Below are 57,086 nucleotides of genomic sequence, written 5' to 3' on the forward strand. Positions count from 1 at the left end.
GGTCTGAGGCCGAGTGTCGGGGGGGGGGGGGTCGGAATGGCCGGACCGCCGGTGGCGGGCGCAGACCACCGGGCTCTCCGTCAGGTGTGCGGCGGGCCGTCCGCGGACGCCCCGCCGGTTTCCGTACGGACGCCCATACGGCCCCACGCCGCCCTGCCGCGCCCCGGTCCACCCGATGGGACCCCGGAGCCGCGGACGGCCCGCACGCCCCCGTACAGACCGCCCGGCAGTGCTCTCACGTCGGCGGCCAAGGCGCCTGCGTCAGTCGTGCCACGCGCCCAGGTTGTCCAGCAGCTCCTGGAGGGGCTCGAAGAGGCCGGGCGGGGCGGTGACGGCGAGCTCTCCGGAGAGGGGGTCGCCCGGGCGGCCGCCGGTGCGGGCGCCGGCCTCGCGGGCGATGAGGGCGCCGGCCGCGAAGTCCCAGGGGTTCAGGCCGCGCTCGTAATAGCCGTCGAGGCGGCCGCAGGCCACGTCGCACAGGTCGATGGCGGCCGAACCGGCGCGCCGTATGTCGCGGACGCGCGGCAGCAGGGCGCGGACCACCTCGGCCTGGGCCGCCCGCCGTTCGGTGAGATAGCCGAAGCCCGTGCCGATCAGGGCCTGCTCGAAGGCGGGGGCGGGGCGGCAGCTCACCCGCTCGCCGTCGGCGTACGCGCCCTCGCCGAGGACCGCGTGGTAGGTCTCGCGGCGCATCGGGGCCGCGACGACGCCGACCACCGCCTCGCCGTTCAGCTCGGCGGCGATGGAGACCGACCAGGAGGGCAGGCCGTACAGGTAGTTCACGGTCCCGTCGATCGGGTCGATGACCCAGCGCACACCGCTGCTGCCGGTGGTGCTGGCGCCCTCCTCGCCCAGCAGGCCGTCGTGCGGGCGCTCTTCGGTGAGGAAGGTGGTGATCAGCTTCTCGGCGGCGATGTCCATCTCGGTGACGACGTCGATGGGGCTGGTCTTGGTGGCGGCCACGCCGAGGTCGGCGGGGCGGCCGTCGCGCAGCAGCTCGCCGGCCCGGCGGGCCGCTTCGAGCGCGACGGCGAGGAGCTCGTCCTTGAGGGGGCGGTCGGTCACGGCACTCCTAGATCGTGTGGTGCGGCGGGGTCCGCCGGCGTCGTACGGGCACGCCGCTCGCGCCGGTCACTCGGCGCCCGCGGCGGCCGGGCGCGGGGTCCGCGCGGGGCAGCAGCCCACCGGGCAGACGTCGTGGCCGGGGCCGAGCGCGCCCAGCGCGCAGCGCTCCGGCGCGGCCCCGCGCTCGGTCGCCGCCCGCTCCAGGACCAGGTCCCGCACGGCCGCGGCGAACCGCGGGTCCGAGCCGACCGTCGCGGCGCGGGTGACGGGCATCCCCAGCTCCTGGGCCTTCGCGGCGGCCTCGGTGTCGAGGTCGTACTTGACCTCCATGTGGTCCGAGACGAAGCCGATGGGGACCATCACGGCGGCCGGTACGCCCTCGGTGTGCAGGGACTCCAGGTGGTCGCAGATGTCGGGTTCCAGCCAGGGGATGTGCGGGGCGCCGCTGCGGGACTGGTAGACGAGCTCCCAGGGGTGCTCGGCGCCGGTCTCCGCGCGGACCGCGTCGGCGATGACACGGGCGACGTCGAGGTGCTCGGCGACATAGGCGCCGCCGTCGCCGTGGCCGGGCACGGGGCCGGAGGTGTCGGCGGCGGCGGTCGGGATGGAGTGCGTGGTGAAGGCCAGGTGCGCCCCGGCCCGCAGGCCCTCGGGGAGCTCGGCGAGGGCGGCCAGGGTCGCGTCCACCATGGGCCGCACGAAGCCGGGGTGGTTGAAGTAGTGCCGCAGCTTGTCCACGCGCGGGGGCTCGATGCCCTCGGCCGCCAGCGCGGCGAGCGCGTCGGCGAGGTTCTCGCGGTACTGGCGGCAGCCGGAGTACGAGGCGTACGCGCTGGTGGCCAGGGTGAGGACGCGGCGGTGGCCGTCGGCCGCCAGCTGCCGCAGCGTGTCGGTCAGATACGGCGCCCAGTTGCGGTTGCCCCAGTAGACGGGGAGGTCCAGACCGTGCTCCGCGAAGTCCTTGCGGAGCGCCTGGAGCAGCTCGCGGTTCTGGGCGTTGATCGGGCTGACCCCGCCGAAGAGGAAGTAGTGCTGCCCGACCTCTTCGAGCCGCTCGCGGGGGATGCCCCGGCCGCGTGTGACGTTCTCCAGGAACGGCACGACGTCGTCCGGGCCTTCCGGTCCGCCGAAGGAGAGCAGGAGGAGGGCGTCATACGGGGCGGGGGCTGGCTGATCCGACATACGTCCGATCCTGCCACCCCCCACTGACAGGCGGAAAATACCGGTGCGGCAGATGGCGGCCGCCCGTAACCTGTATCGGCCACGAACATCCCTTACCGGTGGAGCCCGCCCCTTGCCCAGTCCCTATCGCGCGATCTTCGCCGCCCCTGGCGCGAAAGGTTTCTCGACCGCCGGTTTCTTCGGCCGGATGACGCTGTCGATGATGAGCATCGGCATCGTCACGATGGTCTCCCAGCTCACCGGCCGGTACGGGCTCGCCGGCGCGCTCTCCGCGACCGTCGCGGTCGCCGACGCGGTGGCCGGACCGCAGATTTCCCGGCTCGTGGACCGGCACGGGCAGCGCCGGGTGCTGCGCCCGGCGACGCTGATCACGACGGCGGCCCTCACGGGGCTGCTGGTGAGCGTGCAGCAGCGGTGGCCGGACTGGACGCTGTTCGTCTTCTCGGCGGGCGTCGGCTGCGTGCCGAGCGTCGGCTCGATGGTCCGGGCCCGCTGGGCGGCGATATACGGGGACTCGCCGCGCATGCTGCACACCGCCTACAGCGCCGAGTCCGTGGTGGACGAGGTGTGTTTCATCTTCGGGCCGATCATCTCCATCGGCCTGTCCACCGCCTGGTTCCCGGAGGCGGGGCCGCTTCTGGCGGGCTGCTTCCTGGTCGTCGGCGTCTTCGCGCTGACCGCGCAGCGCTCCACGGAGCCCGTACCGCACCCGCGAGGGGAGCACCCCAGCCGCTCAGCGCTGCGCTCCCCGGGGCTCCAGGTGCTGGTGGCGACGTTCGTCGCGACGGGGACGATCTTCGGGGCGCTCGACGTGGTGACGGTGGCGTTCGCCGAGGAGCAGGGCCACAAGGCCGCCGCCAGCCTGGTGCTGGCCGTGTGCGCGCTGGGTTCCTGCCTGGCCGGCGCGGTCTTCGGGCTGCTGCACCTCAAGAGCGAGCCGTCCCGCCGGTGGCTGCTGGGCGTCTGTGCGATGGCCGTGAGTATGATCCCCCTCCAACTGGTCGGGAACCTGCCGTTCTTGGCCGTGGCGCTCTTTGTCGCGGGCCTGTCCATCGCGCCGACGATGGTGACCACCATGGCCCTCGTCGAGCAGCACGTATCGCGCGCGCAGCTGACCGAGGGCATGACCTGGACGAGCACCGGGCTCGCGGTCGGGTTCGCGCTCGGCTCGTCGGCCGCCGGCTGGGTGGTGGACGCGTCCGGGGCCGAAGCGGGGTACGCGGTGCCCGGCGTGGCGGGGGTACTCGCGGCCGCGGTCGCGTTCCTCGGGTACCGCCGGCTGCGGCCGGCGCCGCATCGGGAGGGGTCTGGCGCACATGACCGAAACGAGCAGCGCGTGGCGTAACTGGGCGGGGAACGTCGTGGTCCGGCCCGCGCGGACCGTGGCGCCCGCCGACGCCGAGGAGTTGGCGGCGGCGGTCCGCGGGGCGGCGGAGGACGGCCTGCGGGTGAAGGCGGTGGGCACGGGCCACTCCTTCACGGCCGCCGCGGCCACCGACGGACTCCTCATACGGCCCGAACGGCTCACCGGGGTCCGGGAGATCGACCGTACGGCCGGGACCGTGACGGTCGCGGCGGGCACCTCCCTCAAGCGCCTGAACGAGACGCTCTGCGCGCACGGGCTGTCGCTGACCAACATGGGCGACGTCATGGAGCAGACGGTCTCCGGCGCGACCAGCACCGGCACGCACGGCACCGGTCGCGACTCGGCCTCGATCGCCGCCCAGATCAAGGGCCTTGAGCTGGTGACGGCGGACGGCTCGGTGCTGGTGTGCTCCGAGAAGGAGAACCCGGAGGTGTTCGCGGCGGCCCGGCTCGGTCTCGGCGCGCTCGGGGTGATCACGGCGATCACCTTCGCCGTGGAACCGGAGTTCTGGCTCACGGCCCGCGAGGAGCCGATGTCCTTCGACCGGGTCACGGCCGAGTTCGAGCAGCACGTGGCCGAGAACGAGCACTTCGAGTTCTACTGGTTTCCGCACACCGGAAGTTGCAACACCAAGCGCAACAACCGCAGTCCGGGACCGGCCGCGCCGCCCTCGCCGCTGAGCGCGTGGATCGAGGACGAGTTCATGTCCAACGGGCTCTTCCAGGCCGTCTGTGCGCTGGGCCGGGCGGTGCCCGCGACCGTACCGGCCATCGCCAAGATCTCCAGCCGCGCGCTCTCGGCCCGTACCTACACCGACATCCCGTACAAGGTCTTCACCAGCCCCCGCCGGGTCCGCTTCCTGGAGATGGAGTACGCCCTGCCGCGCGAGGGGGCCGTGGCGGCGCTGCGTGAGCTGAAGGCGATGGTCGAGCGCTCGGGCCTGCGGATCAGCTTTCCGGTGGAGGTGCGGACCGCCCCCGCCGACGACATCCCGCTGTCCACGGCCGCCGGTCGCGATACGGCCTACATCGCGGTGCACCTGTACCGGGGCACCCCGCACCACGCCTACTTCTCCGCGGCCGAGCAGATCATGACGGCGCACGGCGGGCGGCCGCACTGGGGGAAGCTGCACAGCCGCGACGCCGCGTACCTGGCCGGGGTCTATCCGCGCTTCGCCGAGTTCACGGCGCTGCGGGACCGGCTGGACCCGCGGCGCCTGTTCGGCAATGACTATCTGCGGCGCGTGCTAGGAGCCTGAACCGGCGTCCTGGCCGCCGGCCGCCGCGGCGTCGTTCTTCGGCGCCCCGTCGCCGGGCTGCTGGTTCCCGTCGCCGGGCTTGCCGTCGTTCTGGCCCCCGTCGCCCTTGCCCTTGTCCTTGTCCTGGCCGGTGCCCGTGCCGCCGTCCGCGCCGCCCTGGTCCGTGCCGCCCTGCGACTGGGAGGGGGTGGGGGTCGGCTTCGAGGTGGGCGTCGAGTCACCGCCGGCGGGGTTCGAGGGCGTCGTGTCCGGCGTCGGCTTGTCCGCACCGCCCGGCTGGTCGGTGTCCGGGGAGTGCGACGAGCCGTTGCCGGAGGTGCCGCCCTCGGAGGGCCCGCCGGTGCCCGGGGTGCCGGTGGGCGTCGACGGGGTGTGCTTCCCGGAGCTGCCGGAGCGGAAGAGCTGCTGGACGGTGGTGCCGCTCTTGCCGTCCGGCGTGGAGCCCGTGGCCAGTTCGACGACGGTGACGGTGACCATCGCGAGCACGAAGATCACGACCGCGTGGAGCAGCGGGCTCTTCCAGCGCCGCAGCCGGGTGCCGTGCGTGGTGGCCGCGGTGAACTCCTCCGGCTCGGACGCGGACCCGGGCCGCGGCCCCCGGCCCTCGGCCTGCCGCAGCAGCCGGGTGGGGTCCTCGGCCCGCGGCAGCATCTGCGTCGCCTCGATACGCGGCAGCATCTGGGTGGCCTCGGCCCGCTTGAGCAACTGCGTACGGTCCGGGTCGGCGTCACCGGCGCCGTCCTCGCCCCGGGCCTTGCCCTTGCCCTCGCCCTTGCCCTCGTCCTTGCCGACCGACGGGAGCATGGTCGTCGCCTGCTCGTCGTCCGCCGGGCCGCTGTGCCGGCGGTCACCGTCCGTGTCCATGACCGGGACTTGGCGCGCCTTCGGCTTCGCCAGAACGGTCACATCACGGATCTGTTCACCCGTTCGCCGGAAGAGATGCTGAAAAATCGTGCCGCCCGTGGTGGCCACCACGCTCACCACGCCCGCACCGATGATCGTTCCGTAGACACCGAGCTTGCCCGCGAGGAGCGCCGCGATCACGGCGGCCAGGCCACTGCCGGCCACCTGGGCGACGCTGAGATCCAGTCGCTTGCCTTGCGGTTTTTCCTCGCTTTCGTCCTTTACTCGCATCTCCAGCCTCTACTTGCCCATTCGCTCCACCCTGCACAGAGAAGAGACTTATGGCCGATGCGATCAGTTCCGATTTAGGCGATTGTGTGAACCTCGCCACTCACACCACCCCCAGGGGTGAATGGGCGCGCGATCAACTCCCTTGCCCCGCGAGAGGTTCCATGGCGCGCCGATCCACCCAGGTGGCCCGAATGGAGTACTGTGGCGAGCCCTGGCCCGGTACCCCGTCCGGCTGCCCGGACTCACGGAAGAGGGCCCCGGAGGGCGCTCCTCCAAGAGGACGCCATTCGGTACGGGTAGCGGCTGTACAGGGCAAATGGCACGATCACCGAGAGTGGCAAACCGGTAACCGTGCCATGGTGGCGCATCGGGTCCCCGACCCGACACGCCGGTCAACTCGGCAATGTTGTGGCAGGCTGCACCCGGGCAGGCCACACTCGACTAGCGGAAGCAGCGACGCACGTGACGTCGGCAGGCACCACCCGGGAGGTCCCCATGCCCGAACTGCGTGTCGTGGCCGTCTCAAACGACGGCACACGGCTGGTGCTCAAGGCTGCGGACAGCACGGAGTACACGCTTCCGATCGATGAGCGGCTGCGCGCCGCCGTGCGCAATGACCGCGCCCGCCTCGGCCAGATCGAGATCGAGGTGGAGAGCCACCTCCGCCCGCGTGACATCCAGGCCCGTATAAGGGCCGGAGCCTCCGCCGAGGAAGTCGCGCAGATGGCGGGCATCCCCGTCGACCGCGTCCGCCGCTTCGAGGGCCCCGTGCTCGCGGAGCGCGCCTTCATGGCCGAGCGGGCCCGCAAGACTCCCGTACGGCGCCCCGGCGAGAACACCGGTCCGCAGCTCGGCGAGGCCGTGGCGGAGCGGATGCTGCTGCGCGGCGCCGAGAAGGACACCGCCCAGTGGGACTCCTGGCGACGCGATGACGGCACCTGGGAAGTCCTCCTCGTCTACCGGGTCGCGGGCGAGATGCGCTCGGCGAGCTGGGCGTACGACCCGCCCCGGCGGATCGTTCAGGCCATGGACGACGAGGCCCGGGTCCTGATCGGCGAGAGCGACGACACGCCCGAGCCGAGTTTTCCCTTCGTGCCGCGTATCGCCCGGCTGCCGCGGGACCGGCCGCTCGACCGCGCGCTGGACCGGCAGTCGCCGACGCCCGCCGCGGAGACCGAGCCGGAGCCGCCCGCCGAGGACGCGCCGAGAGAGCGCGACTCCCTGACCAGCCTGCTGGAGGCCGTGCCCAGCTTCCGGGGCGACATGATCGTGCCCGAGCAGCCCACCGGTGACGTACCGGAAGAGCCGGACGAGGAGGAGCCGGAGGCGGTCGAACCGCCCGCCCCGGCGGCCAGCGCCGGATCGGCCTACGCGGACGTGCTGATGCCGCGGTCGGTGGGGGGCCACCGGGACCGGCTCACGGGCACTACGGACCGGCAGGCCGAGGCCGACGGCGTACGGCCGGGGCGGCGCGCCGCCGTCCCGAGCTGGGACGAGATCGTCTTCGGCACCCGCCGAAAAAAGCAGGAGTAACAGGCCACCGCCCCTTGGTTTGCCGAGTGCGGAATCGTTGTTCCTGCGCAGGTGCCGAATCGTTGCGCCTGTGACCGTCCGGCCCACCCGCCCGGTGGCGCCGGGCGGCCTCAGGCCCCGGGTGAGGGGCGGGTGGGGCGTACGTGGCGCGACTCGGAACGGCCGGGTCAGCGGGTGCGGTGGCTTGCGCGCTCGGGGTGGAGCGGGCCGGCTCCGGAGCCCGCGCCCCCGGACCGAGAATTCGTACGGGCCGAGTGCGACGGCGGCGGATCGGCCCCCGGGCCGGCCGAGCGCCATCAGCTCCGCCCGGGACCCGGGCCGGCCGAGCGCCGTCGACTCGGCCCGCAGCCCGTAGCCCCGGATTCGGAGCCCGTACGAGCCGCGCGCGGCGGCAGCCCGGTCCCCGGCCGGTCCAGGCGCGATCAGCCCGGCTCGGGCCCCGTGGCCACCGGGCGGGCGGCGTCCGCGGACCATTCGCTCCAGGAACCGACGTACAGCGCCGCCGGAACCCCGGCCACCGCCAGGGCCAGCACCTCATGAGCGCCCGACACGCCCGAGCCGCAGTAGACGCCGACCTCGGTCTCGCCGTTCGCGCCCAAGGAAGCGAAGCGGGCCGCGAGTCCGGGGGCCGGACGGAAGCGGCCGTCTTCCGCCACGTTCTCCGCTGTCGGCGCGGACACCGCGCCGGGGATGTGGCCGCCGATCCGGTCGATCGGTTCCACCTCGCCCCGGTAGCGCTCCCCCGCCCGCGCGTCGAGCAGGACGCCTCGGCGGGCCAGCGCCGCCGCGTCGTCGGCCGCCAGCAGCCCCGCCGCCCCCGGTTCCGGCTCGAAGTCGCCCGTCTCGGGGTCCGGGGCCTCGGTGGTGAGGGCTCCGCCGGAGGCCTTCCACGCCGCCAGGCCCCCGTCCAGGACGCGTACGTCCGTATGCCCCGTCCAGCGCAGCAGCCACCAGCCGCGGGCCGCCGCCCATCCCTGGCCGCCGTCGTATACGACCACTCCCCGGTCGGCGCCGACCCCGGCGCGGCGCATCGCCGCGCCGAAGGCCGCGACGTCCGGCAGCGGGTGGCGGCCCCGCTCCCCCGCCGAGCTCGCCAGTTCGCTGTCGAGGTCGACGTAGACGGCGCCGGGAATGTGCCCGGCCTCGTACTCCGGGCGGCCGGGCGGGCCGCCGAGCTGCCAGCGGATGTCCAGGAGAACCGGCGGCTGAGCCGCCGCCAACTCGCTCGCGAGTTCGGATGCGGTGATGATGGCATTCATAAGGCCCATCCTCGCTCAGTGACCGGTGCCCGCGTCCGGCGTTCCGGTCCCGCGGCGGCGATGGGCCGATACCGGACGGCAACGGCGCCGAAACGGATGCGACATGCCGATTCGGGCAGGCTCCGGGGGGAACCCGCCAAATCCGGCGCGGCCGGGGCGCACACCATGACAGGCGGTGCGAACATCTGGACTGGCCCCGTCCCCGCGCTGCCCCGTGCGCCGCAGACCGGCCCGGGCGGCACGGCCACCACGATGGTCCGAGGAGAGAGTGACGATGACCGAGGAAGCTACTCGGCGCACCCCTGGAACGCCATGCTGGACCAGCCTCATGGTGCACAGCCTGGCCGCGACCCAGGAGTTCTACAGCGGTCTGTTCGGCTGGACGTACCACTTGGGCCCGGGTCAGCTCGGGCCGTACGTACGCGCCGAGCTGGCCGGCCGGCCCGTGGCCGGGATCGGCGAACTGCCGCCCGACCGGCAGCTGCCGGTCTCATGGACGACGTATCTCGCGAGCGATGACGCCGACATCACGGCCGAGCGGATCCGGTGCTGCGGCGGCACGGTGGGCGTCGGTCCCGTCGAAGCGGAGGAGGAGGGCCGGCTGGTGATCGCCATGGACCCGTCCGGCGCGACGTTCGGCGTCTGGGAAGGGCGCCGCCATCTCGGCGCGCAGGGCGCGGGCGTGCCCGGCACACCGGTCTGGCACGAGCTGCTGACCGGCGAGACCACGATGATCGCCAAGTTCTACGAGTCCGTCTTCGGCTATGAGACCGAGGCCGTGGTGGCGGCGGACTTCGACTATCTGACCCTGAACGTGAACGGTTCGCCGGCCGCCGCGATCCGTGGCGTCGGCAGCGCCCTGCCGCGCGACCAGGGGCCGCGGTGGATGACGTACTTCGAGGTGGCGGACGCGGACGCGGCGGCCGCCCGGGTCACCGAGCTGGGCGGCCAGGTGCTGACCCCGCCCCGGGACGCCCCGCCGGGCCGGCTGGCCACGGTCGCGGATCCGGAGGGAGCGGTCTTCACCGTGCTCCGCAGCAATACGCCGGTGCCGCAGGCCGGCTGAGCGGGGGCCGGGGCGGGAGGCCGTACGGGCAACGGGGGCTCACGCCCGTACGGGGCGGCGCGGGGTGTTGGGTCAGCGGCCGGATCACGCCCGTACAAGGGGCACCGGCTCGTGTCCGTACGAGGGCAGCGCGGGGCACTTCACGCCCGTACAAAGGCGGCGCGGAGCGCTGGGTCAGCGGCGCGCCTCGGCGTCCACCGGCAGGACGTCCGGGGAGAGCGCCCCCGCTCCGGCGGCCGCCGCCGTCATCCGGCGGATGTGGTGGCGGCGGCACAGCACCTCGTACCCCACGGTGTCCTGCGCCCCGTCGACGTCGCCGATGACGACCTGCGCGCCCTCGACGACCATCTGGCCGGCCACGGTACGGGCGTTGTGCGTGGCCCGTGCCCCGCACCAGCACAGCGCCTCCACCTGGAGCACCTCGATCCGGTCGGCGAGCTCGACGAGCCGCTGGGAGCCGGGGAAGAGCTTGGTGCGGAAATCCGTGGTGATGCCGAAGGCGAAGACGTCGAGCGCGAGGTCGTCGACGACGCGGGCCAGCTGGTCGATCTGCTCGGGGGCGAGGAACTGGGCCTCGTCGGCGATGACGTAGTCGGCCCGGCCGCCCGCGGAGAGGTGGGCGACGACGTAGCCGTAGAAGTCGAACCCGTCCGCGGCCTCGACGGCCTCGGTGACCAGGCCGAGCCGGGAGGAGAGCTTGCCCTCCCCCGCCCGGTCGTCGCGGGTGAAGATCATCCCTTGCAGGCCCCGGGCCGAGCGGTTGTGCTCGATCTGCAGAGCGAGTGTGCTTTTGCCGCAGTCCATCGTTCCGCTGAAGAACACCAGCTCGGGCATGAGGGGGCGAGGGCCTTTCGGTCGTACGGGGCGTGGGGGGATCCGGGGACGGGCGGGGAAGAGGGGCTCAGGTGCGTACTTCGAGGAGCGGTACGAGCTGTTCGACGGGGGTCATCGAGCCGTGCAGCCCGACCATCCCCGACTCGTTCGACTCGGTCCGCGAGGCCACGATGGCGATGTCGTCGCGGGCCGCGGCGACGACGTCGCCGATCCGTCCGCGCACCCGCTCGTCCACGCCGTCCCCGGGCCGCCCGAACCAGCCGGCCTCGATCGCCTCGTCGCGGCCCGCCACCCACATCTGTTCGCCGAGCACCTCGCGCCAGCACGCCAGCACGTCCCCCGCCGCGCCCGGTACCGCGTACACATGGCGGGAGCGGCCTTCGCCGCCGAGGAGCGAGACGCCCGCGCTCAGCTCCCAGTCCTCGTCGAAGTCGATGCGCGACTCGGGGTCGAAGGGGATGTCGATCATGCCGTGGTCGGCGGTGACGTACAGGACCGAGCGGGGCGGCAGCTGTTCGGCGAGGCGCTGGGCGAGCCGGTCGACGTACATCAGCTGGCCGCGCCACTCGTCCGAGTCGACACCGAAGCGGTGGCCGTTGCCGTCGACCTCGCTGTAGTAGGTGTAGACGAGCGAGCGGTCGGCGGCCCCCAGCCGGTCGGCGGCGAGGTCCATGCGGTCCTCGCCGAGCTGCCGGCCGTGGAAGGTGCCGCCGCTGAGCGCGATCTTGGTCAGCGGAGTGTGCTGGAAGTCGGGGGCGGACACCTGGCAGGTGTGCACGCCCGCGGCGTCGGCGAGCTGGAAGACGGTGGGGTACGGCTGCCACGCGTACGGGTCGGTCCAGGGGCGCCAGCGCAGCTGGTTCATCAACTGGCCGGCGGCCGGGTCGAGGACCGTATAGCCGGGGAGGCCGTGCGCGCCGGGCGGCAGTCCGGTGCCCACGGAGGCGAGGGAGGTCGCCGTGGTGGACGGGAAGCCCGCGGTCATCGGCTGCCCGGTGCCGTTCATGGAGCTGTCGAGCAGCGAGTGCAGGAACGGGGCCTCGGCGGGGTGGGCCTTCAGCAGCTCCCAGCCGAGGCCGTCGATCAGGAAGACGCAGGCGCGGTCGGCGGGTGCGAGCTGGAGCCCGGAGGCGAGGCCGGGTACCTCCAGGCCCGCCGCGACGGCGGGCAGGAGGTCGGACAGGGCCCCGGCGCCATAGCGCGGCAGGGGGGCGGTACGGGGGTCGAGCGGGTTCGGGTCCTGCCAGGAGGTGGCGGGGCCGGAGGCATAACCAGTCATCAGCGGCCGGTCGCCGCCGTCGCCTCGGACAGGGACTGCGCGAACGCGAGGGTCTGCCGCACGGTGTCGGGCCCGTCCCCCGCCTCGCTGACGCGCAGGCTCAGGTCGTCGGCGGTGGAGGAGCCGGTGTAGCCGTGGTCGGCCTCGCAGTTGGGGTCGCCGCAGGCGGCGGGCTCCAGGTCGAGGCGGGCCACCGCGCCCCAGCCGATGGTCAGCACGACCTCGCGGGGCAGGGTGCCGGGGGTGTACGACTCGGGGTTGGCGACCACGCGGCTGAGCACCACCGAGGAGATCCGGCCGAGCTTCACGGACTCGGTGGAGGTGGTGGCGTACGGCGACGGCGACGTGCCGTCGGCCGCCTGCTCGTCGGTGTGGCTCACGATGAAGCGGGTGTCGGTCAGCACGAGGACCGTGACATGCCGGCGGACCTCGTTGGAGTCGAAGGTCGTCTCCTGGTGAACCAGATAGGACACGACCGGCTCACCGCCCACGGCGGCCTCCACCGCCTCGGCCACCAGGGCCGGGTAGTAGCCGCTGCGCTCGATCGCCGCGCGCAGCCCTTGGGTCGTCGTACCGGTCTTCGCCATACGCCCATCCTACGGGGCGTATGGGTCTCGGTAAGCGGGCAGTCGGCGGGGGCCGAGGTCGGTGCGGACGGGCGGGGGCGCGAGGCGCAGGGTCGCGCCCAGAACCTGGAGGCCGTGCGGGGCGACGACCACGGGTTCGAGGTCGGCGGCGACGACCTCGGGGTGGTCGTCGACCAGGCGGGAGACGCGCAGCAGGAGTTCTTCGAGCGCTCTGGTGTCCACGGGGGCGGTACCGCGCCAGCCGAAGAGGAGCGGGGCGGTCCGGATGGATCGGATCAGCTCGGCGGCGTCCCGGTCGGTGGCGGGCACGAGCCGGTGCGCGGTGTCGCCGAGCAGCAGGGAGGGGGCGCCGGCCAGCCCGAAGGAGAGCACGGCGCCGACCGCGGGGTCGATGGTGGCCCGGACGACCGTGTCGACGCCGCGCGGGGCCATCGACTGCACGACGGGCCGCAGCTCCTCCGGCTTGCCGAGCAGCTCGGTCAGCTCGGCGTAGGCGCGGCGCAGTTCGCTCTCGCCGCCGAGGTCGAGGCGGACCCCGCCGAGGTCCGCGCGGTGGCGCAGATGGGGCGCGGTGGGCTTGAGGGCGACGGGGTAGCCGAGCCGCTCGGCTGCCCGTACGGCCTCGTCGGGGCCGGGTGCGGGGAGGGCGGGCAGCACGGCGATGCCGTACCGGGCCAGCAGGCGCTGGGTGTCCGCGGCGGACAGTTGCACGGAGCGGGGGCCGGCCGCGGCCGGGGCCGCACGGAGCGGGGCCCCGGCCTCCCCTCCCCCGCCGCCCGCGTGCGCGGGGCGCCCGTACGCGGCCTCGCCGTGCGCGGCGAGCAGCACGTCGATGTCGGCGGCGGCTCCGGCCTCGTCGATGTCCTCGTACTCCGGCACCCGCCCGGGGGCGGCCGCCCCCTTCCGCCACTGCGCGTACCGCGCGGCCTGGGCCAGCGCCCGGACGGCCCGCTCGGCGGCGGGGTAGGAGGGGATGCCGCCCGCGGCGCCCGGTGCGGCTTCCGGGCCCTCCCGCGGGGCGGCCAGCGCCTCGGCGAGGCCCGGTATTTCGAGATGGACGACGGCCACCGGCTTCGCCGCCGGCGCGGCGGCCACCGCTTCGCGCAGGGCTGCCGCGAGCTGCGCCGCGGAGGAGTCGCCGACCCGGGGGATGGCGGTGACGACGACGGCGTCGCAGAGGTCGTCGGCGAGGGCGTCGGCGAGCGCCGCGCGGAAGTCGGACGGCCCGGCGGCCGTGGTGAGGTCGCGCGGCGGCAGCGGGCGGAGCCGCTCGGTGAGGCAGGCGTCGTAGGTGAGGAGGGCGAGGGAGTCCGAATTGCCGAGGATGGCGACGCGCGGGCCGGCCGGCAGCGGCTGGGCCGCCAGCAGCAGCCCGGTGTCGGCGAGTTCGGTGACGGTGTCCACGCGGATGACTCCGGCCTGCCGGAACAGGTCGGAGACGGTGGCGTCGGGGATGCGGGTCGTGGGCACGGCGTGGCCGGTGGGGGCGGTGCCGCCGTGCCGGGCGCCCTTGACGACCACGACCGGCTTGACGGCGGCCGTGCGCTTGGCCAGGCGGGTGAATTTGCGCGGGTCCCCGATGGATTCGAGGTACATGACGACGACGGCGGTTGCCGGGTCGTCGTGCCAGTACTGGAGGAAGTCGTTGCCGGAGACGTCGGCGCGGTTGCCCGCGGAGACGAAGGTGGAGACCCCCGCGAGCGAGGCCGCGCGCCGGTGCAGTCCGGACAGCAGCGCGATGCCGATGGCGCCGGACTGGGAGAACAGCCCCACCTGTCCGGCGGCCGGCATCTCGGGCGACAGCGAGGCGTTGAGCCGGACGCCGGGGGCGGTGTTGATGAGGCCGAAGGCGTTGGGGCCGATGACGCGCATGCCGTACGAGCGGGCCTGGCGGACCAGCTCGCGCTGGCGGTCGCGGCCCTCGGGGCCGCTCTCGGCGTATCCGGCGGAGAGGACGACGAGGCCCTGCACGCCGTGTTCACCGCAGTCGGCGACGGCGGCGGGCACCTGTTCGGCGGGGACCGCCACGACCGCCAGGTCGACGGTCTCCTCGATGTCGCCGACCGAGCGGTAGGCGGGCACGCCCTCCGGCCGCAGCCGAGAGGGCCCCGCCGGGAAGGCCCGGTTGACCGCGTACGTACGGCCGGTGAAGCCGCCGTCCAGGACGTTGCGCAGGGCGGCGCGGCCCACGCCGCCGGGCTCCCGGCCGGTGCCGACGACGGCGACCGACCCGGGGGCGAGCAACCGCTGCACGGAGCGGGCCTCGGCGCGCTGCTCGCGGGCGCGCTGGACGGCGAGGGACTGGTCGGTGGGCTCCAGGTCGAATTCGAGGCGGACGACGCCGTCCTCGAAGGAGCGCTTCTGGGTGTACCCGGCGTCCGTGAAGACCTTGATCATTTTGGTGTTGGCGGGCAGCACCTCGGCGGCGAACCGGCGGATCGAGCGCTCGCGGGCGACGGCCGCGATGTGTTCGAGGAGGGCGGAGGCGACGCCGCGGCCCTGGTGCGCGTCCTGGACGAGAAAGGCCACCTCGGCCTCGTCGGCGGGGGCCGTGGCGGCCATGCCGTGCGCGTCGATGCGGTCGTAGCGGACGGTGGCGATGAACTCGTCCCCGACCGTGGCGGCCAGGCCGACCCGGTCGACGTAGTCGTGGTGGGTGAAGCGGTGGACGTCGCGGTCGGACAGGCGCGGATAGGGGGCGAAGAAGCGGTAGTACTTCGACTCGTCCGAGACCTGCTCGTAGAAGCTGACCAGGCGCTGGGCGTCGGCGGCGGTGATGGGCCGGATCTGCGCCGTGCCGCCGTCGCGCAGCACGACATCGGCCTCCCAGTGGGTCGGGTACGCGGCGTGCTCCGACGGCGTGTGCATGGAGCCAGCGTACGACCGGGCACTGACAGGACCTCCGCTCGCGTTCACCGGTGGGTCGGGGCAAGGTGGACGGAGAGCCGGGCGGGCGAGGGAGCACGGCAGGTGAAGGCGGGTGAAGGCGGGCAGGGCGGACCATGCAAGATGGAACAGGGGGCGGCACGGCGCCGGACGTCACCGCAGGAGCGACCGGGGCACCGTGAGAGACTGGTCTAGACAACCAATGACGACTTGAAGGGCAACACCATGGTTGAGCGCCGCGTCACCGTCGGCTGGGCCGAGGGGCTGCACGCCCGCCCCGCGTCGATCTTCGTCCGTGCCGCGACCGCCTCGGGCGTCCCCGTGACGATCGCCAAGGCCGACGGCAACCCGGTCAACGCCGCCTCCATGCTCGCGGTGCTGGGCCTGGGCGCCCAGGGCGGCGAGGAGATCGTTCTCGCCTCCGAGGCCGATGACGCCGAGGCCGCGCTCGACCGTCTGGCGAAGCTGGTCACCGAGGGGCTTGAGGAGCTCCCGGAGACCGTCTGATTCGGGTTCACCGGCGCGGCACGGCCGCGCGACGGGCCGCGGTGACCGATTACGGTCGCCGCGGCTCTTTGGCAGGCGGCGTTCCTGTGCGGGTCCGTTTGGGCAAGGCGGGTCCGTTTGGGCAGGCGGGTCCGTTTGCGCAAGGCGGGCCCCTGCGCACCGGGCCCTTCTGTACGGGCCTGTTCTGCACCGGGCCCTTCTGTACGGATCTGTTCTGCACCGGGCCCTTCTCTACCCAGCATTTCCGTACGGCCCCTTCTGCCGGCATTTCGCCGCGAAACCCGCCGGAACCGGCCCGGGCAGGCGTCGAGAATTCCGCCCGCCCCATACGCGTTCGCCGTCAGGAGCGGACGCTCTTTTCGTTTACGGAATGTTTCGAAGTCCTCACACCGTTCGTGTGCAGCGGGCGGCGCGCCCGGTATTCGGCCAGCACGCGCTCGGCGCGCGCGGCGGCGGCCGCCCGTGCCCGCTCCACGTCGCCCCGGGCAACGGCCTCCACGATCGCGCCGCGCACCTGCCACGCCTCCACGGCCCGCGCGGGCGACTCCGCCGCGTACACCCAGGCGATCTTGCGCCGCAGCTGGGTGAGGAGCGCGGTCAGGCTCGGGCTGCCGCAGGCCCCGGCAAGCGTCTGGTCGAACCATTCTCCCAGCGGCCGCAACTCGGCGGACTGCCCGCGCCGCGCCCTCTCCTGACCGAGCCGCACCAGCCCGCGCAACACCTTCAGATGGGCCTCGGAACGCCGTTGCGCGGCCCGCGCGGCGCCCAGCGGCTCCAGTAGGGCGCGCGCTTCGAGAAGGTCGGCGGCCTCCTCCTCGGTGGGCTGCGCGACACACGCCCCCGCGTGCCGGCGGGTGGTCACGAACCCCTCGGACTCCAGGGTGCGCAGCGCCTCGCGCACGGGCACCCTGGAGACGCCGTAGCGGCTCGCCAGCAGCCCCTCGATGAGGCGGCCGCCGGGCGGGTGGGCGCCGGAGACGATGTCGTCCCGGATCGCCGCGCAGACCGCGTGCGCGGAAATGCCGCGAGGGACGCGGACCGCTTCCGCGTCGCCCTTCACATACGGTCCCGCATTGGTGAACCTCCGCCTTAACCACCGCGAATTACGGCCGATTGACGCCTGTCCGGCGGACTCTATTGCAGGAACGGTCGGTTTCCGACGGCGCCGGTGTCCCGGGGCTATTTTCCGGCCAGCGGCACGCACGCCAAAGTGCCGAACCGCGCATGCCGAAGGCCCCGGCCGGGCGGGCCGGGGCCTTCGGTGCGCGAAGGGGTGCGCGAGGTCAGAGGCCGACGCCGTGCGCGCGCAGGTAGGCGACGGGGTCGATGTCCGAGCCGTACTCGGGGGACGTACGGGCCTCGAAGTGCAGGTGGGGGCCGGTGACGTTGCCGGTGGCGCCCGAGAGGGCTATCTGCTGGCCCGGGGTCACCGTCTGGCCGACGGAGACGCCGATGGAGGAGAGGTGGCCGTACTGCGTGTACGTGCCGTCGTTCATCTTGATGACGATGTTGTTGCCGTACGCGCCGCCCGGGCCGGCCTCGACCACGGTGCCACCGCCCACCGCGTGCACGGAGGTGCCCGTTCCGGCGTGGAAGTCGACGCCGGTGTGGCTGCCGGAGGACCACAGTCCGCTGGACGCCTTGTAGCCGGTGGAGACGTACGAGCCGTCGACCGGCAGGACGAAGGTGTTGAGGCGCTTGCGCTCCTCGTCACGGGCGGCCTTCGCCTTGGCGGCGCGCTCCGCGTCGGCCTTCCGCTTGGCCTCGTCCGCGCGCTTCTTGGCCTCGGCGGCCTTCGCCTTGGCGACGGCCGCGGCCTTGGCCTTGGCGGCCGCCTGTTCGGCGGCGTGCTGCTGGGCCTCGGCCTGGGCGCCGATGTTGTCGGCCATGTCGTTGCTCATGCCGACGACCTGGGTGAGGCCGGTGTCCTCGACCTTGGGGGTGTGGTCGCCGCCGGACGCGAGGGCCGGGGAGGCGAGGCCGGCGACGACGCCGGTCGCGGCCAGGGTCGCGACCCCCGCCGCGTTGGCTCCGACGCGCACGGCGCGGCTCGGACGACGGTGCTTCCCGGTGGCACGGGTGAACGCCATAGGTACGGCTGATCCTTTCCTTCCTTCTCGCCTACCGGGTTAGCTGACGGGTTCGGAGCAGGAAGGTCTCCTACGGATCCCTCCGGGAAGGGGCCCGATTCACCCCAGGGACGTGTGGGTCCCCGGCTCCCCTGGCTCACGCCATTGGGGACTCGGCGATGGTTGCCCGGGGCCGCGGATGCGACTCACATCTGACGGACAACCGCCCTGACGCTAAACGGGGCTTCTTTCAATCGGCAAACAGAACCGGGGTTTTGTGCCCTACGCCACACAGCAGACAGGCAACCTCTCCAATAATCCGGACAAACGGCGGGGCGTGAGGGTCTCGTAGACCCCTCACGCCCCGCTCGCCCCGTTATGGGCCCTCGCCGCCGACCGGCCGCACCGGTCAGCGGTCCTCCGCTCAGCCGGTCAGGCCGTCAGCGGGCCCCCGCTCAGCCGGTCAGCCGGTGACGACCGTCACCTCTCCGATGCCGAGCGCCTTGACCGGCCCCTGGATCTCCGCGGCGTCGCCGACGAGGACCGTGACGAGCCGGTCGGCCGGGAAGGCGCTGACGGCGGCCGCGGTGGCCTCCACCGTGCCGGTCTCCGCCAGGCGCGCGTACAGCTGGGCCTGGAAGTCGTCCGGGAGGTGCTGCTCGACCTGGTCGGCGAGCGTCCCCGCGACGGCCGCGGCCGTCTCGTACCTCAGCGGGGCGACTCCGACGAGGTTCTGCACGGCGACGTCGCGCTCGGCGTCGGTCAGCCCCCCCTCGGCCAGCGTCCGCAGCACGGTCCACAGGTCCGCGAGCGCCGGGCCGGTGGACTCGGTGTCCACCGAGCCGCTGATGGCCAGCAGCGAGGCGCCTGTGGACCCCTGGAGGGACGAGGGCTCCGAGGAGCGCAGCACCTGGGCGTAGGAGCGCACGCCGTAGGTGTAGCCCTTCTCCTCGCGCAGGACGCGGTCCAGGCGCGAGGTGAGGGTGCCGCCGAGGCAGTACGCGCCGAGGACCTGGGCGGGCCAGACGCGGTCGTGCCGGTCGGGGCCGACCCGGCCGAGGAGCAGCTGGGTCTGGACGGCGCCGGGGCGGTCCACGATGACCACCCGGCCGGTGTCGTCGGCGGTGATGGGCGTCACCGGGTACGGCTCGGCGGTGCCGCCGGTCCACGCGCCGAGCGTGTCGGCGAGGGCCTGGGCCAGCTCGACGCCGGTGAAGTCGCCGACGACCACGGCGGTCGCGGTGGCGGGCCGCACGTGGGCCTCGTAGAAGGCCCGTACGGCCGCGGCGTCGATGTTCCGGACGGTCTCCTCGGTGCCCTGGCGGGGCCGCGACATGCGGGCGCCCGCGGGGAAGAGCTGCTTGGAGAGCGCCATGGCGGCCCGGCGGGCCGGGTTGGCGAGCTCGTGCGGGATCTCGTCGAGGCGGTTGCCCACGAGCCGCTCGACCTCGCTGTCCGCGAAGGCCGGTGCGCGCAGGGCGTCGGCGAGCAGGGCGAGCGCCTTGGGCAGCCGGGAGGCCGGGACCTCCAGCGAGACGCGGATGCCCGGGTGGTCGGCGTGCGCGTCGAGGGTGGCGCCGCAGCGCTCCAGCTCGGCGGCGAAGTCCTCGGCGGAGTGCTTGTCGGTGCCCTCGGACAGGGCGCGCGCCATGATCGTGGCGACGCCGTCGAGCCCGGCCGGTTCGGCCTCCAGCGGCGCTTCGAGGTTGACCTCCACGGCGACGACCTGCTGGCCGGGGCGGTGGCAGTGCAGCAGGGTGAGGCCGTTGGGCAGCTGGTCGCGCTCGGGGGCCGGGAAGGCCCACGGAGTGGCGGTGCCGGGCTGCGGCTGCGGGTGGAACTGCATGGTGGTGGTGGCCACGGCGTCGCTCACTGGCCCGCCTCCTGCTCTTCGGCGTTCGCTGCGTTCACGGTGGTCGCGGTGGTCGCGGTGGTCGCGGTGGTCGCGGTGGTCGCGGTGGTCGCGGTGGTCGCGGTGGTTCCGGCGTTCTCGCCGGGTCCGGCGTCCGCCGTGTCCTCGTCGGCCTGCTCGGCCTCCGCGGGCTCGGTCGGCTCGGTCGGCTCGTAGACGAGGACCGCGCGGTTCTCGGGGTGCAGCCGGGCCTTGGCGACGGCCCGCACCTCCTCCGCGGTGATGTCCAGCACCCGCCCGACGGCGGACAGCGCGAGCTGCGGGTCGCCGAACAGCACGGCGAACCGGGCCAGTTCGTCGGCGCGGCCGCTGACCGTGGCGAGCCGGTCCAGCCACTCGCGCTCCAACTGGGCCTGGGCCCGCTCCATCTCCTCCGCGGTCGGTCCCTCGGCCGCGAACCGGGCCAGCTCCTCGTCGACCGCGGACTCGATGTCCGGCACCTCGACCCCGCCGGACGTCTTGACGTCCAGCCAGCCCAGGGAGGGCGCGCCCGCGAGGCGCAGCATGCCGAACCCCGCGGCGACAGCGGTGCGGTCCCGGCGGACCAGGCGGTTGTGAAGCCGGGAGGACTCGCCGCCGCCGAGGACGGTCAGGGCCAGGTCGACGGCGTCCGCCTCGCGGGTGCCGTCGTGCGGGAGGCGGTAGGCGGACATCAGGGCGCGGGAGGGAACCTCTTCCTCGACGACCTCGCGCAGCTCCCTGCCGATGACGTCGGGCAGGGACCCGTCGCGGGGCGGCTGCTTCCCGTCGTGCGAGGGGATGGTGCCGAAGTACTTCTCGACCCAGGCGAGGGTCTGCTCGGTGTCGATGTCGCCGACGATCGAGAGGACCGCGTTGCCGGGGGCGTAGTACGTGCGGAAGAAGGCCCGGGCGTCCTCCAGGGAGGCGGCGTCCAGGTCGGCCATCGAGCCGATGGGGGTGTGGTGGTAAGGGTGGCCGTCGGGGTAGACCATGGCCGTCAGCTTCTCGAACGCCGTGCCGTAGGGCACGTTGTCGTAACGCTGGCGGCGCTCGTTCTTGACGACGTCGCGCTGGTTCTCCATGGACTCTTCGTCGAGCGCGGTGAGCAGCGAGCCCATCCGGTCGGCCTCCAGCCAGAGCGCGAGCTCCAGCTGGTGGGTCGGCATGGTCTCGAAGTAGTTGGTGCGCTCGAAGCTCGTGGTGCCGTTGAGGGAGCCGCCGGCGCCCTGCACCAGCTCGAAGTGGCCGTTCCCCTTGACCTGCGCCGAGCCCTGGAACATCAGGTGCTCGAAGAGGTGAGCCAGGCCCGTACGGCCCTTGACTTCGTGGCGGGAACCGACGTCGTACCAGAGGCAGACAGCGGCGACCGGGGTCAGGTGGTCTTCGGAGAGAACCACCCTCAGGCCATTGGCCAGGCGGTGCTCGGTCGCTGTCAGGCCGCTGGAGCCGGCCTGTTGCGTGGCCGTGTGACCCATGGGCATGTACGTCCCTTCGCTGCGTGATGACCCGCGTGATGTCCCGCGTTCAAATCGGTCCTGTCACTGTATGCAAGCGCGCTGACATCTGGCGAAGTTCCCGTCGAGGAACGCTCTTACGGACGGGTCGCGGTCGGCGTTGTCAGTGGGGCGGTCCACAATGGTCGGCGTCACCACCCCGCACCGGTATATGAAGGAGCCGCAGCCGCGATGGCCCGCCGCAGCACGAAGACCCCGCCGCCGGACGACTTCGAGGAGCGCATCCTCGACATCGACGTCGTCGACGAGATGCAGGGCTCCTACCTTGAGTACGCCTACTCGGTCATCTACTCGCGCGCCCTGCCCGACGCCCGCGACGGGCTGAAGCCGGTGCACCGCCGCATCCTCTTCCAGATGAACGAGATGGGCCTGCGCCCGGAGCGCCCGCACGTGAAGTGCGCGCGCGTCGTCGGCGAGGTGATGGGCAAGCTCCACCCGCACGGCGACGCCTCGATCTACGACGCGCTCGTGCGCATGGCGCAGCCCTTCTCGATGCGCGTGCCGCTGGTCGACGGGCACGGCAACTTCGGCTCGCTCGGCAATGACGACCCGCCGGCCGCCATGCGGTACACCGAGGCGAAGATGGCGGCGGCGTCGTCGCTGATGACGGACTCGATCGACGAGGACACCGTCGACTTCGCGCCGAACTACGACGGCAGCGAGCAGGAGCCGGTCGCCCTCCCGGCCGCCTACCCGAATCTGCTCGTCAACGGCGCCTCCGGCATCGCGGTCGGCATGGCGACGAACATGCCGCCGCACAACCTGGGCGAGGTCATCGCCGCCGCCCGGCACCTGATCAAGCATCCGGGTGCCGATCTCGACACCCTGATGAAGTACGTGCCGGGGCCGGACCTGCCCACCGGCGGCCGGATCGTGGGGCTGACCGGGGTCCGGGACGCCTACGAGACGGGGCGCGGCACCTTCAAGATCCGCGCGACGGTCTCGGTGGACAATGTGACGGCGCGCCGCAAGGGCCTGATCGTCACGGAGCTGCCGTTCGGGGTCGGCCCCGAGAAGGTCATCTCCAAGATCAAGGACCTGGTCGGCTCGAAGAAGCTCCAGGGCGTCGCGGACGTCAAGGACCTCACCGACCGCGAGCACGGCCTGCGGCTGGTCATCGAGATCAAGAACGGCTTCAACCCGGAGGCCGTCCTGGAGCAGCTCTACAAGCTGACGCCGATGGAGGAGTCCTTCGGCATCAACAATGTGGCGCTGGTGGACGGCCAGCCGCTGACGCTGGGCCTCAAGGAGCTGCTGGAGGTCTATGTAGACCACCGCTTCGAGGTGGTCCGGCGGCGCAGCGAGTTCCGGCGCACCAAGCGCCGCAACCGGCTGCACCTGGTCGAGGGGCTGCTGGTCGCGCTCATCGACATCGACGAGGTCATCCGCCTCATCCGGTCGAGCGAGAACGCGGCGCAGGCCAAGGAAGCCCTGATGGCGCGGTTCGGGCTGTCGGAGATCCAGACCCAGTACATCCTGGACACCCCGCTGCGGCGGCTGACGAAGTTCGACCGGGTCGAGCTGGAGTCGGAGCGGGACCGGCTCAGCGGCGAGATCGACGAGCTCACCGGCATCCTCGACTCCGACACGGAGCTGCGCAAGCTCGTCTCCTCGGAACTGGCCGATGTCGCCAAGAAGTTCGGCACCGACCGGCGCACGGTGCTGCTGGCCTCGGCGGGCTCGCTGGTGGCGTCGGTGCCGCTGGAGGTCGCGGACGACCCGTGCCGGGTGCTGCTCTCCTCGACGGGGCTGCTGGCCCGTACGGCCAACGGCGAGCTGTCGCTCGACGACGACGCCAAGCGCGTCAAGCACGACGTGATCGTCTCGGCGGTGCCGGCCACGGCGCGGGCCGACGTGGGCGCGGTGACCTCGGCCGGCCGGCTGCTGCGGCTGGCCGTGATCGACCTGCCGCAGCTCCCGGACACGGTGGCGGCGCCGAACCTGTCGGGCGGCGCGCCGGTCTCGGAGTTCCTGTCCCTGGACGACGGCGAGCGGCTGGTCTGCCTCACCACGCTGGACGAGTCCTCGCCGGGCCTCGCCATCGGCACGGAGCAGGGCGTGGTCAAGCGCGTGGTCCCCGACTATCCGTCGAACAAGGAAGAGTTGGAGATCATCGGCCTCAAGGACGGCGACCGGGTCGTCGGCGCGGTGGAGCTGCGGACCGGCGAGGAGGACCTGGTCTTCATCACGGACGACGCCCATCTCCTGCGCTACCCGGCGGGCCAGGTGCGGCCGCAGGGCCGGCCGGCGGGCGGCATGGCGGGCGTCAAGCTGAGCGCGGGCTCGAAGGTCCTCTCCTTCACGGCGATCGACCCGGCCGCGGACGCGGTGGTCTTCACGGTCGCGGGCTCGCACGGCACGCTGGACGACTCCTTGCAGAGCGCGAAGCTGACACCGTTCGACCAGTATCCGCGCAAGGGGCGGGCGACCGGTGGCGTCCGCTGCCAGCGGTTCCTCAAGGGCGAGGACTGCCTGGTCACCGCCTGGGCGGGAGCGACGCCCGCGCGGGCCGCGGCCTCGAACGGCGCCCCGGTGGAGCTGCCGGAGATCGATCCGCGCCGCGACGGGTCCGGCATCCCGATCCCCAAGGCGGTCGCGGTGGTCGCCGGACCGGTGTAGGCACGGAGGTCGCCGGACCGGGGTGGTGGTCATGCCCGCCGGACCGGTGCAGCCGCCGTGGCCACCGGACCGGTGCAGAGGTGCAGAGACGGCCGTCGCCGGACCGGTGCGAGTGTGGCAGCGGGGGGGGGCACGGGGCCCGCCACCGCCCGCCAAACCCCCCGACACACCTCCAACCCCCTCCCCCCCCCCACGACCCCCGACGGAAACCACCCCCACCCCCCCCCCCCCCCCCCCCCCCCCCCCTCCCCCCCCCCCCCCCCCCCCACCCCCCCCCCCCCCCCCCCCCCCCCCCCCCCCTTTTCCCCCCCCCCCCCCCCCCCCCCCCCCCCCCCCCCCCCCCCCGCTGCCGTACGACCGTACGTACGGCCGTCCGACCTGCGCCCTGCCCCGGCGCCGCTGGATGGCGCCCGCCCGTCTCCCCTGGCGCCCTTCCGTCCCCTCCCGAGGGCCGCGCTACTCCTCCGTCTCCGCCTCCGCCCGCCCCTCGGGATCGCGCTGCTCCTCGGGGTCCTGTACGTACCGCAGTACGCCCCACATGCTCTGCTCACCGGCGTCCCGCGCCTCGCCCGCCGTCTCCTGGCAGGCTTCGAGCTCCTTGCGCAGGGCCTCGGCGTCGATCCCGGAGCCGATCAGCACCAGTTGAGTGAGCCGTTCCTCGCCGCGCGCCCAGGGGGACGGGTAGAAGCGCAGGAAGTCGCCGACCGCGTGCAGGGTGAACTTCTGCCGGCTGCCGGGCACTTCGAAGCGGACGAAGCCCTTGATGCGGTAGAGCCCGGACGGCCTGCTGTCGAGGAAATCCATCAGCCTGCGCGGGTTCATGGGGGCGTCGGTGACGAAGGAGAGGCTGTCGTACGCGGCGTGCAGATGGCCGCTGTGGTCATCGTCGTCGTGGTCGTCGGCGGCCAGGTCCTCGAAGGAGAGCTGCCGTATCGCCTCCAGGTGGTCCGCGCGGGGACGGCGGTCGAAGAGCAGCTCCGGGTCGACGCGCCCGTACGAGGCCGGGATGACGGGCACTCCGGGGCCGAGCCCGGCCAGCGTGGCGAGCAGGGCCGTACGCTCCGCGTCCTCGACGCGGTCCGCCTTGTTGAGGACCACGAGGTCGGCGAGGCCGAGGTGGCGGTCGAGCTCGGGGTGGGCGGCGCGGGTACGGGCGAACTCCGCGGCGTCCACGACCTCGACGAGCCCGCCGTAGACGATGTGCTGGTTCTCGCTGGCCAGGATCATGCGGATGAGTTCCTGCGGCTCCGCGAGGCCGCTCGCCTCGATGACGATGACGTCGATGCGCGCCGCCGGGCGGGCCAGCCGGTCCAGGTAGTCGTCCAGCTCGCTGGTGTCGACGGCGCAGCACAGGCAGCCGTTGCCGAGCGAGACCATCGAGTCGACCTGCCCGGCGACGGTCATCGCGTCGATCTCGACGCTGCCGAAGTCGTTGACCACCGCCCCGATCCGGCTGCCCCCGGCCCTGCTCAGCAGGTGGTTGAGCAGGGTGGTCTTGCCGGACCCCAGGAATCCCGCGAGCACGATGACCGGGATCTGTCGCTTGGCCAAGGGGGCGTCTCCATCGTCGTCAGCGCACGGCGGGCACCGGCTGGGGCGGCGGCGGGCCGACGTAGCGGGCCGCCGGGCGGATGATCTTCGAGTCCTCCGCCTGCTCCAGGATATTGGCGCTCCAGCCGACGACCCGGGCGGCGGCGAACGTCGGGGTGAACATCGCGCGTGGTACGCCGCACAGCTCCATGACGACGCCCGCGTAGAACTCCACGTTGGTGTGCAGCTCACGGCCCGGCTTGAGCTCCGCGAGGATGTCCAGGACGCGCCGCTCGACGTGCACGGCGAACTCGACCAGGGGGCCGCCGAACCGCTCCGCGATGCCGCGCAGCATGCGGGAGCGCGGGTCCTCGGTGCGGTAGACGGGGTGCCCGAAGCCCATGATCCGCTCACCCGCCAGGACGCGTTCGCGGATCCAGGGGTCGACGCGGTCCGGGGTGCCGATGGCGTCGAGGGTGTCCAGGGCCCGGCTGGGCGCGCCGCCGTGCAGCGGGCCGGAGAGCGCCCCGACGGCTCCGACGAGGCAGGCGGCGAGGTCCGCGCCGGTGGAGGCGATGACGCGGGCGGTGAAGGTGGAGGCGTTGAAGCCGTGGTCCACGGTGGAGACCAGATACTGCTCGATGGCCCGTACGCGCGCCGGGTCGGGCTCCGTGCCGGTCATCATGTAGAGGTAGTTGGCCGCGTACGACAGGTCGTCGCGCGGCTCCACGGGGGCGAGCCCCTGGTTGATCCGGTGCAGCGCGGTGAGCAGGGTCGGCACGGCCGCGCACGCGGCGAGGGCGTCCGCGCGGCGGCGTTCGACGTCGATGTCGTACAGCGGGCGGCCTCCCGAGGAGGCGCCGAGCAGGGAGAGCGCCGTGCGCAGCCCCGCGAGCGGGCCGGTGAGCGCGCAGGACCGGGCGATGGCGGGCAGTGCGTCGCGGACGTCGGCGGGCAGGTGGCGCAGGGCGGCGGTCTCGGCGGCGAACGCCGCGCGCTGCCCGGCGTCGGGGAGGGTGCCGTGGCACATCAGGTGCCAGACGTCCTCGAAGCCGCGGTTCTCGGCGAGTTCGATGGCCGAGTACTGGCGGTAGTGGTAGAAGCCCTCGCGCCCCCGGACGTCGCCCAGCGCGGTCTCGGTGACGACGACGCCCGCGAGTCCGCGGGGTACGTCGATCGGCGCGTTCGCCGCGGTGGTCGGCATGTTCGGTCTCCCTCGGTCCGTTTTCTCTATTGATTCGACTGTCTATGCTTGACTCATTCGCTGTCAATGTTGATTGAGTCAATGTCGGATCGCTATCGATACGGTGTGACGCATGGTGGATCAAGAGGCGGGCGGGGCGGGTGGGGCGAGCCGTGAGCGGCTGACCACGCGAGAGGCGGCCGAGCGGCTCGGCGTGAAGCCCGAGACGGTCTACGCGTATGTGAGCCGGGGCCAGCTGGCCAGCCGCCGCAGCCCCGGCGGGCGCGGCTCCACCTTCGACGCGAAGGAGGTCGACGCGCTCGTACGGCGCGGCGGCCGGCGCGAGGCGGCGGGGGCCGGGGGCGAACCGGCGGTCCGTACCGGCATCACGCTCATCGACGCCGACCGCTACTACTTCCGCGGCGTGGACGCGACGGAGCTGGCCGGGCGGTACGGCTACGAGGAGGTCGCCGACTGGCTGTGGACCGGCCGGATGCGCCCCGGCACCCGCTTCACGGCCCCCGCCGAGGCGCTGGCCGCGGCGCGCCGTTCGGTGGCGGCGCTGCCCGCGCACAGCGGCCCGATGGACCGGCTGCGAGTGGCGGCCATCGCCGCCGCGGCCGCCGATCCGCTGCGCTTCGACCTCTCCCCCGAGGCGGTGCTGGGCGCCGCGCGCGGCCTGATCCCCACCCTGGTCGACGCGCTGCCGCCCGCCGGGCGGCCCGGCAGCGGGGAGGACGATCGGCGTGCCGGGCAGGCTGCGTCCGCGGAGGCCGGCCGGCTCTCCGTCCGGCTGTGGCTCCGGCTGACCGCGCAGCCCGCCGACGAGCCGTCGCTACGGGTCCTGGAGGCGGCGCTCGTGCTGCTGATCGACCACGACCTGGCCGCCTCCACGCTCGCCGCACGGGTCGCGGCCTCCGCGCGGGCGCACCCGTACGCCGTCGTCTCCGCGGGCTTCGGCGCGCTCGACAGCCCGTTGCACGGCGCGGCCAGCGGGCTCGCGCACCGCATGCTCGCCGAGGTGCTGGAGCGCGGCAGCGCGGGGGCGGTCGTCGCCGACCACCTGCGCGCGGGCCGCCGGGTGCCGGGGCTCGGCCACCGCCTCTACCCCGCCGAGGACCCGCGCGCGCAGGCGCTGTTCGGCATGCTGGCGGAGGCCCCGAGGGCCGCCGACGCGCTGGCGGCCGCCCGGGACGTGGTGGCGGCCACGGCGCGGCACGCCTCGCTGCACGCCAATGTGGACCTCGCGCTGGCCGCGCTGTCGGTCGCGACGGGGATGCCGGTGGAGGCGGGCGAGACCGTCTTCGCCGTCGCCCGCACGGCGGGCTGGATCGCGCACGCCTTGGAGGAGTACGAGGAACGCCCCCTGCGCATGCGCCCCAGCGGCAACTACCGCGGCCCGCGCCCGCCGCAGCCACTGCCGTGAGCCGCACGGGCCCCGCCGCGAGCCGCACCGCCCTCGCCGTGAGCCGCACCGTCCCGCCGTGAACCGCACGGCCGCGTCCAAGTGGTAAGCCCCGCCGCGCAGATCAGGTTAGGCTTACCTATGTGAGCACGTGCGCGACCGCCTCCCGTGACCTGTCCGAACCGCTGGCCGGCACCGCCGCCACCGCTCGGACCTGGCTGCTGATCGAACAACCCGGTCCCTGGGGCACGGAGGCCCTCACCTCCAGCCGCCTCGAACCGGCCCTCGGGCGCGCCCTGGAGGCGGCAGCCGAGGCCAACGGCGTGCGCGTCGCGCTGATCCGCCGCCCCGCGCGCAGCGCGGACTGCGGTGAACCGGCGGCCCGACGGGTCTTCGTGGCCCACACCCTGCCGGGCCGCTCCTGGGTGCGTACGGCCGAGATCACCGACCCGGCGCGCCTGACGGAGCTGGACTTCGCGGCGCTCGGGGCCGGCGACGAGCGGGGCCTGCGCGGCCCGTACGACTGGCGCGCGTATGCGGGCGACCCGCTCGTGCTCGTGTGCACCAACGGCAAGCGGGACCGCTGCTGCGCCCTGCTGGGCCGCCCGCTCGCCGCCGAACTGGCGGCCTCGGAGACCGCCGCGGTCTGGGAGATCACCCACATCGGCGGCCACCGCTTCTCGCCGACGCTCGTCGTGCTGCCGTACGGCTACGCGTACGGGCGGGCCACCGCGGCGGCCGTGCAGGAGGTCGTCGAGGCGGTGCGCGAGGGCCGGATCGTCACCGACGGCTGCCGCGGCCGATCCTCCTGGGAGCGCCCGGCGCAGGCCGCCGAGCTGGCGGTCCGGGAGCTCACCCGCGAGGAGGGCGCCGACGCGTTCACGGTCGTACGAACCGACGGCGCGGCGCCCTCGTGGACCGTGACGGTCGGCCACCGGGACGGCCGTCAGTGGTGGGTCGCGGTCGAGCAGGGCGCCGCGGAGCCGCCCCGGCCCGAGAGCTGCGGCAGGGCGCTCGGCACCCCGGCCCGGATGGACGTGACAGGCGTGTTCGCGGTCGCCGCCGAGCACGGGGGGCGCCGGAGCCGCCCTCAGCCCGCCTTCTTGGCGAACTCCGTGGTGTAGGTCTTCGCCAGGTCCACCGAGGCGTTCTTCAGGGTCGGGTTGAACGCCTTGAGCACCTCGTGCACGGTCCTGGGGCCGTCGGCGGGCATCACCCCGTCCTCGGTGAACATCGGCAGGGAGCTCTTGATCGCCTGTGCGTACAGCTCCTTGCCGCCCTGCGCGTAGTCGGCGGGCATCTTCGCCGCGATCTCCTCGGGCGTGTGGTTCCGCATCCACTTCAGCGTCTTGACGAAGGCGTTGGCGAGTTTCTGCACGGTCGCCTCGTTGCCCTGGACCCAGTCGGTGTTCATGTAGAGGCTCGCCGCGGGGTAGAGGCCGCCGAGCGCGGCCCGGGAGCCCTCGGGGGTGCGCATGTCGACGAGTACCTTGCCGACATCCTTGGCCAGCACCTGCGCGACGGTCGGATCGGTGGTCATGCCGCCGTCGATCGAGCCCTGCTGGAGCGCGGAGATGAAGGTCTGGCCCGCTCCGACGGCGACCGGCGTGAACTCGCTGACGTCGACGCCGTTCCTGACGGCCAGGTATTTGGTGAGGAAATCGGTGGACGAGCCGAGGCCGGTCACGCCGAGCTTCTTGCCCTTGAAGTCCTTCGGCGAGCCGAGCCGGGACGCGGCCTTCTTGGAGACCACCTCCACCTCGCCGGGCGTCCGCGCGAGCTGGACCACCGACTCCACGTGCTTGCCCTTCACTTGCAGATCGAGCGTGTGGTCGTAGAAGCCGACGACGCCCTGTACGTCCCCGGCGACCAGTGAGGTGGTGGCCTGCACACCGGCGGGCTCGGTGAGCAGTTGGACGTCCACGCCCTCCGCCCGGAAGTAGCCGAGCTTCTGGGTGAGCATGGCCGGCAGGTAGATGATCTTGTCCAGGCCACCGACCATGATCTTGACCTTGTCGCCGCCTGAACCACCGCCCGAACCACCGCCCACCTGCGCGTCGTTGGCGCACGCGGCCAGGGTGAGGCACAGCGCTCCGGCGACGGCGGCCGCGGAGATCCTGCTGAGAGTGCGCATCATCGTGTCCTTGGGGTGAGATCGTGCGCTGGAGATGTGGTCGGGAGGCGGTGGTTCCGCTGGGGCCCCGGGGCTACGGTCACGGGGGCCGGTGATGTCCTCGGGACCCGGGGCGATGGTCACGGAGACCGGTGACGCGCTCGGGTCCCCGGTCAGCGGTCGGCGCCGGAGTCGTCCGGCTTCCACCGGAACAGCCTCTTCTCCCCGAACGTCAGCAGCCCCTCCGCCAGCAGCGCGACAACGGCGAGGATGACCATCGCCGCGTACACCCCGGCCGCGTTGAACGTGCCCTGGGAGGCGGAGACCAGCAGTCCGATCCCCTTCGTCGCGCCGATGTACTCGCCGACGATGGCGCCGATCAGCGCGAAGCCGAAGCTCACATGCAGGCTGGTGAAGATCCACGAGGTCGCGGAAGGAACGACCACCTGAAGCGTCACCCGCCGGTTGCTCGCGCCCAGAATGCGGGCATTGGCGACCAGATTGCGGTCCACCTCGCGCGCACCCTGGAAGGCGTTGAAGAAGACGGGGAAGAAGACCAGCACCACGGCCGAGGCGACCTTGGAGGCCGGGCCGAGGCCGAACCAGATCAGGAAGATCGGCGCGAGCACGATCCGCGGCAGCGCGTTGAGCACCTTGATGTACGGGCCGAGCACATCGGCGAGGAAGGAGATCCGGCCGAGCGCGATCCCCAGCAGCACGCCGCCGATGACGCCGATGAACCAGCCGAGCAGCGCCTCGTAGAGCGTGTACCAGATCTGCTCCCCCAGCGAGCCCTGCGCGGTCCCGTGCTGCACCCACTGGACGATCTGATCCCAGATCTTGGACGGCATCGAGAAGTTGAAGGCGTCGATGACGCCGTTCCGGGCCATGGTCTCCCAGGCGGCGACCACCGCGACCAGCAGCAGTACGCGCGCCGTGTGGACGAGCAGCCGACGGGTACGGGCAGCGCGCGCCCTGGCCTCCGTACGGCCCGTACCGCCCTTCTCCGATACGGCGGCGGGCACGGGCCCGGGCTCGGATGCGGATACGGGCGCCGCCCCGGATACGGGCACGGGCTCGGATGCGGATACGGGCACGGGCTCAGGCGCCGGCCCGGATGCGGATACGGGCACAGGCTCGGGCGCGGATGCGGCGGGCGGATCCAACGATTCAGGCGGCATGGCCGGCCCCCCTCTCACGAGTGATGCGGACCTCTTCGCCGAGCGAGGACCAGATCTCCCGGTAGATCTCGATGAACCGCGGCTCCAGCCGCACCGATTCGACCCGGCGCGGGCGCGGCAGATCGACCGCGAAGGTCTCCTTGACCGTGGCGGGGCCCGCGGTCATCACCACGACCCGGTCGGCCAGCGCGATCGCCTCCTCCAGGTCGTGCGTGACGAAGACGACCGAGGCGGCGGTGTCCGGCGCCGAGGCGCCGCCCCACAACTCCAGCAGTTCGTCCGACATCAGCGCCCGCGTCTGCACGTCGAGCGCCGAGAACGGCTCGTCCATGAGGAGGATCCGCGGCTCGCCCACGAACGTCTGGGCCAGCGCCACGCGCTTGCGCTGGCCGCCCGAGAGCTGGTGCGGGTAGCGGTCCTCGAAGGCGGTGAGGCCCACCCGGCCCAGCCAGTCGCGGGCCCGCTCCTTGGCCGCCGCCTTCGGTACGCCGCGAAAGCGCGGCCCCGCCATGACGTTGGAGAGCACCGTGCGCCAGGGGAAGACGGCGTCCTGCTGGAAGACGAAGCCGACCTCCGGCCTGATCCCGGTCACGGGTTCGCCGCCGACCAGCACATCCCCCTCGGTCGGCTCGTCCAACCCGCTCACCAGCGTCAGCGTGGTCGACTTGCCGCAGCCCGTCGGCCCGACCACGGCCACGAACTCGCCCTGCCGCACGGTCAGACCGAGGTCCCGTACGGCCGTGTGGCCGGCGCCCGAGGGCGTACGGAACACCTTGCTCGCGCCACGCAGTTCGATGGCCGGGGCGGCGCCGGGGCCCGGGTCGCTGTTCATGGTCATCGCTCACCTCCCTGCCCCGCGGTCCCGTGCGGGGCGACTGGGGCTGGAGGCTAGGTGCGACCCGCGGCGCGGCGGGAGTCTTGTGAGCACTGTGCGGCTTGAGCGCGCAAACCCTGTTCTGCTCGTTTTGCTCGCGCTACAACAGCACATGCGACCCGGGACGGCAGCACCCGGGCAAGTCGCGGCAGCGCCCGAGGCAGGTCGCGGCCGCATTCGGCGCAGGTCGCGGCCGGATTCTGTGCACGCCACCGAGGCGGCGCGCCATGAATGCCGGACCCGCGGTGAATGCTGTGCACGCGGTGAAAGCAGTGCACGCGGTGGAGACAGCGCTCCGAGGTGGGTCGGCGACGGCAGGGAAGGGGCACGCATGCGCATCCGATGGCCCCGCCGCGTCTTCGCCCAAGTCCTGCTCGTACAGCTGCTGATCACGACCGGCGTCACCGTCCTCGCGGCCGGCCTCTTCCTCGCCCCGCTCAGCGCCCAGCTCGACACCCAGGCGGCGCGCCGTGCGCTGGCCATCGCCCAGACCACCGCCGCCCAGCCGGGCATCGTCCACGACGTGCTGGCCACCCGGCCCTCCGTCGACGGCCCGGTGCAGAGCGCGGCCGAACGCGTCCGGCACGCGACCGGCGCCAGTTATGTGGTGATCGTCGACGCGCACGGCACCCGCTACTCCCACACCACCCCCGCCGAGATCGGCCGGCCGGTCTCCACGGACCCGGGCGAGGCGCTGGCCGGCCACGAGTGGACCGGCATCGACCGCGGTACGCTCGGCCGCTCCGCCCGCGGCAAGGTCCCGCTGCGCGACTCCGCGGGCGCCGTCGTCGGCGCGGTCTCGGTCGGCATCGCCTACGACAGCGTGCGCGCCCTGCTCCTGCACGCCGTCCCCGGCATCCTCGAATACGCCGGCGCGGCCCTGGGCGTCGGGGCCCTGGCCGCCCTCGCCGCCTCCCGGCGGCTGCGGCGGCGCACCCACGGCATCGAACTGTCCGAGATCTCCGCGCTCCTGGACGAGCGGGAGGCGATGCTGCACGGCATCCGCGAGGGCGTCGTCGCACTCGACCGGTGGGGGCGGGTCCGGCTCGTCAACGACGAGGCGCAGCGGCTGCTCGGTCTGGCGCCGGGCGCCCGCGTCACCGGCCGCCTCCTCGACGAGGTCCTTCCCCCGGGCCGTACGACGGACGTCCTGGCGGGCCGGGTGGCGGGCACGGACCTGCTCACGGTCTGCGGCGGCCGGGTCCTGGTCGCCAACCGCATGGACACGGCGGACGGGGGTACGGTCGCGACGCTGCGCGACCGTACCGAACTGGAGCAGCTGGGGCGGGAGCTGGACGGCACCCGCGGCCTCACCGAGGCGCTGCGGGCCCAGGACCACGAGCACGCCAACCGGCTGCACACCATCGTGGGGCTGCTGGAGCTGGGGCTGCACGAGGAGGCCGCGGAGTTCGTCGCCGAGGTGGCTTGCGCCCACCGCGCGACCGCCGAGCAGGTGACCGAGCGCGTACACGAACCGCTGGTCAGCGCGTTGCTGGTGGGCAAGAGCGCGGTCGCCGCGGAGCGGGGGGCGGCGCTGCGGATCGCGCCGTCCACCGATCTGCCGGACCGGGTCGTGGACCCGCGCGACCTGGTCACCGTCCTGGGGAACCTGGTCGACAACGCGCTGGACGCGGCGGGGGCGCGCGTACGGCGGGGGCCGGGCGACGCGCCCTTCGTCGAGGTGGAGCTGCGGGCCGAGGGCGCCACGCTGTGGCTGCGCGTCTCGGACAACGGCCCCGGCGTCCCGGCCGCGGCGCGGGAGCTGGTGTTCACCGACGGCTGGTCCACCAAGGAGCCGCCCCCGCACCGCCGTCGGGGTCTCGGTCTGGCGCTGGTGCGGCGGCTCGCCGAACGGTACGGCGGTACGGCGGTGGTGTCCCGGCGCGAAGGCGGCGGGGCGGTGTTCACGGTGGAGTTGCCGGAGGCACTGCATGTACTCGAAGGAGTGAACCGATGATCGAGGTCCTGATCGTGGACGACGACTTCCGCGTCGCCGAGATCAACGCCGCGTACGTGACCAAGGTGCCCGGCTTCCATGTCCTGGGCACGGCGCACAACGCGGCCCAGGCGCTGGCGCTGCTGGAGCGCGGCGGCGTCGACCTGGTGCTGCTCGACCACTATCTGCCGGACGAGACGGGCCTGTCGCTGATCCGCCGCATCCGGCAGTCCGGCCACCTCGCCGACGTGATCATGGTGACGGCCGCCCGCGACGTCGCCACCGTGCAGGCGGCCATGCGCTTCGGGGCGCTGCAGTACATCGTCAAGCCGTTCACGTTCGCCGGTCTGCGCGTCAAGCTGGACGCGTACGCACAGTTGCGCCGTACTCTCGACGGCGCTCAAGAGGCGGGCCAGGACCAGGTCGACCGCATCTTCGGCACCCTGCGCACCGCCGTGACGGCCGCGCCGCTGCCCAAGGGCCACTCCGCGCCGACCGCCGAGCTGATCCGCCGGGTCCTGTCGGACGCGTCGCTGCCGCTCTCGGCGCACGAGGTCGCCGAGCGTTCGGGGCTGAGCCGTTCGACGGCACAGCGCTACCTCAAACAGCTGGAGGGCTCGGGGCGGCTGCGTCTCACCTTGAGGTACGGCGAGACGGGCCGCCCCGAGCACCGCTACAGCTGGATGAAGGGCAGCCCGGCGGCGTAGGCCGGGCTGCCCTTCCGTTCCAGTGGTCCCGGCCCCGCCATCGCGGCCGACCGGACCAGGACCGCGCACCGGAACGCCGCCACGGCCGACACCGGCGAACGAGCGGAAACGGGCTAGCTCTGGGGCTGGAAGAATTTCAGCAGGCCGCGTGCGCCCTCGGGGGACATCAGGATCTTCATCATCTTGGCGGCCTCTCGCGCGGCAGCGGCCCCGCGGACGAACATCTCCTCCTCGTAACCGCGGACGGAGGCGGCCACGTCGTCGGGGCGGCCGGCGGCGAGCCGCAGCGCGAGTTCGGCGGCGTCGAGCATGGCCGTGTTCGCGCCCAGTCCGACGGGCGGCATCAGGTGGGCGGCATCGCCGAGCAGCGTGACGCCGGGGACGGCGTCCCAGGTCAGGCCGGCGGGCAGCGCGGCGATCGGGCGGGGCACGAAGGTGCCGTCGCACGCCTGGATCAGGGCCGCGCACTGCGGGGCCCAGTCGGCGAAGAGCTCCAGGAGGGCCGCGCGGGCTCGATCGGGGTCGGCGAGCGGGGCACCGCGGCCGGTGAGCCAGTCCTCGGGGGTGTGGAAGCCGAGGTAGACGCGGACGCACCCGTCGCCGTTGCGCTGGGCCGAGAGCGACCGGCCGGAGCCGAGGACCCAGTAGTTGCCGCGCCCGACCATGGCCGCCAGTTCGGGGTGGGCGCGATCGATATCGGGTATGACGCATTCGATCGTGTTGAGGCCGATGTGAACGGGCCGGGCATCGGTCAGCAGCGGCCGGACCCGCGAGTACGCGCCGTCCGCGCCGACGAGCAGGTCGCACTCGGCGCCGGAGCCGTCGGCGAAGTGGAGCCGGTGCCCGCCGCCGGGCCGGGCGGCGGCGGACTGGAACGAGCGCCCCCATGTGACGGCCCGCTCGGGGAGCGAGTCGAGCAGCACGTTCCGCAGGTCGGCGCGGTCCACCTCGGGGCGGTCCATCGGCGCGTCGTCGGGGGTGTCCTCCTGGAGGAGAACCGTTCCGTCGGGGTCGACCAGGCGCATGTCCTGGCCCTCCCGGCGGGCGATGGCCTGGAACTCAGCCTCCAGGCCAGCCTCTCGCATGGCCCGCTGCCCGCTCTCGCGGTGCAGGTCGAGCATGCCGCCTTGGGAGCGCGCGGCACGGGATGCCTCGCGCTCGTAGACGACGGCGTCGATGCCGTGTACGTACAGGGTGCGGGCGAGAGTCAGGCCGCCCAGGCCGGCTCCGATGATGGCGATGTTCATGATTCTCCGCTCTCCGCGCGTCGACGCGCGCGGCGTTGTGACGCACCTCGCCATGGCGGGCACCGCATCGATACAGTGAACTTTTCGATACATCGTATCGAACCGTGCGCTGTATCGTTAGCCCCCGAATTCGATGGACAGGGCAGACGGAGCCAGGGGAAGGAGAAGGCGTGATGGCGACACGACGACAGGCCGCGCCCGAGGGCCCCGGGGCCGACGGCGACGAGCCCGCGGCGGGGGCCGCCGAGTCGGCGGCCGACACGCCCACGCTCGTATGGGAGCGCCCCGAGCCGCCCAACCGGCCGACGCCGTCCCCCCTGAGCAGGGACCGGATCGTACGGGCGGCGATCGAGCTGGCCGACGCGGACGGGCTGGACGCGGTGTCCCTGCGCAAGGTCGCCGCCGCGCTCGACGCCGGCCCCATGCGGCTGTACCGCTACCTGTCCACCAAGGAGGAGATGCTCGACCTCATGGTCGACGCGGTCTACGGCGAGATCGACGCGCCCGAACCGACCGGCGGCGACTGGTGCCGCGACCTGCGGTCGCACGCGCACCGCACCAGGGCGGCCGCGCTGCGGCACGAATGGTTCGCCGATCTGCTCGGCGGACGGCCGCACCTCGGCCCGAACGCGCTGGCCAACTTCGAGGCGTCGCTGGCCGCGCTGCGCCGCGCCCCCGGATTCGACGGGATCGACGCGGTTCTGGCCGCCGTCGAGGCGGTGGACGCCTACCTGGTCGGGGCGGTCAGGAAGGAGGTCGCCGAACTGCGGGCCGAACGGGCCACCGGGATGGACGAGCAGCAGTGGCAGGTCGCCGCGGGCCCGTACATCGGCCGGATGCTGGCCACCGGCCGCTACCCCACCCTGGCCGAGGCCGTCGTGGACGCCGCCACGCGCGACGCGGACGCCGTCTTCGACACCGGCCTCACGTACGTCCTGGACGGCATCGCCGCGCGAGTGGCCGCACGCTGACCGCGCCGCCGCTTGAGCCCCGCCGACGGGCGGCCGGCCAGGCACGGCCCTCATCGCACCGCACCCTCACCCGCCACGCGGCGTACCCCTCGCGAGGACGAGATGCGGCCCTGCACAGCGGCGGCCCGCCGTAGGCCCATCGTCGTTACGCCCGACTCACGCCCGGTTCACGCCCGGTTCACGCCCGCCCGTCGTCGGGCGCGGGGCCGCCGGTGAAGGTAGTGGCCTGCGCTGCCGCCACGAGCGTGATCTCCAGCCGGGAACGCAGGCCGGGGAGGGTTTTCGGTCCGGTCTGCTTCGCCCACTGCTCCAGGGCGGAGTGGAACGCGGCGACGAGGAGGTCCTGGGCCAGTCGCGGACGCAGGTCCTCCGGGTCGGCCAGTTCGAGCCTGGCGCAGAGAGTCCGCCGGCTTTCACCGCTGACGCGGTCGCAGAAGCTGAGGCTGTGCGCGGTGATCGAAGGCGAGACCTCGGCGAGCCGCTGGCAGGCGGCGACCCGTTCCGCCCAGCCTGGCGTCGTCATCTTCTCCAACGCGGTGACCAGGGCCTCCCGCAGAGCCGCGAAGACGGTGCCGCGAGTAGGCGTGAGGGATTCGACTTCACTCAGGAACGTCAGCCACAGCTCGTGGCTGGGGGCCAGGGCGACGTCCTCCTTGCTGGCGAAGTAGCGGAAGAACGTCCGCTTGGAGACCTCGACCGTGGCGCAGACCTCGTCCAGCGTCGTCTCGGCGAAGCCCCGCTCTTGGAAGAGCCGCAGGGCTGCGTCGATGAGATCGTCCCTGGTCTGCTGCTTCTTGCGTTCCCGCAGCGAGGTGGGGTGCCGGGGAGCCGGCTTCGAGAGGCCATCAGACATGCCATCACCCTATCAGACAATCTGCTACTGATAGGCTTTCGCCACTGAGTGCCAGTTTCTACGGAAGTGGTGTTGCCATGAAGGCCGTCATCGTGCCGTCGTTCGGAGACTCCGACGTGCTGCGGATCATCGACCGGGCCGAGCCCCGGCCGGAACCGGGTCAACTCCTGATCCAGGTGGAGGCGGCAGGGGTCGGCTACGTCGACATCATGGCTCGCAACGGCGACTACCAGCCGCTCTCCGAGCCCGGATTCATTCCCGGCGTGGAGGCGGCGGGCACCGTCACCGCGGTCGGTGAGGGGGTGGATGAGCAGTGGATCGGTCAGCGGGTCTTCGCGCTGACCGGAACCGGAGCGTACGCCGAGGCGGTCGTCGCCGACGCCCGTGGCGCCGTGCGCCTGCCGGAGGCCGTCAGCGCGGCGGACGCCGTCGCGCTCGGCGTGAACGCGCTGGTCGCGGGCCTGGGCCTGAAGAGGGCGAACATCGAGAAGGGCGAGCGGGTACTGATCAGGGGCGCCGGCGGAGGCATCGGGCTGATGGCCGCACAACTGGCCGCCTTGTCCGGGGGCACGGTGACCGCGATCACCTCCTCGCCCGAGCGCGGAGACCGCCTCCGGGGCCTCGGCGTCGCGCACATCCAGGACCGCACGGCAGGCCAGGACGGCGGGGCGGACGCCTACGACATCATCGTCGACCCGGTCGCCGGGCCGGAGCTCGGCCGCTACATCGAGATGCTGCGGCCCAACGGCCGGTACGTGCTGTGCGGAGCCGCAGGAGGCGCACCGACACCGGACGCCCTCGGCAGCCTCACGACCACGTTCCACAATTCGCCGACGCTCTTCTCCTTCAGCCTCAACTCCGCCGACGCCGACACGGTCAGGGCGGCGGCGGCCGAACTCTTCGGCCAAGCGGCCCGAGGCGACCTGCGGCCGGTCGTCGACGAGCGGATCCCGCTGGCCGAAGCCCGCCGCGCGCACGAACGCCTCGAATCGACCGCCGTGTTCGGCAAGATCACCCTCCACCCCTGACGAGGCCGGCCGTCGCGCGCGCCCACGGCTTATCGGCTCGCGTCCACGGCCCATCGGCTTCGGTACGGGTTCGGTACGGGCAGCGGACGGCACGGAAGCAAGGCCCACGGACAGAACGGACGCGGGGCCTTGGCCGGGGAGCCCCGGGCCGTCCGACAGCGGTCGTCCCACCGTCAAGCGACGGGCGCGCCGGGCGGTGTCGCGATTCCGTGCCGGTAGGCGTAGCGCACCGCCTGTGCCCGGTCGCGCACCCCCGTCTTGGCGAAGAGGTTGTTGATGTGGGTCTTCACGGTCGCGGTGGAGACATGCAGGCCGCGGGCGATCTCGGCGTTGGAGAGCCCGTCGGCGACCAGCGCGAGGACTTCCGCCTCGCGGGCGGTCAGCCCGTCCGGCAGCTCGCGGGACTCCGCGGGGGCGGCCTCGGAGACGGGTGTGTCGAGCCGTTCCAGCAGCCGCCGTTGGATCTGCGGTGACAGCCCGGCGTCGCCGGACATGACATGGGCCACGGCCCGTACGATCTCGTCGCCGTCGGCGTCCTTGGTGAGGTAGCCGCGGGCGCCGGCCCGGAGCGCCGGGAACAGCGAGTCGTCGTCGGCGTAGGTCGTCAGGACCACGACCTGTGTGGCGGGGTGTTCGGCACGGATCCGGCGCGTCGCCTCCACGCCGTCGCAGCGCGGCATGCGCAGGTCCATCAGCACCACGTCCGGGGCGTGTTCGGCGACCAGCCGCAGCGCTTCCTCACCGTCACCGGCCGAACCGACCACCTCGATGCCCGGCAACAGACCCAGCAGCATCACGATGCCCTCGCGCACCACGGTCTGGTCATCGGCCACGACGACCCGTGCCGCCGGTCGCGACCCGTCGTCCTCTGTCACGCGCGTCACCCGGGCACCCGCAGACGTACCACGAACCCCTCCTGTCCCGGTCCCGCCGGACCGGCCTCCAGGGTGCCGCCGAGCAGTTCGGCGCGCTCCCGCATCCCCAGGAGACCGTACCCGGAACCGGTGGACGCGAGCCCCCCGGTCTTATGCCGCGCTCCCCCGTCCCGGATCTCCAGCTCCACTGCGCCGTCCAGATAGGAGAATCTCATCCGGACCGCGGCCCCCGGAGCGTGCTTGCGGACGTTCGTCAGCGCCTCCTGCGCGACCCTGCGCACCGCCAGCCCGGCCTCCGCGGGCAGGTGCCGGGGCTCGCCCGACACCTCGATCGCGGCTCCCTGGGACTCGGCGACCTCCCGCAGGAACTCCCCGGCCTGGGCCATCTCGCCGCGCAGCGCCGAGAGCGCCTGCCGCGTCTCGGCCAGTCCCTCGCGGGCCATGCCGCGGGCCAGGACGACGCGCTCCAGGATCCGGTCGTCACTCTCACCGCGCTCGATGAGCAGCCGGGCGGCCTCCAGGTGCACGAGCTGCGCGGAGAGGCTGTGGGCGAGCACGTCGTGGATCTCGCGGGCGATCCGGGCGCGCTCGGCGAGCGCCGCCGACTCGGCCTCCGCGACCCGCGCGGCGCGCTCCTGCGCCAGCAGCCGGTAGCCGGTGCCGCGCGCCTCCGCGTCGAGGCGGAGCGCGTAACCGACCAGTGTGAGGCCGAGGCAGGTCCCCGCGGTCACCACCGGCCCGTCGTCGCTCACCAGTCCATACGCCAGCACGTAGAGCGCGGCGACGGGCAGCCCGTACGCCATCGGCAGCCGCTCCACGGCAAAGATCGCGCACACGGCCCAGAGCGCTCGGGCGGGGCTGTGCGATCCGAACGACTCCGCCACGACACCCAAGGCGAACAGCAGCCCCAACAACCCCAGTGAGGGCAGCAGCCGGTGTTCCAGGGTGGACCGGAAGTAGCCGTGCGCCGCGGCCGCGAAGACCACGATGCCGCCGGCGAGCACCAGCAGGCCCCACCCGTGGAAGGTGCCCTCCTGGAACGCCCGCCAGGCGATCAGAACGACCAGCGCGAACCTCACGCACTGGTTCATCGCGATCCGACGGCGCGGAACCCCCTCACGGGACAGCGACTCCCGGTAGGGCCAGGCGGTCCAGTTCTCGACGGGCACGTAGCGTCCTTCCGCCGCGGCGGCGCTCTCAGCCACCGGCCGGGACACGGTACGCCGGCCGCACCCCCTGAGCCTTCCAGACCACCAGACCGCTGCGGGCCAGCAGCATGGCCGCCGCGGTCAGCATGGTCGCGGCCCCGCCCTGGTGGACCCCGGCCGCCGCCCCGGCCGCGTGCAGGGCCATCCGCAGCGCCGCGCCGCCGGCCCACACCAGAGCCGACGCCTTGCCGCCCTGGGCCCACACCGCGCCCGACGCGTCGGACCATACCCGCGTGGTCCACGCCCAGCCCGCGCCGGCCGCGAGGCCGGTCAGCACCCCGGCCGCCAGCAGCGCCACCGAGACGGCTTCGTGCGCGTGGTCGACCAGCCCCGGCTTCCGTACCGCCATGAAGATCAGCACGGCGGGCAGCACCCACCAGCGCCGGACGTCCGAAGCCACCCGCCGCGGCGTGAACTGGCGCAGCAGCACCAGCACGAGGACCGCGACGACCACCGCGACATCGACCAGACCGGACATGGTGAGAGCCTCCGTAGCGGCAGGAGCGGGCAACGCTCCCGAAACTACGGAGACCCGGCGGCCGGCGGATCAGCGCACGGGTTGGCTCCGGGTGGAGGCCGACTCTCCACCCGGGGGTGGACCGGGCTCGGGCACCGCTGCCCAGGCGCCGGCACTCAAGCATCGATGCCGAGGCGTCGATGCTCAGGCGCCGATACTCAGGCGTCGGCGCTCAGGCGTCGATGCGAGAGCGGTCCAGGGTGGACGCCGCGTTGGTGATGAACTCCTTCCGGGGCGCCACCTCGTTGCCCATGAGGAGGTCGAAGGCCTGTTCGGCGCCCTCCAGGTCGCTGATGTTGATCCGCCGCAGCGTCCGTCGGCGCGGGTCCATCGTGGTCTCGGCCAGCTGGTCGGCGTCCATCTCTCCGAGGCCCTTGTACCGCTGGATGCTGTCCTTGTAGCGCGTCCCCTTGCGGTCGAACTCCAGCAGGGTCTGCCGCAGTTCGCTGTCCGAGTAGGTGTAGACGTACTTCTCCTGCCCCTTCTTGGGGTTCACCAGCTCTACCCGGTGCAGGGGCGGCACCGTGGCGAAGACCCGGCCGGCCTCGACCATCGGACGCATATAGCGCTGGAACAGGGTGAGCAGCAGACACCGGATGTGCGCGCCGTCGACGTCGGCGTCGACCATCAGCAGGACCTTGCCGTAGCGCGCGGCGTCGATGTCGAAGGTACGTCCCGAGCCGGCCCCTATGACCTGGATGATCGATCCGCACTCGGCGTTCTTGAGCATGTCCGAGATGGACGACTTCTGGACATTGAGGATCTTGCCGCGGATCGGCAGCAGTGCCTGGAACTCCGAATTCCGCGCGAGCTTCGCCGTACCCAGCGCCGAGTCTCCCTCGACGATGAACAGCTCGCTGCGGTCGACGTCGTCGCTGCGGCAGTCCGCGAGCTTCGCGGGCAGGGAGGAGGACTCCAGCGCCGTCTTCCGCCGCTGGGCCTCCTTGTGCTGCCGCGCCGCGATGCGCGTACGGGCCGCGGCGACGATCTTCTCCATGACCGACCGCGCCTGCTGCTTGGCGTCCCGCTTGGTCGAGGCCAGGAACGCCTTGAGCTCCTTGGCGACCACGTTGCCGACGATCCGGGTCGCCGCCGAGGTGCCGAGCACCTCCTTGGTCTGCCCCTCGAACTGCGGCTCCGCCAGCCGTACGGTCACGACCGCCGTGAGCCCCTCCATGGCGTCGTCCTTGACGACGTCGTCCTCCGCGACCCGCAGCAGCTTGGCGGAGCGCAGCACCTCGTTGACCGTCTTGGTCAGGGAGCGCTCGAAGCCGGAGACGTGGGTGCCGCCCTTGGGGGTGGCGATGATGTTCACGAAGGACCGGACCGTGGAGTCGTAGCCGGTGCCCCAGCGCAGCGCGATGTCGACGCCGAGCTCGCGGGTGACCTCGGTGGCGGTCATGTGGCCGCGGTCGTCGAGGACCGGGACGGTCTCCTTGAAGCTGCCCTGGCCGGTGAGGCGCAGCACATCGCAGACGGCCTTGTCCTGGGCGAGGTACTCGCAGAATTCGCTGATTCCGCCGTCGTAGCGGAAGGTCTCCTCGGTCTTGCCCGCCCCGTCGAGGCCGCGCTCGTCGCGCACGACGAGGGTCAGCCCCGGTACCAGGAAGGCGGTCTGCCGGGCACGCCCGTGCAGCGTCTCCAGGGAGAGCTTGGCGTCCTTGAGGAAGATCTGCCGGTCCGCCCAGTAGCGGACCCTGGTGCCGGTACGGGCCTTGGGCACCCGCTTGCCCTTGAGGAGGCCGTTCGCCGGGTCGAAGGGCGCGTCCGGGCCGGACTCGGTGAAGATCCCGGGGACGCCGCGGCGGAAGCTGATCGAGTGGACCTTGCTGTTCCGGTCGACCTCGATGTCGAGCCGTGAGGAGAGGGCGTTGACGACGGAGGCGCCGACGCCGTGCAGGCCGCCGGAGGCGGCGTAGGACCCGCCGCCGAACTTGCCACCGGCATGCAGCTTGGTCATCACGACCTCGACGCCGGACAGGCCGGTCTTCGGCTCGATATCGACGGGGATGCCGCGGCCGTTGTCCCGGACCTCCACGGACCCGTCGTCGTGGAGGATCACCTCGATGCGGTCGCAGTGACCACCCAGGGCCTCGTCCACGGAGTTGTCGATGATCTCCCAGAGGCAGTGCATCAGGCCGCGGCTGTCGGTCGACCCGATGTACATCCCGGGGCGCTTGCGAACGGCTTCCAGGCCCTCAAGGACGAGTAGGTGCCGCGCGGTGTAGTTGGATTCGTCCCGGTCTGCCCCGGTCAGCAATGCGGTGGACGGCACGGACGTATCGGCGGTCACGCGGTTCGCTCCTCGCTGAATTTCTGTCTGACCCGAGTCCGGGTTCAGAGGTTGGCTCGGTCGCCGTTCAGAGGGTACCGACGCCTGATAGAGCCTTTGTGCCGCCACCCATGAGAACGCCCATGGTAGTCCAGGATCGCTCGTACGTTCGATCCCTCAATGGGGTGACGCCCACATCACGTTCCCTTGGAGGCATGAACCATTTAGGCTCCGGGCACGTCCTCTTCAACAAGCCGGCAACCCAGCCGGGAGGACACATACCGACAAGCGACGTGAAACCGTAAGCCAACGCACTACGGCTCATTCGCCGCCAAACCGTCTGGATCCGACCCCTCGGAAGGAAGTTTCGAGGAAAAGCCGGAAGCGGGAACGTTTTCGGCCTGGTTGGATGTTGACCCTGGTACGACAGCTCGTCGAGCTAGAGAAGAGGCGACGTGACTACTGTTCTGACCCCCGCGAGCCCGCTGACGGCCGCAGACCGCTGCGACCGCTGCGGCGCCCAGGCTTACCTGCGCGTCGTTCTCATGAGCGGCGGTGAACTGCTGTTCTGCGCTCACCACGGGCGCAAGTTCGAGCCAGAACTCAAGAAGATCGCCGCGGAAATACAGGACGAGACGGAGCGGCTGACCGCTACCCCGGCGTCCGAGTCCGCGTCCGATGAGGAACGCTGACACATCGCATCCACGACGAGCGAGGTCCGGCCAGGCCGGACAGCCGCGGGCGGCTATCCCGACCCAGGGAACGCCGCCCGCTCTCGTGTTCCGGTACGCCCGTGGGCAGGCCCGGCCCTTAGCGGGGCCGGGCCTGCCCACGGCGCGGTTCAGTCGCGCTCTGCCACCAGCTGGGCGACCGCTGAGATCCGCGTATAGACACCGGGGCTCTTCGGCTCCCCGCAGCCGCTGCCCCAGGACACGAGGCCGATCAGCCGCCCACGGGCCACCAGAGGGCCTCCGCTGTCCCCCTGGCAGGCGTCGCGCCCACCCCCCGGCTGACCCGCGCAGAGCATCGACGTAGGCCGGTACGTACCGTCAGCGCTGCCCGGGTACGCGCTCCGGCACCGCGCGTCCTCCAGGACCCGCACCTGGGCCGCGTGCAGGGTCGAGGCGTAGCGCCCCTTGCCCGTGGTGTCACCCCAGCCGTAGACCGATGCCGTGGCACCCGGTCGGTACGCGGTGTCTCCCTTCGGGGCCATTCGGATGACGTCGGAGGCCGGCACCGGCTCCGCCAGCGTGAGTACCGCCACATCTCCGGCGTTGCTCACGGAATCGTAGTCCGGGTTGACCCAGTCCCCCTTCAGCGCGATCTCGCGCCCTCCGTCGCCCCCCAGGTCCTCACGGCCGACGAGAACCCGCAGGTCCTGGACTTCCTGCCGATCCACGCCGAGCACCTCCCGGCCCAGGCAGTGCGCGGCGGTGACCACCGCCGTGGGCGAGACCATCACGCCGCCGCAGAACTGCCCCGAGCGCGCCGCACCGAAGCGGCTCCGGCTGGCCAGCGCCACCACCCAGGGGGCGTCCGCGACCTGCACCTGCTGCCCCCCGACGACTATCCGGTCCGCCAGCGCCGGGCTCGGAATCGCCACCACCAGCGCGAGGGCACCAAGCAGCGCAGAAATATGGGAACGCATACGGACCTCCTGACCGTGCGGAGTGTAGTGCGTACCCAGCGTCACTCCGTACAGCCGTCGTCGCATCCCGACACCACGGGGCCCTGTGCCACGGCGAAGCGCCCCTGACCGTAAAGCTCAGTGGTCAGGGGCGCTTCTTCGAGTCAGGCTCAGTCCAGGTAGTCGCGGAGCACCTGGGAGCGCGACGGGTGGCGCAGCTTCGACATGGTCTTCGACTCGATCTGACGGATGCGCTCGCGCGTCACCCCGTAGACCTTGCCGATCTCGTCGAGGGTCTTCGGCTGACCGTCGGTGAGGCCGAACCTCATGGACACCACACCGGCCTCGCGCTCGCTGAGCGTGTCGAGCACGGAGTGCAGCTGCTCCTGGAGGAGCGTGAAGCTGACCGCGTCGGCCGGGACGACCGCTTCGGAGTCCTCGATGAGGTCGCCGAACTCGCTGTCGCCGTCCTCGCCCAGCGGGGTGTGCAGCGAGATGGGCTCACGACCGTACTTCTGGACCTCGATGACCTTCTCGGGGGTCATGTCGAGCTCCTTGGCCAGCTCCTCCGGGGTGGGCTCGCGGCCCAGGTCCTGGAGCATCTGGCGCTGGACGCGCGCGAGCTTGTTGATGACCTCGACCATGTGCACCGGGATACGGATGGTGCGGGCCTGGTCGGCCATGGCGCGCGTGATCGCCTGGCGGATCCACCAGGTCGCGTACGTCGAGAACTTGTAGCCCTTGGTGTAGTCGAACTTCTCGACCGCGCGGATCAGACCGAGGTTCCCCTCCTGGATGAGGTCCAGGAAGAGCATGCCGCGGCCGGTGTAACGCTTGGCCAGGGAGACCACCAGACGGAGGTTGGCCTCCAGGAGGTGGTTCTTGGCGCGGCGGCCGTCCTCGGCGATGATCTCCAGCTCGCGCTTGAGCTTCGGCGCGAGCTTGTCGGAGTTGGCCAGCTTGTCCTCGGCGAACAGCCCCGCCTCGATGCGCTTGGCGAGTTCGACCTCCTGCTCGGCGTTGAGGAGCGGGACCTTGCCGATCTGCTTGAGGTAGTCCTTGACCGGGTCGGCGGTGGCGCCGGCCACGGCGACCTGCTGGGCCGGGGCGTCGTCCTCGTCGTCGTCGGAGAGGACGAAGCCCTTGTTCTCGCCGCCCTCTTCCTCTTCCTCGGGCTTGCCCGGCGCCGGCACCTCTTCGACCTCGTCGTCGAGGATCTCGTCGGCGTCCTTCTTGCCGGCGGTCTTCTTCGCGGCCGTCTTCTTCGCGGTGGCCTTCTTCGCCACCGTCTTCTTGGCCACGGCCTTCTTGGCGGCGGCCTTCTTCGCGGGCGATGCCATGGCGTCGTCGGTCTCGCCGTCCGCGACCTCGTCCGCGGACGTGGTGGCGGTGGCCTTCTTGGCCGTGACCGTCTTGGCCGCCACCGTCTTGGTGGCAGTGCGCTTCGCCGGGCTCTTCGCTGCGACGCTCTTGCGGGTGCGCTTGGGCGCCTCTGCGGCACTGACCATCAGCGTCACACCCTCCTCGTCGAGGACCTGGTTGAGGCTGCGCAGAACGTTCTTCCACTGGGTTGGCGGAATCTGGTCAGCCTCGAAGGCCCGACGCACGTCATCGCCGGCGATCTGCCCCTCAGCCTTTCCCCGCTCGATGAGCGCCAACAGAGACTCGGATTCGGCGATCTCCGTGGGGAGCGTACGGGATGTGCTGGCCGACACGAACAACCTCTCGGAACGATGGAAATGGCTTCCGGCCCCGCCCACAATGGACCGGAGCCGACGACCGACGGCAAGGATGAACCGACGGCGCGGGCGGGAGTGCGGAGCTGTACAGCGTCTCGGACGAGAGCTGTATTCCCTCCTCTGCTGCCACCTCTTTAGTCATCGCACTGCCTCAAAGAGCGTTACGCCCAATCATCGTGGCCCGAGTCACACCGCACACCAGGACGATAAGTACCAGAAGGGGAGAACCCACCCCCGCCGCCGGACCCGGGCCAGGGTCCGGCGGCGCCGGTACCGCTCATGGAGCCCGTACGGTCAGTGCTCGCGCGGCGCCGGCACCACGCGCTCGACCTCGGGGTGAACGGTGAGCAGTTGGCGCATCGCGGCCTCGGCGCCGGACGGGTCCCCCGCGCCGACCGCCTCGACGATCCGCAGGTGGTGGCCGACTCCGGCCTCGCTGGGCCGGTCGCAGCCCACGACCGGGCCGCCCGAGACGTGCAGGGCGGAGGAGACGATGCCGGAGAGGTGCTCCAGCATGCGGTTGCCCGCGACCTGAAGGAGCAGCGAGTGGAACTCGGTGTCCGCGCGGGAGAAGGTGAGCGAGTCGTTCTGGGCCAGCGCGTGGCCCATGATCTCGGCCATGTCGGCGAGGCGCTGCTGGAGGTCTTCGCGCCCGTGGCCGGCGGCGAGCCGGGCCGCGAGCGGCTCGATGGTCCAGCGCAGCTCGCACAGCTCGCGGCGCTGGTCCTCGCGCTGCGGCCCGAAGGCCCGCCACTCGATGATGTCCGGGTCGAGGAGGTTCCAGTCGCTGACGGGCCGGACCCGGGTGCCGACATTGGGCCGGGCGCTGACCAGCCCCTTGGCCTCAAGGACGCGCAACGACTCACGGACGACGGTGCGGGAGACCTCGAAGCGCTGGCCGATCTCCTCGGGGACCAGCGGGCGGTCGGCGCCCAGGTCCCCGGAGACGATCATCTGGCCGAGCTGCTGGACGAGTTGGCCGTGCAGCCCGCGGCCCCGGCTGCCGGCGGCCCTGCGGCCGCTCCGGCCCAGTTCCGCGTCGCCTCCGTCCCAGGACGGGGCGCCGCCGCGGTCGGCGCCGGGGGCGCCCGCGTAGGAGTAGCGGTCAAGCTCGCCCGGAGCTGCGAGGCCGGTGTCGGCGGGGCGAGCCGCGGTCATCATGGTGTGCGCAAGGGTACTCACGCATCCTTTGTCGGCGACGCTCCAGAAACCCTTGAGTTCTTTGGTGAAAAGCACACGAAAGGGTGATCGCGCATTACCGCATAATTGACGCCTTATCGGATGCAATCGGGCGACCCTCGGGGATGGCGGGCCGATCATGCGACGGAACCCTGGCACGCCATCGACGCGGCCGGCCCCGGAGCGCGGTCAGCGCATACCCGCAGAGCAGTACGGCGAGCGAGAGCGCGAGCGCCCAGCCCGCGGGGTGGGCCAGCAGCCGGAGGACGACGGACATCCCATGATCAACACCGGTCGGCCACTGCATCATGGCTACCGACCGGAGCCGGTCCGGCAGCCCGATGATCGACCGGGCCGATGGATTGGCCAGCACCTGACGCGCCACCGGCACCATCACCACCGGCACCGCCAGAACGGCCACCAGCCCCATCAGCACGGATCGGAAGGCGCCCGCGGCCAGCAGCCCCGCCCAGGCGCAGCCCACTACGAGCCCGGCCCAACCCGCGGCGGAGGCAGGCCAGTCGGCGGGGAGCGCTGCGGCCTCGGCCCCGTAGAGGAAGCGCAGCGCGAGGCCGTCGAGGACGAGGACGGCGAGCGCGAGCAGCAGCGCGATGGCGGCGCTGACCGCGAGCTTGGCGCCCAGCAGACCGAGGCGGCGCGGGAGCGCGCCCTGGTCCGGGGAGAGCGCGGGGTAGCGGAACTCCTGGCCGAAGGCGAGGGCGCCGAGAACCCCGGCCCCCGCCGCGGCCGGGGGCAGCGGGAAGACGGCCGGCCAGCCGGTGAACAGGGGGAGCGACGAGGACTGCCCGTTACGGGCGATCAGCACGGAGGCGAGGAGCGAGGCAGTCAGGGAGGTCACCGCGATGGCCCAGCCGGGGCGCGCCCCGACGGCCCGGCGGAGCTCGTAGCGGAACGGCTGCGCCGGCCCCGGCGGCGGCAGCCGACCGAACGCATGCGACGCCGGGGCGGGCGGCACGGCGGACGCCTCAGGCCGCTCGGCATCGGGGACCGCACCGACCGGAGCCGGAATCTCCCCGGCCGCGGCCTCCTCCCTTTCCGCATCCGCCACGGACGCCGCCGACAGCTGCTCACCCCCGCCCGCACTGCGGCCGTCGGCCCGCTGGAGGGGGGCCACCGGGGCGGTGTCACCGCTCTCCTCGGCGAGTCGGTGCACCACGATGCCATTCCGGTACGCGGCCTCCCCCACAGCCGCGCACGTACTGCCGTATACGGAGATGCGACTTCCGCCCTCGCGCACGACCTCGACGGGCCGGTCCGCGTCGCGCGACTCATCCGCGAGGAGTGCGGCGAGCCGCTCCGCGAGCGGCGACCGGACGGCGACCCGGGGCCTCAGCCGGGTACGGGCGAAGTCCGCGACCTCCTGATCGGCCAGCAGGCATCCGGCCTCGACGGTGACCACCCGGTCGGCGATCCGAGCGGCTTCCTTCGGCTCGCGCGAGGTGACCAGCACGACACCGCCCTGACCCGCGTACCCCCGCAACAAACCATGCAGCCAGGCGGTTTCGCGCGGCGAGAGCCCCTGCGCGGGCTCGTCGAGCAGCAAGGTGTGCGGGTCGCCGAGGAGCGCCGTAGCAAGGCCGAGGCGGCGCTCCATGCCGAGCGAGAAGTCACCGATCCGCTGATCAGCGAGGCCGCTGAGGCCGACGACTTCGAGGACGTCGTCGGCGCGGTCGGCAGGCACCCCGACGGCCGCGCTCAGCATCCGCAGATGCCCCCGGGCCGTCCGGCCGGGGTGGCCGGGGACGTCACCGAGGAGCACACCGATCTCCCGGGCGGGGTGCGGGATCCTGTGCAGCGGGCGCCCCCTGAAGAGGGCTACGCCACGGCCCGGGTCGAGCCGGAGCAGCAGACGCAGCGCGCTGGTCTTACCGGCCCCGGACACCCCGAGCAGCACGGTGACGCGCCCGGGGTGCGCCTCGAAGGTGAGGTCGTCGACGGCGGGTGGCTGATTGCGGCGGGGGACACTGGTCAGCCCGATGGCCTGGATCATGGCTTCTCTCGCGGGGCGTGAGACCGCTTGGCGGCACATGCGGAAGGGCGGGGGGACATACCCCAGCACGGTAACCCGTTATGTCCCATTTGCCGCGTAGCGAGCGCCTCCCGGCGCTGGCCGTGTCCGATCCCCGCCCCGCCGCTCGCCCCGCCCCCTCACCCAGGGAGCCGCACCCAACCTCCCTCACCGCATCGGGGGCTCCGCCCCACACTCCGAACCGGGCGCCCCGCCGGTCAGGCGTCAGGCCGCAGCATCGGGGGGTTCAGCAGCGTCGCACCTCCCGCCCTGAACAACTGCGCCGGCCGGCCGCCCTGACGCGTCGTCGTCCCGCCCGTGGGCACCAGGAAGCCCGGCGTGCCGGTCACCTTGCGATGGAAGTTGCGGGGGTCCAGCGCTACGCCCCACACCGCCTCATAGACCCGGCGCAGCTCTCCCACCGTGAACTCCTGCGGGCAGAAGGCAGTCGCCAGCGACGAGTACTCGATCTTGGACCGGGCCCGCTCCACACCGTCCGCCAGGATGCGGGCGTGGTCGAACGCGAGCGGGGCCGCCTGTTCCCCGTCCCGACCGAAGCCGCTCTCCTGATCGAGCAGATCGTCCACCGGCGCCCAACGCACGCTGCGCGCATCTCCCCCGGCCCGGGGCGCGGGCAGGTCCGGGGCGAGCGCCAGGTGGGCGACGCTCACCACCCGCATCCGCGGGTCGCGCCTGGGGTCGCCGTAGGTCCCCAGTTGTTCGAGGTGCGCGGCGTTGGCGGGCACTGTGCCCGCGGTGTCCTGCGCGAGCAGCCCGGTCTCCTCGGCCAGCTCTCTCGCGGCGGCGGCTTCCAGATCCTCGTCGACTCGCACGAAGCCGCCCGGCAGGGCCCATCGTCCTTGGTAGGGCGGCTCGCCACGGCGGACGGCCAGGGAGCACAGCGCGTGGCGGCGCACGGTGAGTACGACCAGGTCGACAGTTACGGCGAAGGGCGGGAAGGCCGACGGGTCGTAGGGCATGACGCGATCATAGTCGTCTGCTTGACGATAAACAGGCCCTTGAGCGTCGTCCGCTGGAGACTGATCGGGCTGTGCGACGCGCATACCGTTCAGACCCCCAACTGCAGACCGTCGGCGGCTTCCTCGACCATGCCCAGGCCCAGCCTGCTGATGCGTACGGCGAAGGGCTGCTCGGCCACGCGCAACCCGGTGAACTGCAACGCGCCGAGCGGAGCGGTGTGCATCGGACGAACCGACACGGTCCCCGCCGGCACGTCCGGGAGCACCCCGGCAGGCGTCGTGAGCAGCCGCACAGCGGCCGCCGCCGCGACCGCGGCAGGGCGGCACGCGGCCGGGTGCGGCAGTGGGGCACTCCCCGAGGTGCGCTGTTCGCCCGCGTACATCTCGGGAAGACGGTGATCAAAGGTGACAGCGGCGTTGAGGACTCCGCGCAGCAACGAGCCCGCCTCCTTCTCGTAGCCGGCGGCAGCCAGCCCGGCGACGGCCACGGCCGTCTCATGGACGCGCACGGCACCACTCCGGTGGCCGAACGGGTTGTATCCGGGCTCCCTGGCGGCGAGGGAGCGCAGCCCCCACCCGGAGTCGAGGGCCGGGCCGCCGAGGAGCCGGGCCACTTGCTCTGTCTGGACCTTGTCGAGCAGCCCCACGGCGTAGGCGCCCCCGCCCAGCAGGCCCGTGTCGAGGAGGTGGGAGGCCGCCGCCCCCAGCTGCGTCATCAGGCCGCCGTTGGGCATACGAGCCGCTGCCGGACGCCCCCCGATCCGGTCCTCGATCCAGAACTCCTCCCGGAACCGGCGACGCAGATCCGCCGCCCACTCCCGCCAGCCCGATGCTCCAGGACGGCCGTACGCGTCCAGGAGGTCCGCGCCGAGCAACGCCGCCCGGTGCGCGTGTGCCTGCGCCTCGCAGCGGTACGGACCGCCGGGCGACGGGTCCGCGAGGTAGCCACGGTCCCCCACCGCGGTGCGCAACCACAGCAGGCAGCGTTCGGCGACCGACAGCAGTGGTTCGACGTCCTTGTCGGACAGGCCCCACCGACGGGCCTCCGCCAGGACCGTGGGGAACAGCAAGGTGGCCTCGACGCCCGTACAACCGGGCGGCAGATGCGCCCCGGTGTGTCGCAGCGCACCGGGGATGCGGCCCCCCTCCGCCCCCGACCCTCCCAGCTGCGTACGGGCCAGGGTGCGCAGTGTCCCGGCCGCGAGGCGCACTCCCAGCGGCAGCGTCATACGGGCCGCCCAGAGCGCTTCGGCGGGGGCCAGGCCGCAACGCCAGGGGACGCCCCCTGTCGCGTAGGCGTCACCTGGGCGGCGGGGGTCGCGCAAGAGCAGCGCTCCGAGATCGTCCAGGGCGATACGGAGCAGGGTTTCGACGCGTGTGTCGTCACCCGTTGCCTGCGCCGGCCCCCAAGGCGGAGTGGTGCCGCGTCCGCGTGGGGCGGCCCCGGCCGCGGGCCCCCGCGGCGGCCCGATCCGCGGCCGGTCGGACCACTCCAGCCGCACCTGGAGGTGGATGCTCCGCGAGCCGCCGGGCGGCAGCTCCAGTTCCCAGCAGAGCAGCCCCGCCGAGGCCAGCGCGTCCTTGGGCGCGGGGTCGGCCGTGACGACCGCGTGCAGACCCGGCATGGACCAGCGCATGCCGCTGTCGTGGACGCAGGCGGGGAGTTCGGGCCGGATGAGCCCGGCCGCGGCCGCGCCGAGCTCTGCGAGGTCGGTGCCGAGGGAGACCTCGATCGGCAGCCTGATGGGGCGAACAGCGGTGCTGTGCAAGGTGATGCGTTCGGTGCCGTCGGCGTGGCGCAGCCGTTCCACGGTGACGGACGGGTCCGGTCCGAGATCGGCCGTCGTACGCACCGTGCCCACGAATCGGGCTCGGTCCGAACCGAGGAGCCGCGCCTGCACGGGTAGTGGCTCCGCCCCCGCGACACGCAGTCGGCACCGGGCCAGGGCCCTCCGGCCCGAACGGTAGAAACCGTCGAGTCCCTGACCGGAGAGCTGACCGTGTTCGGCGGAGATGGCCAGGGACGGCATGGCCACGCAGATCAGCGCCGTGTGTACGGGCTGTGGTTCCGTGCGACTCGTACCGGGCCGAGCCGGTGCGGTTGGGCGACGGGCCGGCTGACCGATGGGGACCATGCCTTGCACTGAGTGCGCTCCCTGGGGGACGTGTCGGACCTGATGAGGATCGCGGCCACTGATATGAACGGCGCGGTCGTCGCGCAGGACACGGTGACGGACCAGTGGGGTGTTACTGGGGGCTGCGCGTACCGGGCTGTCCGTCCCGCCGGCCGTCCTTGCTCCGTACTCGCGGCTTGCCTGCGGCCCCGGCGGTCTTCCCGGGGCCGGGTCCGGCGGGCCCGGTCGTACCGCCGGACCCAGCCGTGCGGGCGGCTCCGGCCGCTCGGCCGGAGGCAGTCGCGCGGGCGGGCCCGGTCGTACGAGCAGCAGGCGTACGGGGGCCGGTCGCGGGGCCGGTCCTCGGTCGCGGCCGACGGCGCCGTCCGATCGCGGAGGCTCCGTCAGCGGTGGCCGCACGCTCCAGTTCGGCGTGAACCGCCGTGTGCACCGCGCGGTCGGCGCGCTCCCGCCGCAGGCAGTCTCGCAGCGTCTCCGGGTCCAGTCCGTCGTTGCACGCCTGGAAGAGGAGGTGCGCGAAGAGGTAATCAGGATCGAGATGCAGGGCGCGGCTGAACGCCACCCTCGCCTCCGGCCCTTCCCCCACCGACCACGCGACCCAGCCCGCGAGCGCGAGCGGCGCCGCGCCGTACTCGGTGTAGGAGCCCACGCAGCGGCGGGCGAGTGCTCGCCAGACCCGCAGCGCGGCCTGGCCGTCCGGTCCTTCCATCCATTCCGCCGCCTGGTCCCGCGTGGTCCGGTCCTGTAGCCCGACGATGACCGTGGCGGCTTCGTCGTGGCTGATGAGGGTGTCGTCGTGCGCGTCGGACTTTGCGGGATGCGCGAGGGGCGGCGTGTCCCGGAAGCGGCCCAGGACCAGGCGCAGGATATCCAGCGTCTCCTCCCGCACCGCCTCACAGCCTCCCGCGTCCAGGATCCGCGGTACGAGCCGGCCCCCCGCGGCGTCCAGCGCTCGTTCCTGCTCGGGTACGGATTTCCCGGTCATCGGTGCGAGTCGCGCCTCCATCTCCTTCAGCGATCCGCGCACCCGCATGCCCACGTAGGTGGCGGTGGCGGCCATCGCCGAGGTGCCGGGCAGGGCCATCGGCACTCCTTCCGCCGGACAGCACCGGCTGTCCGGGCAGCAGTAGGACCAGAAACGGCCGTCGGAGATGCACAGCGCCTCGTACACGGGCACTTCGAACCCGCCGCACGCGACGCGCAGACGCTGGGCGAGCGGACGCAGCCGCTCCATCACGGCCTGGCCGGATTCCCCGGGCTCGGGGTCCTGGCAGAAGAACAGGACGATGCCGTCGGGCCGGTTTCCGCGCTTTTCGCAGTTGGTCACGAGGGTTTCGGCGAGTTGATCACACACGTCCGGCCACTCCTCGCGGGTACGGGGAATGCCGAGCCTGAGCCGGCCGCCGAGGCGGCCGCGCTCGCCGTGCAGCGCGGCCATCACCACGCTGTCATCCGGGTGAAAGCCGACAAGGTAGGGCAGGGCGTCAGCGAGTTCGGCGGCGCTGCGGAGCGTGATCTGCTGCTCGGTCGGCGCGGCGGGACGGCGAGTTGATTCGTTGTGCTTCGTCATGGCCAGACAGTCCCGCACATTTGTCAAGCCTCGCCAGCCCTGTGGATAAGTCGCATATTGTCTTACTTGCTACGTGGATAAAGTTATCCACAGGTCTCCCGACTCGTTCGCGCATTGTCGGTGGCCTCGTGTTGCGTGGGGGCATGAGCAACGAAGACCTCCGCACCGCGGCTGGCACCGTCCTGTCCCGTCTCGTCGGGGACACGGCAGGTGAGGCGAAGTTGCGCGAAGACCAGTGGCGCGATCGAAGCGCTGGTCGCGGACCACCGCCGGGCGCTGGTCGTGCAGCGCACCAGCTGGGGCAAGTCCGCGGTGTACTGCGTCGCGACCGCCCTGCTGCGCGCTGCCTGTCGCGTCACGACAGGTTCACGCCCCGGTGGGCTCCGGTGCCACATGCGGGCGGTGTCGGAAGTAGCGGGCGCGGCGTTCGGCGGTGGGCAGTTGTGCGGGGACGACGCCCCAATCGCCGACCTGGTGCGGTGGGCGAAGATGCGCTAGCACGACTACCGCGAGCTCAAGCACGGCCTGGGCCTGGACCACTTCGAAGGCCGCACCTGGCGCGGCTGGCACCACCACATCACCCTCGTCACCGCCGCCCAGGCATCCTCACCCTGCGGCGGCTCCGCCCCGAAAGCCCAGACGCCGGCCTGCCCCTCTACCAGGTCCTCGACGTCCTTCAGGACCGGCTCAGGTGCTGGACCGGCATCTGCACCACCTGCGGCCGTCCCCTGCCGGCCAGCAGAACCAAAACCTAACGAAGCACTACTACTGGGCGATCAGGTGCGGGGAAAGCTTCGGCCCCGCTCAGCCACTCAGCCACTCACCACGCCGAGCAGGACCCGGACCGTCTCCGCCATCGTCTCCCGGCCTCGGGCGATGTAGGGGCGGGGGTCGGTCAGGTCGGGGCGCTCCGCCAGCGTCTCGCGGACCGCGCCGGTGAACGCGACGTTGAGAGCGGTACCGATGTTGATCTTCACGATGCCCGCCTGAACGGCTTGTCGCAGATCGTCGTCGCCGACACCCGACGAACCGTGCAGCACCAGAGGTACGGGCACGGCCTCCCGCAGGCGTTCGATGAGCGCGTGGTCCAGGGTCGCGGAGCGTTCGGTCATCGCGTGGCTGCTGCCGACGGCGACGGCCAGGGCGTCCACGCCGGTGTCCGCGACATAGCGCGCCGCCTCCTGCGGGTCGGTGCGCACCCCGGCCGCGTGGGCACTCGCGGGAGCGTCGGGCTTGCCGCCCACATAGCCGAGTTCGGCCTCCAGCCACAGGCCCGCGCCGTGGGCCCACTGGGCCGCGGCGCGGGTGGCGGCGAGGTTCTCGGCGTACGGGTGCGCCCCGGCGTCGAACATCGCGGAGGAGAACCCCGCGTCGGCCGCCGTGCGCAGCAGCCGCATGTCCGTCACATGGTCCATGTGCAGTGCGACGTCGACGTCACAGACCTTGCCGACCTCGGCCGCGGCCCGCGCGATCGGCTCGACCCGGCCGCCGTGGAACCGTACGGCGTTCTCGCTGATCTGCAGGATCACCCCCGGGGCGCCCGCGGCGGCCGCGCCGGCGGTGATCGCCTCGGCGTGCTCCAGCGTGATCACGTTGAACGCCGCGACGGCCCGGCCTGCGGCGGCGGCCTTCGATACGAGTTCGCGCGTGGGAACCAGGGGCATAAAGGTGTCCCCTCGCTTTCATGTCGGTTCGGTGAGTACGGGCCGGTGTCGGCCCATACCGCTACGTGGTTCGGCCGGTACGGGTATGTGAGCGATCAGGACTTCTGCGGGACCGGACGCACGTCCGCGCCGTCGTCCGCCGCGTCCGGGGCCACGGAGTTCTCGCCGCTCTTCTCGTCGCTGTAGACCATCAGGGTCGAGCCCGCGAGGGCCAGCACGATACCGAGGGCGC

45 protein-coding genes, 2 pseudogenes and 1 riboswitch (1 of these 48 only partly in view) are annotated in these 57,086 nt (G+C 72.6%); of the genes and pseudogenes, 15 read left to right on the forward strand and 32 right to left on the reverse strand.

Features of this window, described 5'->3' with window-relative positions:
* Positions 1-261: 261 nt before the first annotated feature.
* Entirely contained in the window at positions 262-1,065 is an 804-nt protein-coding gene (locus AC07AB_RS13850) for an inositol monophosphatase family protein (RefSeq protein ID WP_478565089.1), read from the reverse strand.
* A 66-nt stretch (positions 1,066-1,131) separates the two neighbouring features.
* Complete coding sequence (locus tag AC07AB_RS13855; protein ID WP_478565092.1) at positions 1,132-2,247, reverse strand: ferrochelatase; 1,116 nt, start codon at positions 2,245-2,247, stop codon at positions 1,132-1,134.
* Positions 2,248-2,359: 112 nt separating this feature from the next.
* Here AC07AB_RS13855 and AC07AB_RS13860 point away from each other — a divergent pair, with 112 nt between their 5' ends.
* Entirely contained in the window at positions 2,360-3,592 is a 1,233-nt protein-coding gene (locus AC07AB_RS13860) for an MFS transporter (protein WP_478565095.1), read from the forward strand.
* Entirely contained in the window at positions 3,564-4,871 is a 1,308-nt protein-coding gene (locus tag AC07AB_RS13865; RefSeq protein WP_478565098.1) for a D-arabinono-1,4-lactone oxidase, read from the forward strand. Before AC07AB_RS13860 ends, AC07AB_RS13865 begins: the two co-directional genes overlap by 29 nt.
* Here AC07AB_RS13865 and AC07AB_RS13870 read toward each other — a convergent pair.
* Positions 4,860-6,005 (reverse strand): hypothetical protein, encoded by a 1,146-nt coding sequence (locus AC07AB_RS13870; RefSeq protein WP_478565101.1) that lies wholly within the window; start codon positions 6,003-6,005, stop codon positions 4,860-4,862. The genes AC07AB_RS13865 and AC07AB_RS13870 overlap by 12 nt on opposite strands.
* A 462-nt stretch (positions 6,006-6,467) precedes the next feature.
* Between AC07AB_RS13870 and sepH the strand changes: the two genes are divergently transcribed.
* Positions 6,468-7,538 carry a septation protein SepH gene (sepH, locus tag AC07AB_RS13875; RefSeq protein WP_478565104.1) on the forward strand — a complete coding sequence of 357 codons (1,071 nt, stop codon included), beginning with the start codon at positions 6,468-6,470 and terminating at the stop codon, positions 7,536-7,538.
* Positions 7,539-7,960: 422 nt separating this feature from the next.
* Here sepH and AC07AB_RS13880 read toward each other — a convergent pair whose 3' ends face one another.
* Positions 7,961-8,797, reverse strand: coding sequence for a sulfurtransferase (locus tag AC07AB_RS13880; protein WP_478565107.1), 837 nt, complete (start codon positions 8,795-8,797; stop codon positions 7,961-7,963).
* A gap of 274 nt (positions 8,798-9,071) precedes the next feature.
* On the opposite strand from AC07AB_RS13880, the gene AC07AB_RS13885 reads away from it, so the two are divergent.
* The gene (locus AC07AB_RS13885) at positions 9,072-9,863 is read left to right on the forward strand and encodes a VOC family protein (RefSeq protein WP_478565110.1); all 792 of its coding nucleotides are present in this window, start codon (positions 9,072-9,074) and stop codon (positions 9,861-9,863) included.
* Positions 9,864-10,037: 174 nt separating this feature from the next.
* On the opposite strand, the gene AC07AB_RS13890 is transcribed toward AC07AB_RS13885, so the two are convergent.
* The 4 genes from AC07AB_RS13890 to AC07AB_RS13905 all read right to left on the reverse strand — a co-directional run bounded on the left by AC07AB_RS13890 (position 10,038) and on the right by AC07AB_RS13905 (position 15,431).
* Positions 10,038-10,697 carry a thymidine kinase gene (locus tag AC07AB_RS13890; protein WP_478565113.1) on the reverse strand — a complete coding sequence of 220 codons (660 nt, stop codon included), beginning with the start codon at positions 10,695-10,697 and terminating at the stop codon, positions 10,038-10,040.
* Between the two features lie 67 nt (positions 10,698-10,764).
* Complete coding sequence (locus AC07AB_RS13895) at positions 10,765-11,976, reverse strand: alkaline phosphatase family protein (RefSeq protein WP_478565116.1); 1,212 nt, start codon at positions 11,974-11,976, stop codon at positions 10,765-10,767.
* Positions 11,976-12,563 carry a DUF5998 family protein gene (locus AC07AB_RS13900; protein WP_363131060.1) on the reverse strand — a complete coding sequence of 196 codons (588 nt, stop codon included), beginning with the start codon at positions 12,561-12,563 and terminating at the stop codon, positions 11,976-11,978. Before AC07AB_RS13900 ends, AC07AB_RS13895 begins: the two co-directional genes overlap by 1 nt.
* Positions 12,564-12,572: 9 nt before the next feature.
* Positions 12,573-15,431, reverse strand: coding sequence for a bifunctional acetate--CoA ligase family protein/GNAT family N-acetyltransferase (locus AC07AB_RS13905; protein ID WP_478565119.1), 2,859 nt, complete (start codon positions 15,429-15,431; stop codon positions 12,573-12,575).
* Positions 15,432-15,674: 243 nt separating this feature from the next.
* Between AC07AB_RS13905 and AC07AB_RS13910 the strand changes: the two genes are divergently transcribed.
* A complete protein-coding gene (locus tag AC07AB_RS13910) occupies positions 15,675-15,956 on the forward strand; it encodes an HPr family phosphocarrier protein (RefSeq protein WP_478565122.1) in 282 nt (93 codons plus the stop codon).
* Positions 15,957-16,296: 340 nt separating this feature from the next.
* Here the strand turns inward: AC07AB_RS13910 and AC07AB_RS13915 are convergent, their stop codons facing one another.
* The 4 genes from AC07AB_RS13915 to AC07AB_RS13930 form a co-directional block, all read right to left on the reverse strand.
* On the reverse strand, positions 16,297-17,016 hold the full coding sequence (locus AC07AB_RS13915) for a GntR family transcriptional regulator (RefSeq protein WP_478565125.1): 720 nt from the start codon (positions 17,014-17,016) through the stop codon (positions 16,297-16,299).
* Positions 17,017-17,239: 223 nt separating this feature from the next.
* Positions 17,240-18,046: a M23 family metallopeptidase gene (locus AC07AB_RS13920; RefSeq protein ID WP_478565128.1), complete on the reverse strand. Its 807-nt coding sequence runs from the start codon at positions 18,044-18,046 to the stop codon at positions 17,240-17,242.
* A 13-nt stretch (positions 18,047-18,059) separates the two neighbouring features.
* Positions 18,060-18,214, reverse strand: a riboswitch (cyclic di-AMP (ydaO/yuaA leader).
* A gap of 274 nt (positions 18,215-18,488) precedes the next feature.
* Complete coding sequence (locus AC07AB_RS13925) at positions 18,489-19,871, reverse strand: M16 family metallopeptidase (protein ID WP_478565450.1); 1,383 nt, start codon at positions 19,869-19,871, stop codon at positions 18,489-18,491.
* Between the two features lie 23 nt (positions 19,872-19,894).
* Entirely contained in the window at positions 19,895-21,373 is a 1,479-nt protein-coding gene (locus AC07AB_RS13930) for a M16 family metallopeptidase (protein ID WP_478565453.1), read from the reverse strand.
* A gap of 210 nt (positions 21,374-21,583) precedes the next feature.
* Between AC07AB_RS13930 and AC07AB_RS13935 the strand changes: the two genes are divergently transcribed.
* The gene (locus AC07AB_RS13935; protein ID WP_478565131.1) at positions 21,584-24,031 is read left to right on the forward strand and encodes a DNA gyrase/topoisomerase IV subunit A; all 2,448 of its coding nucleotides are present in this window, start codon (positions 21,584-21,586) and stop codon (positions 24,029-24,031) included.
* Between the two features lie 456 nt (positions 24,032-24,487).
* Here the strand turns inward: AC07AB_RS13935 and AC07AB_RS13940 are convergent, their stop codons facing one another.
* Together AC07AB_RS13940 and AC07AB_RS13945 are read right to left on the reverse strand one after the other, a co-directional pair.
* Positions 24,488-25,582: a CobW family GTP-binding protein gene (locus AC07AB_RS13940; RefSeq protein ID WP_478565134.1), complete on the reverse strand. Its 1,095-nt coding sequence runs from the start codon at positions 25,580-25,582 to the stop codon at positions 24,488-24,490.
* A gap of 19 nt (positions 25,583-25,601) precedes the next feature.
* Entirely contained in the window at positions 25,602-26,765 is a 1,164-nt protein-coding gene (locus AC07AB_RS13945) for a citrate synthase (protein WP_478565137.1), read from the reverse strand.
* 112 nt (positions 26,766-26,877) lie between these two features.
* Here AC07AB_RS13945 and AC07AB_RS13950 point away from each other — a divergent pair, with 112 nt between their 5' ends.
* Positions 26,878-28,170 (forward strand): citrate/2-methylcitrate synthase, encoded by a 1,293-nt coding sequence (locus AC07AB_RS13950; protein WP_478565140.1) that lies wholly within the window; start codon positions 26,878-26,880, stop codon positions 28,168-28,170.
* Between the two features lie 122 nt (positions 28,171-28,292).
* The gene (locus AC07AB_RS13955) at positions 28,293-29,273 is read left to right on the forward strand and encodes a sucrase ferredoxin (protein WP_478565143.1); all 981 of its coding nucleotides are present in this window, start codon (positions 28,293-28,295) and stop codon (positions 29,271-29,273) included.
* Here AC07AB_RS13955 and AC07AB_RS13960 read toward each other — a convergent pair.
* The 3 genes from AC07AB_RS13960 to AC07AB_RS13970 all read right to left on the reverse strand — a co-directional run bounded on the left by AC07AB_RS13960 (position 29,240) and on the right by AC07AB_RS13970 (position 32,281).
* Positions 29,240-30,283 (reverse strand): ABC transporter substrate-binding protein, encoded by a 1,044-nt coding sequence (locus tag AC07AB_RS13960; protein WP_478565146.1) that lies wholly within the window; start codon positions 30,281-30,283, stop codon positions 29,240-29,242. The genes AC07AB_RS13955 and AC07AB_RS13960 overlap by 34 nt on opposite strands.
* Before the next feature lie 152 nt (positions 30,284-30,435).
* The gene (locus AC07AB_RS13965) at positions 30,436-31,287 is read right to left on the reverse strand and encodes an ABC transporter permease (protein WP_478565456.1); all 852 of its coding nucleotides are present in this window, start codon (positions 31,285-31,287) and stop codon (positions 30,436-30,438) included.
* 145 nt (positions 31,288-31,432) lie between these two features.
* Positions 31,433-32,281: an ABC transporter ATP-binding protein gene (locus AC07AB_RS13970; protein WP_478565149.1), complete on the reverse strand. Its 849-nt coding sequence runs from the start codon at positions 32,279-32,281 to the stop codon at positions 31,433-31,435.
* A 367-nt stretch (positions 32,282-32,648) separates the two neighbouring features.
* On the opposite strand from AC07AB_RS13970, the gene AC07AB_RS13975 reads away from it, so the two are divergent.
* Together AC07AB_RS13975 and AC07AB_RS13980 are read left to right on the forward strand one after the other, a co-directional pair.
* Positions 32,649-34,274, forward strand: coding sequence for a sensor histidine kinase (locus AC07AB_RS13975; RefSeq protein WP_478565152.1), 1,626 nt, complete (start codon positions 32,649-32,651; stop codon positions 34,272-34,274).
* Positions 34,271-34,960 carry a response regulator gene (locus tag AC07AB_RS13980; RefSeq protein WP_478565154.1) on the forward strand — a complete coding sequence of 230 codons (690 nt, stop codon included), beginning with the start codon at positions 34,271-34,273 and terminating at the stop codon, positions 34,958-34,960. The genes AC07AB_RS13975 and AC07AB_RS13980 overlap by 4 nt, the downstream gene beginning before the upstream one ends.
* Positions 34,961-35,073: 113 nt before the next feature.
* On the opposite strand, the gene AC07AB_RS13985 is transcribed toward AC07AB_RS13980, so the two are convergent.
* A complete protein-coding gene (locus AC07AB_RS13985) occupies positions 35,074-36,207 on the reverse strand; it encodes an FAD-dependent oxidoreductase (protein ID WP_478565157.1) in 1,134 nt (377 codons plus the stop codon).
* 173 nt (positions 36,208-36,380) lie between these two features.
* On the opposite strand from AC07AB_RS13985, the gene AC07AB_RS13990 reads away from it, so the two are divergent.
* Positions 36,381-37,178, forward strand: coding sequence for a TetR/AcrR family transcriptional regulator (locus tag AC07AB_RS13990; protein ID WP_478565160.1), 798 nt, complete (start codon positions 36,381-36,383; stop codon positions 37,176-37,178).
* A 178-nt stretch (positions 37,179-37,356) separates the two neighbouring features.
* Here AC07AB_RS13990 and AC07AB_RS13995 read toward each other — a convergent pair whose 3' ends face one another.
* The gene (locus AC07AB_RS13995) at positions 37,357-38,031 is read right to left on the reverse strand and encodes a TetR family transcriptional regulator (protein WP_478565163.1); all 675 of its coding nucleotides are present in this window, start codon (positions 38,029-38,031) and stop codon (positions 37,357-37,359) included.
* Positions 38,032-38,108: 77 nt separating this feature from the next.
* Between AC07AB_RS13995 and AC07AB_RS14000 the strand changes: the two genes are divergently transcribed.
* Positions 38,109-39,059 carry a quinone oxidoreductase family protein gene (locus AC07AB_RS14000; protein WP_478565166.1) on the forward strand — a complete coding sequence of 317 codons (951 nt, stop codon included), beginning with the start codon at positions 38,109-38,111 and terminating at the stop codon, positions 39,057-39,059.
* 173 nt (positions 39,060-39,232) lie between these two features.
* Here the strand turns inward: AC07AB_RS14000 and AC07AB_RS14005 are convergent, their stop codons facing one another.
* The 4 genes from AC07AB_RS14005 to AC07AB_RS14020 form a co-directional block, all read right to left on the reverse strand.
* A complete protein-coding gene (locus AC07AB_RS14005) occupies positions 39,233-39,934 on the reverse strand; it encodes a response regulator transcription factor (RefSeq protein WP_478565169.1) in 702 nt (233 codons plus the stop codon).
* Between the two features lie 5 nt (positions 39,935-39,939).
* Positions 39,940-41,139: a sensor histidine kinase gene (locus AC07AB_RS14010; RefSeq protein ID WP_478565172.1), complete on the reverse strand. Its 1,200-nt coding sequence runs from the start codon at positions 41,137-41,139 to the stop codon at positions 39,940-39,942.
* Positions 41,132-41,620, reverse strand: a complete 489-nt coding sequence (locus AC07AB_RS14015; protein WP_478565175.1) for a DUF1453 domain-containing protein — start codon at positions 41,618-41,620, stop codon at positions 41,132-41,134. The genes AC07AB_RS14010 and AC07AB_RS14015 overlap by 8 nt, the downstream gene beginning before the upstream one ends.
* Before the next feature lie 211 nt (positions 41,621-41,831).
* On the reverse strand, positions 41,832-43,952 hold the full coding sequence (locus tag AC07AB_RS14020; protein WP_478565178.1) for a DNA gyrase/topoisomerase IV subunit B: 2,121 nt from the start codon (positions 43,950-43,952) through the stop codon (positions 41,832-41,834).
* Positions 43,953-44,386: 434 nt separating this feature from the next.
* Between AC07AB_RS14020 and AC07AB_RS14025 the strand changes: the two genes are divergently transcribed.
* Positions 44,387-44,623 carry a DUF7455 domain-containing protein gene (locus AC07AB_RS14025; RefSeq protein ID WP_478565181.1) on the forward strand — a complete coding sequence of 79 codons (237 nt, stop codon included), beginning with the start codon at positions 44,387-44,389 and terminating at the stop codon, positions 44,621-44,623.
* Positions 44,624-44,772: 149 nt separating this feature from the next.
* Here the strand turns inward: AC07AB_RS14025 and AC07AB_RS14030 are convergent, their stop codons facing one another.
* From AC07AB_RS14030 to AC07AB_RS14060, 7 genes are all read right to left on the reverse strand, one after another.
* Complete coding sequence (locus tag AC07AB_RS14030; RefSeq protein ID WP_478565184.1) at positions 44,773-45,579, reverse strand: S1 family peptidase; 807 nt, start codon at positions 45,577-45,579, stop codon at positions 44,773-44,775.
* Positions 45,580-45,728: 149 nt separating this feature from the next.
* Positions 45,729-47,273, reverse strand: a complete 1,545-nt coding sequence (locus AC07AB_RS14035) for an RNA polymerase sigma factor (protein WP_478565187.1) — start codon at positions 47,271-47,273, stop codon at positions 45,729-45,731.
* A 318-nt stretch (positions 47,274-47,591) separates the two neighbouring features.
* The gene (locus AC07AB_RS14040; protein WP_478565190.1) at positions 47,592-48,533 is read right to left on the reverse strand and encodes a FadR/GntR family transcriptional regulator; all 942 of its coding nucleotides are present in this window, start codon (positions 48,531-48,533) and stop codon (positions 47,592-47,594) included.
* A 19-nt stretch (positions 48,534-48,552) separates the two neighbouring features.
* Positions 48,553-50,487, reverse strand: coding sequence for an ABC transporter ATP-binding protein (locus tag AC07AB_RS14045; RefSeq protein WP_478565193.1), 1,935 nt, complete (start codon positions 50,485-50,487; stop codon positions 48,553-48,555).
* Between the two features lie 236 nt (positions 50,488-50,723).
* The gene (locus tag AC07AB_RS14050; RefSeq protein ID WP_478565196.1) at positions 50,724-51,485 is read right to left on the reverse strand and encodes an NUDIX hydrolase; all 762 of its coding nucleotides are present in this window, start codon (positions 51,483-51,485) and stop codon (positions 50,724-50,726) included.
* An 89-nt stretch (positions 51,486-51,574) separates the two neighbouring features.
* Positions 51,575-53,515 carry a glycogen debranching N-terminal domain-containing protein gene (locus tag AC07AB_RS14055; RefSeq protein WP_478565459.1) on the reverse strand — a complete coding sequence of 647 codons (1,941 nt, stop codon included), beginning with the start codon at positions 53,513-53,515 and terminating at the stop codon, positions 51,575-51,577.
* Positions 53,516-53,732: 217 nt separating this feature from the next.
* A complete protein-coding gene (locus tag AC07AB_RS14060; RefSeq protein ID WP_478565199.1) occupies positions 53,733-55,190 on the reverse strand; it encodes a DUF4192 domain-containing protein in 1,458 nt (485 codons plus the stop codon).
* A 143-nt stretch (positions 55,191-55,333) separates the two neighbouring features.
* Between AC07AB_RS14060 and AC07AB_RS14065 the strand changes: the two are divergent.
* Together AC07AB_RS14065 and AC07AB_RS14070 are read left to right on the forward strand one after the other, a co-directional pair.
* A pseudogene (locus AC07AB_RS14065) lies at positions 55,334-55,535 on the forward strand (RecQ family ATP-dependent DNA helicase); the annotation flags it as partial.
* 153 nt (positions 55,536-55,688) lie between these two features.
* A pseudogene (locus AC07AB_RS14070) lies at positions 55,689-55,874 on the forward strand (IS701 family transposase); the annotation flags it as partial.
* Positions 55,875-56,002: 128 nt separating this feature from the next.
* Here AC07AB_RS14070 and AC07AB_RS14075 read toward each other — a convergent pair.
* Positions 56,003-56,854: a class II fructose-bisphosphate aldolase gene (locus AC07AB_RS14075; RefSeq protein WP_478565202.1), complete on the reverse strand. Its 852-nt coding sequence runs from the start codon at positions 56,852-56,854 to the stop codon at positions 56,003-56,005.
* Positions 56,855-56,949: 95 nt separating this feature from the next.
* Positions 56,950-57,086: the end of a DMT family transporter gene (locus tag AC07AB_RS14080; protein WP_478565205.1), read on the reverse strand. It continues 814 nt past the right edge of the window; 137 of the gene's 951 nt are visible here — the last part of the coding sequence; its start codon lies beyond the right edge, outside the window; its stop codon occupies positions 56,950-56,952.

This window comes from Streptomyces sp. NPDC044033 (assembly GCF_056434425.1).

What these genes read in the sequence shown, in the direction of transcription:
- AC07AB_RS13855 (WP_478565092.1), bottom strand. Translation starts at nt 2,247, where the DNA reads ATGTCGGATCAGCCAGCCCCCGCCCCGTATGACGCCCTCCTCCTGCTC.
- AC07AB_RS13865 (WP_478565098.1), top strand. Translation starts at nt 3,564, where the DNA reads ATGACCGAAACGAGCAGCGCGTGGCGTAACTGGGCGGGGAACGTCGTG.
- AC07AB_RS13870 (WP_478565101.1), bottom strand. Translation starts at nt 6,005, where the DNA reads ATGCGAGTAAAGGACGAAAGCGAGGAAAAACCGCAAGGCAAGCGACTG.
- AC07AB_RS13880 (WP_478565107.1), bottom strand. Translation starts at nt 8,797, where the DNA reads ATGAATGCCATCATCACCGCATCCGAACTCGCGAGCGAGTTGGCGGCG.
- AC07AB_RS13885 (WP_478565110.1), top strand. Translation starts at nt 9,072, where the DNA reads ATGACCGAGGAAGCTACTCGGCGCACCCCTGGAACGCCATGCTGGACC.
- AC07AB_RS13890 (WP_478565113.1), bottom strand. Translation starts at nt 10,697, where the DNA reads ATGCCCGAGCTGGTGTTCTTCAGCGGAACGATGGACTGCGGCAAAAGC.
- AC07AB_RS13895 (WP_478565116.1), bottom strand. Translation starts at nt 11,976, where the DNA reads ATGACTGGTTATGCCTCCGGCCCCGCCACCTCCTGGCAGGACCCGAAC.
- AC07AB_RS13900 (WP_363131060.1), bottom strand. Translation starts at nt 12,563, where the DNA reads ATGGCGAAGACCGGTACGACGACCCAAGGGCTGCGCGCGGCGATCGAG.
- AC07AB_RS13905 (WP_478565119.1), bottom strand. Translation starts at nt 15,431, where the DNA reads ATGCACACGCCGTCGGAGCACGCCGCGTACCCGACCCACTGGGAGGCC.
- AC07AB_RS13910 (WP_478565122.1), top strand. Translation starts at nt 15,675, where the DNA reads ATGGTTGAGCGCCGCGTCACCGTCGGCTGGGCCGAGGGGCTGCACGCC.
- AC07AB_RS13920 (WP_478565128.1), bottom strand. Translation starts at nt 18,046, where the DNA reads ATGGCGTTCACCCGTGCCACCGGGAAGCACCGTCGTCCGAGCCGCGCC.
- AC07AB_RS13925 (WP_478565450.1), bottom strand. Translation starts at nt 19,871, where the DNA reads ATGCAGTTCCACCCGCAGCCGCAGCCCGGCACCGCCACTCCGTGGGCC.
- AC07AB_RS13930 (WP_478565453.1), bottom strand. Translation starts at nt 21,373, where the DNA reads ATGGGTCACACGGCCACGCAACAGGCCGGCTCCAGCGGCCTGACAGCG.
- AC07AB_RS13935 (WP_478565131.1), top strand. Translation starts at nt 21,584, where the DNA reads ATGGCCCGCCGCAGCACGAAGACCCCGCCGCCGGACGACTTCGAGGAG.
- AC07AB_RS13945 (WP_478565137.1), bottom strand. Translation starts at nt 26,765, where the DNA reads ATGCCGACCACCGCGGCGAACGCGCCGATCGACGTACCCCGCGGACTC.
- AC07AB_RS13950 (WP_478565140.1), top strand. Translation starts at nt 26,878, where the DNA reads ATGGTGGATCAAGAGGCGGGCGGGGCGGGTGGGGCGAGCCGTGAGCGG.
- AC07AB_RS13960 (WP_478565146.1), bottom strand. Translation starts at nt 30,283, where the DNA reads ATGCGCACTCTCAGCAGGATCTCCGCGGCCGCCGTCGCCGGAGCGCTG.
- AC07AB_RS13970 (WP_478565149.1), bottom strand. Translation starts at nt 32,281, where the DNA reads ATGACCATGAACAGCGACCCGGGCCCCGGCGCCGCCCCGGCCATCGAA.
- AC07AB_RS13975 (WP_478565152.1), top strand. Translation starts at nt 32,649, where the DNA reads ATGCGCATCCGATGGCCCCGCCGCGTCTTCGCCCAAGTCCTGCTCGTA.
- AC07AB_RS13980 (WP_478565154.1), top strand. Translation starts at nt 34,271, where the DNA reads ATGATCGAGGTCCTGATCGTGGACGACGACTTCCGCGTCGCCGAGATC.
- AC07AB_RS13985 (WP_478565157.1), bottom strand. Translation starts at nt 36,207, where the DNA reads ATGAACATCGCCATCATCGGAGCCGGCCTGGGCGGCCTGACTCTCGCC.
- AC07AB_RS13990 (WP_478565160.1), top strand. Translation starts at nt 36,381, where the DNA reads ATGGCGACACGACGACAGGCCGCGCCCGAGGGCCCCGGGGCCGACGGC.
- AC07AB_RS13995 (WP_478565163.1), bottom strand. Translation starts at nt 38,031, where the DNA reads ATGTCTGATGGCCTCTCGAAGCCGGCTCCCCGGCACCCCACCTCGCTG.
- AC07AB_RS14000 (WP_478565166.1), top strand. Translation starts at nt 38,109, where the DNA reads ATGAAGGCCGTCATCGTGCCGTCGTTCGGAGACTCCGACGTGCTGCGG.
- AC07AB_RS14015 (WP_478565175.1), bottom strand. Translation starts at nt 41,620, where the DNA reads ATGTCCGGTCTGGTCGATGTCGCGGTGGTCGTCGCGGTCCTCGTGCTG.
- AC07AB_RS14030 (WP_478565184.1), bottom strand. Translation starts at nt 45,579, where the DNA reads ATGCGTTCCCATATTTCTGCGCTGCTTGGTGCCCTCGCGCTGGTGGTG.
- AC07AB_RS14045 (WP_478565193.1), bottom strand. Translation starts at nt 50,487, where the DNA reads ATGATCCAGGCCATCGGGCTGACCAGTGTCCCCCGCCGCAATCAGCCA.
- AC07AB_RS14050 (WP_478565196.1), bottom strand. Translation starts at nt 51,485, where the DNA reads ATGCCCTACGACCCGTCGGCCTTCCCGCCCTTCGCCGTAACTGTCGAC.
- AC07AB_RS14055 (WP_478565459.1), bottom strand. Translation starts at nt 53,515, where the DNA reads ATGCCGTCCCTGGCCATCTCCGCCGAACACGGTCAGCTCTCCGGTCAG.
- AC07AB_RS14060 (WP_478565199.1), bottom strand. Translation starts at nt 55,190, where the DNA reads ATGACGAAGCACAACGAATCAACTCGCCGTCCCGCCGCGCCGACCGAG.
- AC07AB_RS14075 (WP_478565202.1), bottom strand. Translation starts at nt 56,854, where the DNA reads ATGCCCCTGGTTCCCACGCGCGAACTCGTATCGAAGGCCGCCGCCGCA.